36 protein-coding genes and 3 pseudogenes (1 of these 39 only partly in view) are annotated in these 42,433 nt (G+C 46.0%); 8 read left to right on the top strand and 31 right to left on the bottom strand.

Annotation, left to right across the window (positions count from 1 at the left end; genetic code table 11):
• The 4 genes from CBF27_RS02170 to CBF27_RS02155 form a co-directional block, all read right to left on the bottom strand.
• A partial coding sequence (locus CBF27_RS02170; RefSeq protein WP_148112273.1) for a transposase occupies nucleotides 1–275 on the bottom strand: 275 nt, incomplete at its 3' end.
• A gap of 344 nt (nucleotides 276–619) precedes the next feature.
• On the bottom strand, nucleotides 620–1,249 hold the full coding sequence (locus tag CBF27_RS02165) for a DUF2812 domain-containing protein (RefSeq protein ID WP_126811906.1): 630 nt from the start codon (nucleotides 1,247–1,249) through the stop codon (nucleotides 620–622).
• Nucleotides 1,250–1,261: 12 nt separating this feature from the next.
• Nucleotides 1,262–1,573 carry a PadR family transcriptional regulator gene (locus CBF27_RS02160; protein WP_126811904.1) on the bottom strand — a complete coding sequence of 104 codons (312 nt, stop codon included), beginning with the start codon at nucleotides 1,571–1,573 and terminating at the stop codon, nucleotides 1,262–1,264.
• A gap of 180 nt (nucleotides 1,574–1,753) precedes the next feature.
• On the bottom strand, nucleotides 1,754–1,960 hold the full coding sequence (locus CBF27_RS02155) for a hypothetical protein (protein WP_126811902.1): 207 nt from the start codon (nucleotides 1,958–1,960) through the stop codon (nucleotides 1,754–1,756).
• Between the two features lie 293 nt (nucleotides 1,961–2,253).
• Between CBF27_RS02155 and CBF27_RS14570 the strand changes: the two are divergent.
• A pseudogene (locus tag CBF27_RS14570) lies at nucleotides 2,254–2,406 on the top strand (transposase); the annotation flags it as partial.
• Nucleotides 2,407–2,684: 278 nt separating this feature from the next.
• Nucleotides 2,685–2,819: a transposase gene (locus tag CBF27_RS14565; protein WP_425469915.1), complete on the top strand. Its 135-nt coding sequence runs from the start codon at nucleotides 2,685–2,687 to the stop codon at nucleotides 2,817–2,819.
• 235 nt (nucleotides 2,820–3,054) lie between these two features.
• Here CBF27_RS14565 and nrdG read toward each other — a convergent pair whose 3' ends face one another.
• Both nrdG and nrdD read right to left on the bottom strand, forming a co-directional pair.
• Complete coding sequence (gene nrdG / locus CBF27_RS02140) at nucleotides 3,055–3,687, bottom strand: anaerobic ribonucleoside-triphosphate reductase activating protein (protein WP_126811900.1); 633 nt, start codon at nucleotides 3,685–3,687, stop codon at nucleotides 3,055–3,057.
• 63 nt (nucleotides 3,688–3,750) lie between these two features.
• Nucleotides 3,751–5,883, bottom strand: coding sequence for an anaerobic ribonucleoside-triphosphate reductase (nrdD, locus tag CBF27_RS02135; RefSeq protein ID WP_425469914.1), 2,133 nt, complete (start codon nucleotides 5,881–5,883; stop codon nucleotides 3,751–3,753).
• A 622-nt stretch (nucleotides 5,884–6,505) separates the two neighbouring features.
• Between nrdD and CBF27_RS02130 the strand changes: the two genes are divergently transcribed.
• From CBF27_RS02130 to CBF27_RS02110, 5 genes and pseudogenes are all read left to right on the top strand, one after another.
• The gene (locus tag CBF27_RS02130; RefSeq protein WP_126811896.1) at nucleotides 6,506–7,258 is read left to right on the top strand and encodes a metal ABC transporter ATP-binding protein; all 753 of its coding nucleotides are present in this window, start codon (nucleotides 6,506–6,508) and stop codon (nucleotides 7,256–7,258) included.
• A pseudogene (locus tag CBF27_RS02125) lies at nucleotides 7,248–8,072 on the top strand (metal ABC transporter permease); the annotation flags it as partial. The gene CBF27_RS02130 and the pseudogene CBF27_RS02125, both read left to right, overlap by 11 nt.
• 19 nt (nucleotides 8,073–8,091) lie before the next feature.
• Nucleotides 8,092–9,042 carry an Mn/Fe ABC transporter substrate-binding lipoprotein EfaA gene (efaA, locus tag CBF27_RS02120; protein WP_126811892.1) on the top strand — a complete coding sequence of 317 codons (951 nt, stop codon included), beginning with the start codon at nucleotides 8,092–8,094 and terminating at the stop codon, nucleotides 9,040–9,042.
• 119 nt (nucleotides 9,043–9,161) lie between these two features.
• Nucleotides 9,162–9,623: an ASCH domain-containing protein gene (locus CBF27_RS02115; RefSeq protein WP_170174974.1), complete on the top strand. Its 462-nt coding sequence runs from the start codon at nucleotides 9,162–9,164 to the stop codon at nucleotides 9,621–9,623.
• A gap of 169 nt (nucleotides 9,624–9,792) precedes the next feature.
• On the top strand, nucleotides 9,793–10,161 hold the full coding sequence (locus CBF27_RS02110) for a YccF domain-containing protein (protein ID WP_126811888.1): 369 nt from the start codon (nucleotides 9,793–9,795) through the stop codon (nucleotides 10,159–10,161).
• A gap of 93 nt (nucleotides 10,162–10,254) precedes the next feature.
• Here CBF27_RS02110 and CBF27_RS02105 read toward each other — a convergent pair whose 3' ends face one another.
• From CBF27_RS02105 to CBF27_RS01985, 25 genes and pseudogenes are all read right to left on the bottom strand, one after another.
• Nucleotides 10,255–11,640 (bottom strand): glycoside hydrolase family 32 protein, encoded by a 1,386-nt coding sequence (locus tag CBF27_RS02105; RefSeq protein ID WP_126811886.1) that lies wholly within the window; start codon nucleotides 11,638–11,640, stop codon nucleotides 10,255–10,257.
• 19 nt (nucleotides 11,641–11,659) lie between these two features.
• Nucleotides 11,660–13,042: pseudogene (locus tag CBF27_RS02100) on the bottom strand (sucrose-specific PTS transporter subunit IIBC); the annotation flags it as partial.
• A 116-nt stretch (nucleotides 13,043–13,158) separates the two neighbouring features.
• Nucleotides 13,159–14,139, bottom strand: a complete 981-nt coding sequence (locus tag CBF27_RS02095; protein ID WP_126811884.1) for a LacI family DNA-binding transcriptional regulator — start codon at nucleotides 14,137–14,139, stop codon at nucleotides 13,159–13,161.
• A 153-nt stretch (nucleotides 14,140–14,292) separates the two neighbouring features.
• A complete protein-coding gene (rplT, locus tag CBF27_RS02090; protein WP_126811882.1) occupies nucleotides 14,293–14,652 on the bottom strand; it encodes a 50S ribosomal protein L20 in 360 nt (119 codons plus the stop codon).
• 58 nt (nucleotides 14,653–14,710) lie between these two features.
• A complete protein-coding gene (gene rpmI / locus CBF27_RS02085) occupies nucleotides 14,711–14,911 on the bottom strand; it encodes a 50S ribosomal protein L35 (protein ID WP_126811880.1) in 201 nt (66 codons plus the stop codon).
• 26 nt (nucleotides 14,912–14,937) lie between these two features.
• Nucleotides 14,938–15,462, bottom strand: coding sequence for a translation initiation factor IF-3 (gene infC / locus CBF27_RS02080; RefSeq protein ID WP_126811878.1), 525 nt, complete (start codon nucleotides 15,460–15,462; stop codon nucleotides 14,938–14,940).
• Between the two features lie 232 nt (nucleotides 15,463–15,694).
• On the bottom strand, nucleotides 15,695–16,258 hold the full coding sequence (locus CBF27_RS02075; RefSeq protein ID WP_126811876.1) for an LOG family protein: 564 nt from the start codon (nucleotides 16,256–16,258) through the stop codon (nucleotides 15,695–15,697).
• Nucleotides 16,259–16,423: 165 nt separating this feature from the next.
• Nucleotides 16,424–17,704 carry an NADP-dependent isocitrate dehydrogenase gene (icd, locus tag CBF27_RS02070; protein WP_126811874.1) on the bottom strand — a complete coding sequence of 427 codons (1,281 nt, stop codon included), beginning with the start codon at nucleotides 17,702–17,704 and terminating at the stop codon, nucleotides 16,424–16,426.
• Nucleotides 17,705–17,740: 36 nt separating this feature from the next.
• Nucleotides 17,741–20,440 carry an aconitate hydratase AcnA gene (acnA, locus tag CBF27_RS02065; protein ID WP_126811871.1) on the bottom strand — a complete coding sequence of 900 codons (2,700 nt, stop codon included), beginning with the start codon at nucleotides 20,438–20,440 and terminating at the stop codon, nucleotides 17,741–17,743.
• A gap of 167 nt (nucleotides 20,441–20,607) precedes the next feature.
• Nucleotides 20,608–21,048: a universal stress protein gene (locus CBF27_RS02060; protein WP_126811869.1), complete on the bottom strand. Its 441-nt coding sequence runs from the start codon at nucleotides 21,046–21,048 to the stop codon at nucleotides 20,608–20,610.
• A gap of 54 nt (nucleotides 21,049–21,102) precedes the next feature.
• The gene (locus CBF27_RS02055) at nucleotides 21,103–22,932 is read right to left on the bottom strand and encodes a glycoside hydrolase family 13 protein (protein WP_126811867.1); all 1,830 of its coding nucleotides are present in this window, start codon (nucleotides 22,930–22,932) and stop codon (nucleotides 21,103–21,105) included.
• 2 nt (nucleotides 22,933–22,934) lie between these two features.
• Nucleotides 22,935–25,349: a glycogen/starch/alpha-glucan phosphorylase gene (locus CBF27_RS02050; RefSeq protein ID WP_126811958.1), complete on the bottom strand. Its 2,415-nt coding sequence runs from the start codon at nucleotides 25,347–25,349 to the stop codon at nucleotides 22,935–22,937.
• Nucleotides 25,350–25,441: 92 nt separating this feature from the next.
• A complete protein-coding gene (glgA, locus tag CBF27_RS02045; RefSeq protein WP_126811865.1) occupies nucleotides 25,442–26,875 on the bottom strand; it encodes a glycogen synthase GlgA in 1,434 nt (477 codons plus the stop codon).
• A gap of 14 nt (nucleotides 26,876–26,889) precedes the next feature.
• Entirely contained in the window at nucleotides 26,890–28,026 is a 1,137-nt protein-coding gene (glgD, locus tag CBF27_RS02040) for a glucose-1-phosphate adenylyltransferase subunit GlgD (RefSeq protein ID WP_126811956.1), read from the bottom strand.
• Between the two features lies 1 nt (nucleotide 28,027).
• Nucleotides 28,028–29,170, bottom strand: coding sequence for a glucose-1-phosphate adenylyltransferase (locus CBF27_RS02035; RefSeq protein ID WP_126811954.1), 1,143 nt, complete (start codon nucleotides 29,168–29,170; stop codon nucleotides 28,028–28,030).
• Between the two features lie 17 nt (nucleotides 29,171–29,187).
• On the bottom strand, nucleotides 29,188–31,134 hold the full coding sequence (gene glgB / locus CBF27_RS02030; protein WP_126811864.1) for a 1,4-alpha-glucan branching protein GlgB: 1,947 nt from the start codon (nucleotides 31,132–31,134) through the stop codon (nucleotides 29,188–29,190).
• Nucleotides 31,135–31,481: 347 nt separating this feature from the next.
• Nucleotides 31,482–31,721: a putative Se/S carrier protein gene (locus CBF27_RS02025; RefSeq protein ID WP_170174973.1), complete on the bottom strand. Its 240-nt coding sequence runs from the start codon at nucleotides 31,719–31,721 to the stop codon at nucleotides 31,482–31,484.
• A 2-nt stretch (nucleotides 31,722–31,723) separates the two neighbouring features.
• On the bottom strand, nucleotides 31,724–32,773 hold the full coding sequence (gene yedE / locus CBF27_RS02020) for a YedE family putative selenium transporter (protein ID WP_126811859.1): 1,050 nt from the start codon (nucleotides 32,771–32,773) through the stop codon (nucleotides 31,724–31,726).
• Nucleotides 32,773–33,924 carry an aminotransferase class V-fold PLP-dependent enzyme gene (locus tag CBF27_RS02015; protein WP_126811857.1) on the bottom strand — a complete coding sequence of 384 codons (1,152 nt, stop codon included), beginning with the start codon at nucleotides 33,922–33,924 and terminating at the stop codon, nucleotides 32,773–32,775. The genes yedE and CBF27_RS02015 overlap by 1 nt, the downstream gene beginning before the upstream one ends.
• Nucleotides 33,925–34,400: 476 nt before the next feature.
• Nucleotides 34,401–35,552 (bottom strand): mannitol-1-phosphate 5-dehydrogenase, encoded by a 1,152-nt coding sequence (locus CBF27_RS02010; RefSeq protein ID WP_126811856.1) that lies wholly within the window; start codon nucleotides 35,550–35,552, stop codon nucleotides 34,401–34,403.
• 12 nt (nucleotides 35,553–35,564) lie between these two features.
• Nucleotides 35,565–36,002 (bottom strand): PTS mannitol transporter subunit IIA, encoded by a 438-nt coding sequence (locus tag CBF27_RS02005; protein ID WP_126811855.1) that lies wholly within the window; start codon nucleotides 36,000–36,002, stop codon nucleotides 35,565–35,567.
• A 15-nt stretch (nucleotides 36,003–36,017) separates the two neighbouring features.
• On the bottom strand, nucleotides 36,018–37,781 hold the full coding sequence (locus CBF27_RS02000) for a PTS mannitol transporter subunit IIBC (RefSeq protein ID WP_126811854.1): 1,764 nt from the start codon (nucleotides 37,779–37,781) through the stop codon (nucleotides 36,018–36,020).
• A gap of 168 nt (nucleotides 37,782–37,949) precedes the next feature.
• Nucleotides 37,950–39,983, bottom strand: a complete 2,034-nt coding sequence (locus tag CBF27_RS01995) for a BglG family transcription antiterminator (RefSeq protein WP_126811853.1) — start codon at nucleotides 39,981–39,983, stop codon at nucleotides 37,950–37,952.
• Between the two features lie 35 nt (nucleotides 39,984–40,018).
• Entirely contained in the window at nucleotides 40,019–40,324 is a 306-nt protein-coding gene (locus CBF27_RS01990; RefSeq protein ID WP_170174972.1) for a PTS sugar transporter subunit IIB, read from the bottom strand.
• A gap of 54 nt (nucleotides 40,325–40,378) precedes the next feature.
• Complete coding sequence (locus tag CBF27_RS01985; RefSeq protein WP_126811851.1) at nucleotides 40,379–41,227, bottom strand: MurR/RpiR family transcriptional regulator; 849 nt, start codon at nucleotides 41,225–41,227, stop codon at nucleotides 40,379–40,381.
• A gap of 156 nt (nucleotides 41,228–41,383) precedes the next feature.
• Here CBF27_RS01985 and CBF27_RS01980 point away from each other — a divergent pair, with 156 nt between their 5' ends.
• Nucleotides 41,384–42,433, top strand: the 5' portion of a protein-coding gene (locus CBF27_RS01980; protein ID WP_126811850.1) for a PTS sugar transporter subunit IIC. It continues 258 nt past the right edge of the window; the window shows 1,050 of its 1,308 coding nt (coding positions 1–1,050); it begins with the start codon at nucleotides 41,384–41,386; its stop codon lies beyond the right edge, outside the window.

Here is a 42,433-nt window from a genome sequence, read left to right as displayed (position 1 = left end):
AATATCAGCGCCGCTTGCTTTAAAATATCATTTTCCATTTTCAGTTTCATATTTTCTTTTCTTAGTTTGATCAGCTCTTCCTCTTTGGGCGAACGATTATCTTTTTCGCTAAATGAGCCGCTAGTATCGGCTTGTCTGACCCAACGATCGAATGAAGAACCGGTAAGATCATACTCTCGAATGATTTCTGAACGTGGCTTTCCTGAACGATACAGGTCCACCATTTGTTGTTTAAATTCCTTGGTAAATGTCCGTCTCGGTCTGCGTTCTGACATGATGATTCCTCCAGTGTGTTTTATTATAGTTTACACACCTTATTTTTATTGTCTAGTCCAGTGTAGCCTGTCCAAAAGTTACGTGTTCTTATCCAGCAGAATATTATTGAAACTGCCTAAAAAAATAAGGCCCCTAAGGGCCTATAACAAAACTTAATTATTCAGTTGAATCTAACTCAACAACACCATTTGACAAAGAGCCGATAAACTTATTAAATCAAGTATATCTGGAAGTGTTAAATAAAAATAGACGGTCACTTATTACCCGCTTGCGTTTGTTCAATCAAATATACTCTAATTAATAAGAACGAATGAAAAAGGAATTGCAATAAGAGTTTCTTTTTTTATTCTTCTTTCACTTTAAAATCGTCGTTTATCATAGCACGCATAAGGTAGTAAATTCCTAAAAATAGAAAGATAAATGGTGGTGTTACACGTAATAAAGCAAACGGTGTTTCAAAAAGAAAAGCAAACAAAAAACTATGCCCTTTTAAATTCCAGATATTAGGAGTTAGATACCATGATTTGAAGTCTAATAAGTTACTTAGGTTGCCAGATTGATTTCTATAGAAAAGATAAAAGTACAATAAAAATAAAAAACCGTATGAATAACAAAATTTTACATATCTTCTCTTCACACTTTCTTGAGAATCTTTGTCAGAAAAGATTTCTCTTGTTACGTCAGGGCGTTTTTGTTGAAAATATTGACTACCTCCACTGCGACTTCCTTTTATTAATTTCCACCCACTATCAGAAAAGAGTGTTACATAATCTTCATAGTTTGTCTTATTCATACTTTTTTCTCTAAAATCAAGACGAACATAAGGAATTAAAGTTTCTTTACTAGACAGCTTCATAAAAGTATATATAGGAATTACGGAATTAACAGAAACTAATTCATATCCAGTTTCTTGTATAGCATTAATCCATTCTTCTTCTTTATCTAGAGATAAGAAAAGTCTAAACTTTTTCATAAATATTCCCTCCTAATATCCTAATTCAGAAGATAGTTTAACAAGTTTTTTCAAGCGTTCTATTTCTAATATCAAAATTTCTTCTCCTATGTCAGTAATTTTGTAAACTCTTCTTCTTTTTTCCCCACTCGGAATTTCTTCTATCCAATTTAGCTTAAGTAAATTTTCAATTGCGCCATACATGGTTCCTGCTGCCACTTTTACTAATCCGTTACTCAGCTTTTCTATTTCTTGAATAATGGCATATCCGTGAGCAGGAGTGGTTAAAACTAAAAGAATGTAGAAAGTTGTTTCAGTTAAAGGTAAATGTAGATTTCTACTCATGTATGTTCCCCCATTTTCAATAGCATAGTTAGACTGTACATAGTTGAACTATATATAGTTGAACTATATATAGTTTATATGTATAGTTTTAGAAAGTCAAGTATTATCATATGTTCAATAGGGGGTTGTGTTGCAAAGTTTCAAAAAAAATACAGACACTCCCAACTTTTTTATTATTGTCTATCCTGCTTTGAATAGATTTTCAATTTCTTCCCATGGAGAAAGAGGCTGACCCATAAGTCTCAAAAATAGTAAAAAGGAAACCAACATCGATAAAAAGATGTTGGTTTCCTTATTTTTTTGTCTATCTAAGAGATTTGTCCGCTGATAAGCAGTTAACTTTCTCAGATTAACTGCCATAAAGGCGAAACCTAATTCGTTTTTCACCTTGTCCTTACCTCTTACTGAAAATCGAGTGAAGCCCAAATGGACAGGCTACACTGGACTAGACAATAAAAATAAGGTGTGTAATGGAAGGGTTATACTTAAGTAGACAGAAAGATAAGCGAATTTGTGGATGGATAAACCAATAAACTGCTCGAAACACTTGAAGACCGCCGTCTGACTAAGCTAATCGGGCACTTTATGCGTTATTCCAGAAAAGCACGATTGAAGGTGAAGTATCTGGTCATGAATATGATTGCCAGTTATGGCTAATTGATTAAAAAAGTGTTCCCAATGCTGAAATAATCATCGACCGGTTTCATATCGTTCAACACATTAATCGTGCCTTCAACCAATTACAAATCAAAATCATGAATCAATTTCGCACACAGCAGTCAGAGAGTCAGAAAAAATATCGCCGGTTGAAATGCTATTGGAAACTGCTTTAAAAAAGATTCCGATAAGCTTTCTCTCACTAATAGTACTTATCATCGGCTCTTTAAACGCGAAATGTACCCTCAAGATATTATTGACGAATCACTGTCGTATGATTCTGTTTTGAACACAGCTTACGATACTGCCCAGTTAGTTCATTATTAGCGAAAGAAGCTAGATGCCAAAGGATTCTCTGATGTCATTGAGTCAATAGACGACCCTTTGCCAAAATGGTTCAAACGGAAGTTGAAATTTTAAAAAAGGGGGGCGTGGGGATTACGAATGGGTACCAATAAACTATTTTAACGGTATTACAGAAGGGATTAACAGTAAAATCAAACTGATTAAACGCGTGTCATTTGATTATAGTAGCTTTTATCATTTACGCGAACATATCTATATCATTCAAGGGTTTATTTACAATTAAATAACAGAATCGGTGAAGAGGATTCTTCACCGATTGACTGAGTTTTATGTAGTTTTTGTCTGATCAACACTATTTGACAGATAACCTTAAAAATTGCTTGAACCTTCTGGCTATTTTGATAAACACAAACTGCAACAACAGCGGAAGTATCAGCGTAAAAAAAACAACTAGAGCTGAAAGAGCGATACTGAAAAACATCATGAATTTTTCCCGCTTTAACAGTACGCCCCAGCTTTTAATAATCCCTGCGCGTATCCGCAACGGTCTCTTTTCTTTTTTTTATGGGCGATGGCTGATTGTACTTGTGACTATCGAGACATTTATCCCAAATCACTGCCTTGCCGGCTGCCAGTGATTTTGGCACATCGATGATCCGCTGATTGCTGCTTCCACGAAACTGCAAGGTCAAATCCAGCTTGTCCTGCTCAAAAGGCCCGTCAACAAGAATGTCTATTTTCGACAAAAGCGCCAGTTTATCATCAGTCTCTTCCAGCAGTTGTTCAAACGTGTAACCTGACCATGACCAGACATCCTTCTTATCACCGAACTCCCGACGCAACCGATTAACCAGTGACAGACACACATCTGTGTTCAGAAACGGCTCACCACCGAGAAGCGTGAGTCCTTGGACGGAATCATGCCCGATGTCCGCCATGATCTGGTCTTCCAACTCTTTTGTATACGGAGTACCGTATTTAAAATTTTGTATTGCTTTATTAAAACAGCCTTCGCAGGCAAACAGACAGCCGCTGACGTAAATGCTGCAACGGACACCTTCTCCGTCTACAAACATGAACGGCTTGTAGTCTGCGATACGTTGCTGACTGTAGTCTTTAGACTGCCATTCTTTTGGTTTTGGCTGACGCATCGTCATGGCCTCCTATATAAAAATTTATCATTATGAAAAGGGTACATCGCTGTACCCTTTTTCTTACTTCATATGTTTCACTCGTGATGAAATCTCTTTATGACGGCCGTGAACCATCGGGCGTGCCTGAGGGTTCCCCAGATAGCCGCATGTCCGTTTTACGACGTCGCAAGATTTTGGATCTTTGTTACCGCATTGCGGACATTCAAATCCTTTTTCTGTCGGTGTGAAGTCGCCCTCGTAACCGCAGTTGTAACAATGGTCGATTGGTGTATTGGTACCCAGATAACCAATCTTGTCATACGAGTAATCCCAGACAGCTTCCAGTGCTTTCGTGTTTTGCTGCAATACCGGGTATTCACAATAATGTATGAATCCGCCTGAGCAGTATTGCGGATAATCCTTTTCAAAATCCAGCTTTTCAAATGGTGTCGGATTTTTTCTGACATCATAGTGGAAACTATTTGTGTAGTAATCTTTATCGGTAATATTTTCAATCACGCCGAATTTCTCGGTATCCATACGGCAGAAACGGTCAGTCAGACTTTCGCTCGGTGTGCAGTAGACACTGAAATGATAGCCGTACTCATTGCCCCAATCGTCTGCATGCTGTTTCAGATTTCTTAAAATGTCCAATGTGAACTCTTTGGCTTCGGCATTTTCTTCCCAGTCGCCGCCATAAAAAGCAGCTGCCACTTCGTAAAGACCGATATAGCCCATAGAAACTGTGGCGCGTTTATTCTTGAAGAGTTCGTCCACGGAATCAGCCTTGCCGAGGCGTTCGCCAAAGGCACCATACATGTATAGAATCGGTGCATTCGCAGGTGTTGCTTCACGACAGCGTTTGATTCTGAAAACAAGCGCATCTTTCAGAATACCCAGCCGTTCTTCAAGCAGTGACCAGAATTTTTCTTTGTCCCCGGCCGCTTCCAGAGCAATCCGCGGCAAGTTCAGCGTCACAACACCTAAGTTCATCCGGCCGGAGTTGATTTCTTCGCCCTGCTCGTTTTTCCAGCCTTGAAGGAATGACCGGCAACCCATCGGCACTTTGAAACTGCCTGTCAATTCAACGATTTTATCATAGTTCAAAACATCCGGATACATCCGTTTCGCCGCACACTCCAGTGCCAGCTGTTTAATGTCATAGTTCGGGTCTTCCGGTTTCAGGTTGACGCCGTCTTTAATAGTAAAAATAAGTTTTGGAAAAATTGCTGTCCGGTGTTCCTGCCCCAAACCTTTGATTCTGATTTGGAAAATAGCCCGCTGAATTTCCCGCTCGAACCAGCTCGTCCCCAGTCCGAATCCCAGAGACGTAAACGGTGTTTGACCGTTTGAGGTAAAGAGTGTGTTGATTTCGTATTCCAGACTTTGCATCGCATCATAAATATCTTTCTGCGTTTTTGCTTTGGCGTACTCATCGTGCTTGGCTTCATCTTCAATCCAAGCGGCCGCATCCTTCAAATGCTTCTGATAATTCTTCTCCGCAAAAGGCGCAAGCAGTTCATCCAGTCGGTCAGCCGAACAGCCGCCGTACTGGCTGGAAGCAACGTTGGCAATGATCTGCGAAATTTGTGCCGTTGCCGTTTGAATCGACTTAGGCGATTCCACTTCTGCGTTGCCGATTTTAAATCCGTTGTTCAACATGCCTTTGAAATCAATCAGGCAGCAGTTCGTCATCGGCGCATATGGATGGTAGTCCAAGTCATGATAGTGAATATCGCCTTTTTGATGCGCGTTGGCTACATGTGCCGGCAGCATCTTCAGACCGATGGATTTCCCCACAATTCCCGCAGTCAAATCCCGCTGGGTATTGAACACATCACTATCCTTATTGGCATTTTCATTAACCAGTGTATGGTCTTTATGCAAAAGACGTCCGATAGTGAAGTTGATATCGGTCGCGCGGCTGCGTTCGAAGTCACGAGATGTCCGGTAGTTGATATATTCTTCGGCCAGCTCGTACTCCTGATTATCCAGCAGTGTGTGCTCCACGATATTTTGTATTTCATAAATCTTCACATCTGTCTGAAAACGGTCGGCAATTTCCGAATTGACGCGGTCGACAATGTTTTCGATGCGCTGCTGCGCCAGCGGGTCCAGTCCCCCGTTTATTTTGATTTCCGCCTTGACCAAAGCGTTATATATTTTTTCATCATCAAAATCAACAACGCGGCCATCTCTCTTGATGACCTTCATATTGTGTAATTTTGAACTGAAGTAGACAACTGTATTTTTCGAACGAGATATTTCCAGCATGCTCCAATCATCCTTTCCTAAAGCTTACCATATAATAATAGCCCATCCACTGTATTTATTCAACTATATATTGTATTCTTTTTCTTAAAAAACAGAATACTATCTATATATAGTGGTCAGATGATAACTTATCCAACGGTCATAAACAGTGGGACGGGCTGATTAATGCTCGTTATTCAGTTCAATTAAAAAACACATCCTTTATTTTATCACACTAAATCTTTTTTTCAACCATCGTCAGCAGGTCTTGGTTGGTTCAATTTTTGTGACATAATTTACAAAAAACAACCGCAATCAACCCCTGCCCCGCAACCTAAAATCATGTTTTTTTATTTTGAAATACCTTATAAGATAACATTGATTATGGCTCGCTTTCCAACAACAGCCGATGCAAGGCTGTCATTTAATACAGCCAATGCCTTGACTGTTCAACTGACAAAACACGCCGCACAAGCTAATTGAGAATAATTATTGTTTTTAGTTGCAATTTTTTATTTTTTGGTTTAAGATAGTTTTAGAAAAAAGTTTAGGTTAACCTAAATTAAAAAGAAGGGAAACTAAAATGAATAATAACCTTACAGTGAATGATTTATCTGTTGCTTATCAAGGGAAAATAGCCCTCGACCATATTTCATTGACGGTTTCACCACATAAACTGACTGGTGTCATCGGGCCGAACGGTGCCGGAAAATCAACACTGCTCAAAAGTATTCTGGGCCTGATTCCTCGGACGAGCGGAGAAATCACTTGTCTTGGCGCTCCCATAACTAAGCAGCAAAAAAATATCGCTTATGTTGGACAGAGGCAAGATATCGATCTCTCGTTTCCGGTGGATGTGCTCGGTGTGGTGATGTTTGGCACCTATCCAAAATTAGGACTCTTTCGCAGACCGAAAAAGAATGAAGCTGCGCTTGCGTGGCAATGTTTAAAAAAAGTCGGTATGACGGAGTACGCTAAAAACCAAATCGGCGAGCTTTCCGGCGGACAGCTGCAGCGTGTGTTTATCGCCCGCGCACTGGCGCAGGAAGCTGACTGGATTTTTCTGGATGAGCCTTTTGCCGGAATTGATGCAACGAGCGAAGGCATCATCATCTCATTACTGAAAGATTTAAGGGATGAAGGAAAATCCATTGTTATCGTCCACCATGATTTGCACAAAGTACGCGACTACTTCGATGAACTCATCTTGTTGAACCAGCAGCTGATTGCTTCCGGAACAGTCGACGATGTCTTTACCGCTGAACACATGATGCGCGCTTACGGCGATTCAATCGTGGATATGGCGAGAATAGGAGGAAACCGACATGCTGAATGAATTTATTGATGGACTGCTGAATTACCAGTTTCTGCAAAGCGCATTAGTTACCTCTGTACTGGTCGGAATGATTGCAGGGGTCATTGGCTCATTCATTATTTTAAGAGGTATCTCGCTGATGGGTGACGCCATTTCCCACGCGGTATTGCCCGGTGTGGCCATTTCTTACATGCTGGGGGCAAGTTATGTCTTCGGGGCAACGATTTTCGGGCTGTTGTCAGCGGCACTGATCGGGTTTGTCACAAAACACAGTAAGCTGAAAAATGATACGGCTATCGGCATTGTTTTCAGTACCTTTTTTGCACTGGGTATCGTGTTGATATCTTTTGCGAAAAGTGCGACTGATTTGTATCATATTTTGTTCGGTAATGTGCTGGCCGTGAGAGACTCGGATATGATGCTGACTGCAGGTGTAGGCGCCATTGTATTGATTTTGGTCACACTGTTTTACAAAGAACTCAAACTGACCTCCTTCGATGCAACCATGGCCCAGGCTTACGGACTGAATGTGACCCTGATCAATTACATGCTGATGTTTCTCTTGACTTTGGTAGCTGTCACATCTTTACAGACGGTCGGGACCATTCTCGTCATCGCCATGCTGATTACACCGGCAGCCACAGCTTTTCAGTACACAAACAGTTTGCCGAAAATGATTGGCCTGTCAGTGACATTCGGTGTGCTCAGCGCCGTCATCGGGCTGTTTTTCAGTTACAGTTACAATCTGCCGTCAGGAGCCACGATCGTCTTGACCGCAGCGGCATTCTTTTTGATTGCATTTCTATTCTCCCCTAAAAAAGGACTTGTATCTCAATTCAGAAAGGAAAAAAAGCATGATAAAAACAGTAAGCAAATGGGTATTAGCCGGCATCTGCCTGCTCATACTAGGCGCATGCAGCAACACGCCCGGCAAAAATAGTCAGCAAACAAGCAGTACGCATGAACAAAACAAGCTCCGCGTCGTCGCCACGAACTCGATTATCGGCGATATGGCCCAGCAAGTCGGCGGCACCCATATCTCGCTGCACAGCATCGTGCCAGTCGGGACCGACCCGCACGAATATGAACCGCTGCCGGAAGATATAAAAAAAGCCAGCGATGCGGATGTGATTCTCTACAATGCACTGAATCTTGAAACAGGAAACGGCTGGTTTGAGAAACTGATGGAAACTGCGCATAAGAAAGACGGTGTCGATTATTTTGCAGTCAGCAGGAAAGTCGAACCAATGTATCTGACAAGCGAAGGCAACACAAATCAAGAGGACCCTCATGCCTGGCTGGATATTTCCAACGGCATTGCCTATGTGAAAGAGATTACCCGGATATTTTCTGAAAAAGACCCGGACAATGCGTCTGCTTATCAGAAAAACGCACAAGCCTATATTGACAAGTTGACTGAACTGGATGAATCGGCCAAGAAAAAATTTGCCGACATTCCGGCATCCAAAAAACTGCTAGTGACCAGCGAAGGGGCCTTCAAATATTTCTCGAAAGCATACGGTCTGACAGCGGCATATATTTGGGAAATCAATACGGAGAACCAGGGGACGCCTGAACAAATGAAACGTATCATTGATACCGTCAAGCAATCTGATGTCCCTGCACTCTTTGTGGAAACCTCCGTCGACCGCCGCAGTATGGAACGTCTCGCAAAAGAAACGGGCCTGCCGATTTTCAGCGAAGTCTTTACGGATTCCATCGCCAAAAAAGGGCAGGAGGGCGACAGTTATTACAGCATGATGAAATGGAACTTGGAAAAAATCCATGACGGATTGGCAAATTAACAGGAAACGCCATGTGCGGATTGCACATGGCGTTTTGCCGTTTAATTGGCGGCGGAGGTAAAGAAAACCATACTCTTTTGTGGTACACTAGACTGCATACAGATATGGAGGTGTGTAAGATGTCCCAGACAATAGATAAATACTGGCGCAGTTTTTGCCAGTCAAAAGGTATGCCTGCCGGCACCGCATATAGCGCTTTTGCATTTGGAGACAGCGCGGAGATGGCCGATAGATTAGGGCAGCTGGTGTTATCAGGAAAGAAAACAGGAACATCCGGCGCCTATGATCATTATGCAGAAGAACCCCTGCCGGAAAAAGGCGACTATCAAATCGTCCTGAACAGCCAAGGAGAGCCGCTCTGCGTTATTCAAAACACTGACGTTGACATCCTGCCTTTTCGGGAAATCACCGCTCGTCACGCTGAAAAAGAGGGAGAAGGCGACTTGTCGTTGACATATTGGCGCAACACACATTGGCACTTTTTCTCGAAGTACCATACCCTTGAGCTGGAAAAAGAGTTTACTGAAGACGATTTAGTGGTGTTTGAAACGTTTGTCGTAGTCTATCCGACGACTGTCTGACGCACACCGGAATACAAGCACCGGACACAAACAGGATAGTTTTCTGCAGCAATTTGTTGTATTATTAGTTTGTGCAACTGTCCGATTCTCATTCGCTCCAGCAGCTTTCATGTTTCGGTCAGAAAAAAAGTGCATATGACTGACTTATTTGAAAGGGAGTGGCTTTGATATGGGCTGTTTAGGCAACATCATCTGGTTTGTTTTTGGCGGCTTTGCCGGCGGACTAGCATGGATTATAGCTGGTCTTCTTTGGTGCATCACGATTATCGGTATCCCGGTAGGCCTGCAGTGTTTCAAGTTCGCTGAACTGTCCTTTTGGCCATTCGGCAAAGAAGTGATTTACGGTACCAGCTCGTTTTCACTGCTGGTCAATATCATCTGGCTGATTGTCTGCGGTTTTCCTTTGGCGGTTACCCACCTGATTAGCGGAATTCTATTGTCCCTGACGATTATTGGAATTCCTTTCGGCAAACAATCATTCAAACTGGCTAGACTTGCGCTTATGCCGTTTGGTGCGCAGGTAATAAACGTTAGGTAGCAGACTGCAATACCTTTTAAAAACACCCTTCTTGTTTATAGACAAGAAGGGTGTTTTAGGCAGTTCTGCCATCTGTTTCTGAAGCATATTTTTTTACAACTTCAACTCATGTATCACTGCGTTTCCTTTGTTGCAACCTTCATAGACTATCTCCAACTCACCGTCTTCAAAAAATCGGGCTGAGGCAACTGATTCCCCGTGATTTGCAAATAATTCCAAACTGGAGCCATCCAGAAACACCCTGAGCTCCGTCAATGGACGGTCAAGTGTGGTGTTGCGGTATTCCGTCCGTTGCGCCAGCCAGTCCCGCCTTGATAATGACAATTGCCGGCTGTCGCGACTATATGTGATTGCAGTCTCTCCTTGCAGACGAACAGTCATATCTTCCGCCTCGCTATCAAAGCAAAACACTAATTCAACAGTACTTATAGACGGACAATAGCGCCAGCTGTCGGATAAATCAACCTGTTTGTGTGCTGCTCTCAGCTGTTTCAATTCTGCTGCCGGCTGCTGTATCAGCAAACCATCTCTGGTGTCTAATTGACGCGGTATGCTCAGATGGTGCAGCCATCCTTCCTTAACAGTCGGAACCGCCTGCTCTTTCGCCGGTGGCATTACACCCATCCAGCCGTACAACATCCGTCGGCCGTCTGTGGTTAAAAATGTTTGCGGCGCATAAAATTCAAAGCCCCAATCCAGCTCATACATCAAACTGTCGGCTATGACAGCACCTGCTGCTAATGACTCTACCTTTAAATAGACCGACTGGTAAATATTTTGATAACAGTCACCTTCTTCCTCAATGCCTTGAGGGGAATAAAGGAAAAAAGCAGCTTCTCCTATATAAAAGAAATCGGGACACTCCCACATAAAGCCGCGCTGCGACAGTTTTTTCAGCTCTTCTTCTGAAAAAAACTCGCCCAACAACTGCCAATCCCGTAAAGTTCTTGATGAATAAAGCAGCGCTGTCCCTTTTCCGTCATCTGTTTGTGCGCCTAACAGCAAATACCACTTGGACTGCTCATCATCAAACCAAACTTTCGGGTCCCGCACATGCCTGGAATAGCCAGCCGGATGCGGAAAAATCGGACCTTGTTTCACAAAATGCCGGCCGTCTTCAGAGAGGGCCAGACACTGATAGCTTTTTCGGGTGCCGTCTTTTTCTATCACATTGCCTGTATAAAACACATACATCGTTTCTTCATGAACGACTGCCGAACCAGAGTAAATCCCGTCTTTATCATAGTCCTCAGACGGGACAAGTGCAGCAGGCAGCCGTTGCCAGTGGACCATATCGTCGGAAACAACATGCCCCCACACTTTGTTTTCATGTGTCGTGCCGGTTGGGTTCCACTGATAGAATACATGGTACTCCCCTTTAAACACTACCAGCCCATTCGGGTCATTCAGCAGACCTTTGACCGGTGTCACGTGATACGTTACCGGATAGGACGATTTTTCGACATTGCCGTCTAACATAACACCTCTCCTACATTCCTTCTAACTGTTCGTCTTTGAAACCAAATAGATACGTCAAGATAAAACCAACACCGATAGCAACCAGATTGATAAAGATGTACGGAATCAACTGCTCATTGAGATACAAAAGAATTCCCGGTATCACGGTGATAGACATCCCTGTACCTGACAAGCCCATCATATTCGACAGAAAACCGCCGACACCGCCTCCGATCAAGCCCATGAAAAACGGGCGGACATACCTTAGATTCACACCGAAAATGGCCGGCTCAGTGATACCCAAAAGCGCAGAAAGTGCTGATGGAAATGCCAATGCTTTCAATTTTTTGGATTTTGTTTTTAAGCCCACTGCCAGCGTCGCTCCCCCTTGAGCTGCCATCCCGCAAGTAATAATAGCGTTAAAAGGATTACTTCCGGTATTAGTCAGCAGCTGCACTTCCAGAAAATTGAAGATATGATGGACACCTGTCACAACGATTACTTGATTCAAACCGCCTATAATCAACCCTGCCAATCCAAACGGCAAAGCCAAAATCCATTCCGTTGCATTGAGGACCACGTTCTCAAATGAATGAAATACCGGACCAATCAGCATCAATGACAACACACTCATAATCAGTAGTGTTACAAAAGGTGTCACCAGCAGATCGAATGTCTCAGGTACGATTTTATGCAATTTTTTCTCGAGCTTTGCTCCGATAATCCCTGAAATGAATGCCGGTAAAACAGTGCCTTGATAACCTACAATAGGAATAAAATCAAACAACATAATAGCTTCAGCGCTGCCGGCAGCAACTTCATACGCATTAGGCAGAGACGGACTGACCAGCATCAACCCAAGCACAATTCCGATAACCGGACTGCCGCCAAATACTCTGAAAGTCGACCATGCCACCAAAGCCGGAAGAAAAGCGAATGCAGTATCCGTCAAAACTTGTGTGTATAGTAAAAAGTTGGCATTAATTGCTTCCGGCGACAGCCCGAACAAGCCTAGAATTTCCGGCTGTGTCAGCAGACCTCTCAATCCCATAAACAAACCGGTCGCCACCAACACCGGGATAATCGGCACAAAGACATCGCCAAATGTTCGAATCGTGCGTTTAAACACATTACCTTCTTGTGGTCTGGCTGCGGCTTCGTCTTTCGGCTGCTCACCTACTCCCAATTGAAGCACTTCTTCATAAATCTTATTGACAGTGCCTGTCCCAAAAATTATTTGGTACTGTCCCGAATTGAAAAATGCGCCTTTGACTTTGTCCAGATTTTCGATACGTTCCTTATCAATTGCTCCTTCATCTGCGACCATCACTCTTAAGCGGGTAGCGCAATGTGCCACACTGCGAATATTGCCCTTGCCCCCAACTGCCTCAATGACTTGCTGCGCTATCTCCCTGTTCTCCATCATCTTTCCTCCTCTTTTTCTCTTTGAGGGACCGGTCCCTCAAAAGGGTTAAAGTCAACATGAGGGACCGGTCCCTCATGTTCTTAGTTACAAGATATCATCAAATGTATCCGTTGTCAACTTAATTTTTTTACACTTTCTCTATCCATGTAAGAAAAATCAATCGCAATCGCCCGGTCGATAGCTCCTCCTCCAAGCTTTTTCAATAAATTAGCGGCGGCCGTCTCCCCAACCAGTTCATGATGAAAATCAATGGTCGTTAACGGCGGTGTTAAAAAGCCGCTAAACGCATACCCGCCGAACCCTGCAAGCGAAATATCTGCTCCCACTGCCAAATTCATCTCATAAGCTGCCCGGTATAACCCCATCGCCATATTATCGGTTGCAGTGATGTACAGTGTTGCCTCTAATGTTTTGAACAAATCCATGGCTAAATAGTAATTGTCTTTGGTCCTGAACGTTGATTCGATATACGAGACATGGAAGCCCGCTTTGGCAAATGTGTCCATGACACCGCGCTTTCTTTCGACACCAACAGAATAATCATTTTCAGGAACGCCTATGTAAGCAATCTGCTCGTGCCGGTATGCCAACATTTTTTCAGCCAGCAGCTTGCCGGCCGCATAGTTGTCATGATTGATGGCGTAGACATCTTTATGATTTTGCCCCACGAAAATAATCGGCACTTTCAACTTCTTTTGTGCGCGCAAATGCTCTTCTGTAATCATTGTGGCAAACAAAATAATACCGGCAACTTTATTATGTACCAAACTGTACAGCCCTTCGATTTCCCGTTTGACATCCAAATTGGTATTGAAAATGAGCAGCTGATACCCCTTGGCGCGGCATATTCTGTCGACCCCGTCCAACATGCTCATAGTGGAAGGCGAATCTATTCGCGGTATCACTACACCAATAAATTTACTCTTTTCCGACTTCAAATTTCTGGCAAATTCATTTGGTACGTAGTTATGTTTGTCAATCACTGTTTTTATTTTTTTTGCCGTTTCTTCACTCACGTAGCCCTTGTTCAAGTATCTCGAAACGGTACTTTTTGAGACGCCGGCTTCTTGCGCGATTTGTCGAATCGTTATCATTGTTTTCCCCTACTTCAGCAGTTTTTTTTAAACTGTTTTATTACTTATCTTATCATAATTTCAACTGTGCGACACATTTGATTTACGGGGAACGCAAAAAAACACCCGCTCAAACAAGCGGGTGAAAAGCTCATGATATCATTTACATATCTTTTATTTAGCCAATGCAGCTTTAGCTTGGTCAGCCAGTGCTGTAAATGCGGATGCATCATGGACAGCCAAGTCAGCCAGCATTTTACGGTTGATGTCGATTTCAGCAACTTTCAATCCGTGCATCATTTTGCTGTAGCTTAAGCCGTTCATACGAGCTGCAGCGTTGATACGCGCGATCCATAGTTTACGGAAATTGCGTTTTGTTTGGCGACGGTCTCTAAATGCGTACACATGAGACTTCATCACCTGTTCTTTTGCTGTTTTGAATAATGTATGTTTTGAACCATAATAGCCTTTAGCTAATTTTAAGACTTTTTTACGACGTCGGCGTGTCACTGCTCCACCTTTTACACGTGCCATGATAATTCCTCCTTGAGTTGTTTTCTAAATTGTAGTATACGGTCTGCCTGAGAGTTGATTATCTCATGTAAGTCAAGCTTTGGCGGATACGTTTGTAATCGCCGGCAGATACCATTCTTGGACGACGCAGTTGACGACGTTGTTTTTTCGTTTTACCGTGGAAACGGTGGCTTGTAAACGCGCGATATCTTTTAAATCCGCCACCACCTGTACGTTTCAAACGTTTAGCTAGTCCGCGGTGAGTTTTCATTTTTGGCATTTCATTTTCCTCCTCAGATTCTTTGACTACTTGTTATCTGTCTTTGGCGCAAGCACTAAGAACATACTTCTGCCGTCCATTTTCGGTTTTTGTTCAACGGTAGCAATGTCTTCAGTTTCACTTGCTAGGCGATTTAAAACATCTTGACCAATCTGCTTATGAGTAATCGCACGGCCTTTGAAACGAATGGACGCTTTCACTTTGTCGCCCTTTTCAAGGAACTTTCGTGCATTACGCAATTTTGTGTTGAAGTCATTCACATCAATTGTCGGGCTCAAACGAACCTCTTTAATATTGATGACCTTCTGCTTTTTGCGTGCTTCACGCTCTTTCTTTTGTTGTTCAAATCTGAATTTACCATAATCCATAATTCTGGCAACAGGTGGTTTGGCATTTGGCGCCACAAGCACCAAATCTAAGTTAGCACTTTCTGCAATCTTCAACGCTTCGGCTTTTGACTTAACACCAAGTTGCTCGCCACTCTCTGAGATCAATCGAAGCTCTCGTGCACGAATACCGTCGTTTACCATAATATCTCTTGCTATGGTCATTCACCTCCAAATTATTTAGAGAAAAAAAACGAGTTCTTTTTCAAGAACCCGCACCAGCACAGCCTTTCCATTACATTCGAATGGAAAAACATGGATTATCTGGCCCAGGAACTGACATTCTCTAAGGCGAGAAGCGGGTGCTTCTGCTTAATTTCTCAACTCATACATCATAACAAGTCTTTGCATAAATGTCAACACAAAAAATCTGTTTTTCAGAAAACGAGCAGGTGGTTTACTTGAAATAGCCGTTCATTTCCCACTGCCGGCGGATAAAATCGTGGATCGTTTCCAAAGAATCAGAAAACAGCACTTTGTGATAGTCAGCTTCCGATAAGAATCCTTGGCTGACCATCTGGGAAAAAAAGGCAGCCAGCGGATCGTAAAAACCGTTGACGTTATAAAAAACACACGGCTTTTGGTGCTGGTCGATGCGCCGCCACGAGTAAACCTCGGAGATTTCCTCCAGCGTTCCCGGACCGCCGGGCAGGGCAATAAATGCATCCGACAGTTCAATCATCTTCAATTTGCGTTCATGCATTGAGGAAACCGTGTAAAATTCAGTGAGACCGTTGTGGGCACGTTCGCCGTCCTGTAAAAAATCAGGCATCACACCAATAGCCCGGCCTTGACCGCGTAAAACGGCATCGGCAACAACGCCCATGAGACCGATCTGACCGCCGCCGAACACCAAGTCATACCGATTCTGCGTCAGCCATTCGCCAAGCAGACGGGCCTCTTTTTCATAAACGTGCGCTTCTCCTAAGGAAGAACCGCAGTATACTGCTATTCTTTTCATCAGTTCACACCCTTTTACTCACTGTGTTGTTTTCTGTCAGTTCATCACTACAGCGTTTATTATAATCCGTTCAAACGCATTAGACAACTCCAAACACACCAAAAAAAGTGCCTCCCCGGACAGCTAAGCATTCGGGGAGGCATCTGATGTGAGGCGTTTATCTGGTTACTTCAGCAGCTCGTCCATGTTTTCGATGACTAAATCTGCAAAACCGGAACAGCTGACTTCTGTTGCACCGTCAAGCAGACGGGCAAAATCGTATGTCACTGTTTTGTTTTCAATCGTCCGCTCAATAGCTTTGGTAATTAAATCTGCTGCTTCCTGCCAGCCGATATGGGTCAGCATCAGTGTACCGGAAAGAATAACAGACGACGGGTTGACCTTATCCAAGTTGGCATATTTAGGGGCGGTCCCGTGTGTGGCTTCAAAAATCGCATGGCCTGTCACATAGTTGATGTTGGCACCTGGAGCAATACCGATCCCGCCGACTTGTGCCGCCAGCGCATCTGAAATATAGTCGCCGTTCAGATTCATCGTTGCAATCACGTCAAATTCGTCTGGACGTGTCAAAATCTGCTGCAGGAAAATATCTGCAATCGCATCTTTGACTAAAATTTTACCGGATGCCAACGCTTCTGCCTGCTGGGCATCCGCCGCTTCGACGCCTTGCTCAGCCTTGATTTGATCATATTGCTGCCATGTGAAGACGGCATCGCCGAATTCTTTTTCCGCTAAGTCATAGCCCCACTGTTTAAAGGCACCCTCTGTATACTTCATGATATTGCCTTTATGTACCAGTGTCACGGAGGTGCGCTGATTGTCTAGCGCATATTGAATCGCACTGCGGACCAGTCTTTCCGTGCCGTCTTTGGATATCGGCTTGATACCTATCCCGCTGGTTTCCGGAAATCTGATGTTGCTGACGCCGAAGGTTTCTTTCAAATAAGCAATGAGTGTGTCAGCCTCTTTTGTCCCTGCTGCAAACTCGATACCGGCATAAATGTCTTCTGTATTTTCCCTGAAAATCACCATGTCGGTTTTTTCAGGGTGTTTCACAGGCGACGGCACGCCGTTAAAGTAGCGCACCGGGCGCAGACACACGTACAAATCCAGTTCCTGACGCAACGCCACATTCAGCGAACGGATTCCTCCGCCGATTGGTGTAGTTAGAGGCCCTTTGATGGCAATCAGGTATTGCTCGATTGTGTCAAGGGTTGCCTGAGGCAGCCATTCGCCTGTCTGGTTGAATGCTTTCTCACCCGCCAGCACTTCTTTCCAGACGATTTCTTTGCTGCCTTGATACGCTTTGGCAACAGCCGCATCGATAACTCTCTTCGCTGCCCGCCAAATATCCGGCCCTGTGCCGTCTCCTTCAATAAATGGAATAACCGGGCGGTCAGGTGTGACCAGCGTCCCGTCAACCATTGTCATTTTTTCTCCTGTCATTATTTCAGCTCCTATTCCCGTATTGTCAGTTTCACTTTATTGTTGCAGTTTCTTCCGAATAACCATCGGCAGAATCCCCTGATGCTGATAGTAGCGGATATCTGATTGGGCATCGAAACGCAGAATCACCTGGAACTCCTTGCTGGTTCCGTCAGGGGCTGTTGCTGTGACAGTGATTTTTTCGTTCAGTTCAGGCGTATCCGGCAGCTCTACCGCAAACGTTTCTTCTCCGGTCAGTCCTAAACTGTCTGCATCTTCTCCCGGCACAAATTGCAGCGGAAGGATACCCATCATCACCAAATTGGAACGGTGAATACGTTCATAGCTCTTGGCGATAACTGCTTGCACACCAAGTAATTTTGAGCCTTTGGCCGCCCAGTCGCGGGAAGAACCCATACCGTAGTCGTTGCCGGCTAAAATCACCAGTCCGGTGTTGGCCTGCTTGTATGCCATTGCCGCGTCATACATCGGCATAATGTCGCCGGTCGGCCAGTAAGTCGTCACGCCGCCTTCTGTGCCTTGGGCAATCTGGTTGCGAATCCGGATATTGCCAAATGTACCGCGCATCATGACTTCATGATGACCGCGCCGCGACCCGAATGAGTTGAAATCTTTCGGCGCAACGCCGCGTTCCTGCAAATACTTGCCGGCTGGCGAACGCATGCCGATCGCGCCGGCTGGTGAAATATGGTCAGTTGTGACCGAGTCGCCGAATTTAGCCAGTACACGCAAGCCCTGCAATGAGGACAGCTCGCCTGCTTCTTCTGACATATTGTCGAAAAATGGCGGATTGGCAATATATGTCGAGTCATCATCCCATTGGTAAACTGGTTCATCAATCGTCACAATCTGGTTCCAGTCCTCGTTTGCATTGAATACTTCTGCATAATAAGTCCGGAAAATCTCCGGTGTGACAAATTGTTCAATCAGCTGATTGATTTCCTGGGCATCAGGCCAGATGTCTGCCAGATAAACAGGCTGACCTTCCTGATCTTTGCCTAAAGGTTCCTCTTTCAAATTAACAGCCGCTTTGCCTGCCAGCGCGTATGCAATCACCAGCGGCGGCGAGGCCAGATAATTGGCCTTCACGAGCGGATGGATCCGTCCTTCAAAGTTCCGGTTGCCGCTCAGGACTGATGCCACCAGCAAATCATTGTCGCGAATCGCTTGTTCGATTTCCGGCTCCAGCGGCCCGGAATTACCAATACAAGTCGTGCAGCCGTAGCCTACCACATTGAAACCGAGTGCCTCGAGATAGGGCATCAGGCCGGCATCAGTCAGATAGCCCGTGACAACTTGCGAACCAGGCGCAAGAGACGTTTTCACCGTATCCGGCACTGTCAGCCCTTTGGCTACCGCGTTACGCGCCAGCAGTCCCGCCGCCAGCATCACATACGGGTTGGAGGTGTTCGTACAGCTGGTAATAGCGGCGATTGCCAAGTCGCCTGTCTGCAGCTGCGCATCAGTCCCATGCAGCTGGAACGATACCGATTTTGTCAGTTCCGACTCAGGCAGTCCAAAACCCAGATTACCCTCGGGAGCTGTCACTGATGACTGAAACGCCTGCTTCATCTCCGGCAGAAGAATCAAATCCTGCGGCCGTTTCGGTCCGGCCAAACTGGCTTCAATGTCTGTCAAATCAATGGTAATGATATCAGAATAAGCAATCTGCTGCGAGTCGTCATAAAATAAGTCATTAGCTTTCAAATATGTTTCGACCAGCTTGATTTGCTGTTCGTCTCTGCCAGTCAAGGTCAAATAGTGTAAGGTTTCATCATCAACCGGGAAAAAGCCGCATGTTGCGCCGTTTTCCGGCGACATGTTGGCAATCGTTGCCCGGTCAGCCAGCGTCAGACTGCGGATGCCTTCGCCAAAGTATTCGACGAATTTGCCGACCACTTTCTTTTCGCGCAAGACTTGCGTGACCTTTAAAGCAACATCGGTAGCCGTTGCACCCGGTCCGAGCTTGCCTGTCAGGCGCACTCCTATGACCTCAGGAACCGGAAAATAAGACGGCTCACCCAGCATGCAGGCCTCCGCCTCAATGCCACCGACTCCCCAGCCCAACACGCCCAGCGCATTGACCATCGGCGTATGGGAATCTGTTCCGAACACAGTGTCCGGGAATACTTGCCGCTCATGGTCTGCCGTTTCTCTGGTCGTCACGACATCAGCTAAATACTCGATGTTGACCTGGTGAACGATGCCGGTAGCCGGCGGCACCACGCGGTAATTTGAAAAAGCTGTCTGGGCCCATTTTAAAAATTCATACCGTTCCTTGTTCCGTTGAAACTCCAGCGCCGAGTTCGTCGCCAAAGCCTGTTCTGTCCCAAACGCATCCACCTGAACCGAATGGTCGACGACTAAATCGACAGGGACTTCCGGATTGATTTGTTCCGGACTGCCGCCTAATTTTACCAGTGCTTCTCTCATTGAAGCCAAATCAACAATGGCCGGGACACCTGTAAAATCTTGCAAAATCACACGGGCCGGCTTAAACGGAATCTCGCCGGATTGCTTGTCCGGCTGCCAGTGCGACAGTGCCGTGATGTGCTCTTCCGTAATATCAATACCGTCTTCCTGCCGCAGCAGCGACTCCAATAAAATACGTATCGTGTAAGGCAATTTGTCGACAGAAACACCCGTGCCCTGAAGCGCACGGGATAAACTAAAATAAATAAGCGGCTTTCCATCAAACATCAACGTTTGTTTGCTTTTATCATGGTAGGTTGACATGCGTTCACTCCTCTACAGTCTCATATGCAATAGTATACCTGTTTGCTTTCTAATTGTAAATTAATCTTTTTCTAATCCGATTGTCACGTGCTGTCCGTCCTCAGTAAAAGCCACATGACAACCAGTTGAATCTGGCGTCATATGGCTCATAACTACTTATTTTTTAGCTATCTTACAACTAAGACACTGCAATCGGCATGGTTCACCACATAGGTCGTCGTCGACCCGGCCAGAACCCGTTCAATGCCGCTGACACCAGTCGCCCCCATGACGATTAAATCAATTGGCCCTTTTGATTCATCAAAATCCACAATCCATGTTTTAGGCGAACCGTGTTTGATAAATGTCTTGATGTCAGTCAGCCCCAGCTCCACTGCCCGCTGCAGGCACTGATTGACCTTATTCTCTGCCACTTCTTCCAACGCTCTTTGCATCTTGTCCGTGATAATGTTGAAATCTCCCAAAAACCTGCTTGTGACTTCGTTTACATAAAGAACATACAACATGGCATGGTACTTTTTGGCAATTGCCACAGCTTCTTCAAATGCGGCATCTGCTGAGTCGGAACCATCTACTGCAACTAAAATATGTTGATACAATTCAGACATTGACATCGCCTCCCTAATTCTATTCTATCACTAGTCACCAGCGGTGTTCAAACGCTAACTGTATGATTTGCCGTCAAGTTTGCCGGACACCAGATAATAATCTTTGGCAAACACGATTTGACCTTCGAGCAGGTTGGCCAACTGTTTCTGATTGAAAGGCACTTCCCGCAAAAACGTCAGATGGTGACAATTGATGGTATGTACCGTATCTGTCGGATTCATGATGTAGCACACAAACTCATCATCAGTGTAACGAATCAGACCGAGCATGTCTTTACAGTAGCAAAGCGACAAGTCGCCCGTCTGGATTGCCGGCTGCGTTTGTCTGACGGTCACCCATTTTTTAAATAGTGCGTAAATGCTCTTGCTCTCTCTTCCCCACGGGAAAAATTTCCGGTTTTCAGGGTCTTTGCCGCCAGTCAGCCCGGCTTCATCGCCATAATAAATACACGGCACTCCCGGCATCATGAACATAAAACCCAGTGCCAAATCCAGTTTTTCCCTGTCGAGGTTCAGCATCGTCAAGATTCGCTCTGTATCATGCGTCCCCAGATTATTGAAGCTGTTGTAAAACACCTCTTTGGGGTAGTTCTCCTGCAACGTCATCAAGTGGCTGGCGACTGTCTCCGGTGTTTCCTTGCACAGCAAAAGATTGATGATGCCGCGCCGCAGCGGGTAATTCATCACACCGTTCAGATGTCCGCCTAAAATATACTGGCGGCGCTGATTGTAAGAAATTTTATTCGACGCATCTTCCCAAACTTCCCCTATCAGCACCTTATCAGGATAGACAGCCAGGCGGTTTCTGATTTGTTCGATAAAGAAATCGGGCAGCTCATCTGCCACATCCAGCCGCCAGCCGTCGACCAGCGGAGTCCACTCTGACAGTACGCTGTCTGCTTCACCATAAATAAACTGCTGGAAATGAGGGTCATGTTTATTGAACTCCGGTAAATCCTGAATGTTCCACCACGACGTATACTTATCCGGATACTCCTGAAAAATGAACCAGTCATAATACGGGCTTTCCGGATTGTTGTACGCCCCTTCCGTCTCGCCGTACTGCTTGTTGCGGTTGAAGTAGCGGCTGTTCCAGCCCGCATGGCTGAACACTCCGTCCAAAATGACCCGGATACCTGCCTGATGGAGAGCCTCCACCAGCGACACGAACTCTTCCCTGGTGCCAAGCATCGGGTCGATTTCAAAGTAATCATCAGTGTCATAACGGTGGTTGCTGGATGCTTTGAAAATCGGATTCAAATAAATGATGCTGACTCCCAGCTCTTTCAGATAGCTGATTTTCTTTTTGATGCCCAGCAGGTTGCCGCCAAAGAAATCCCAACGCACGATTTCGCCCGCAGCATTTTTGATATACATCGGCTCATCGCACTGTGTCGCGTAAATAAACGTGTTTTTCTTAGGATGATTGACACGGTTATCAGGGTTGCCATTGAAAAAACGGTCAGGAAATATTTGATACGCAATCCCCTCGCGGTACCAGTCAGGCGCCTTGTCCGCCCCTTCGTAACAAGTCAGCTGATAGTGCGCCAAAAAATTATGATTGTCCACCAATTCACCGGTGCCGCTGTTCCCGGCGCGTCCGTAATAATAAAGTTTCACGCCGCTTTCTGTTTCCTGGTCAAACTGGAAATAATAGAAGTACAACCCCTTTTGCGGGCGGTAATGAACGCTGTAACTGTCCACTGTTTCTTTCAGCATCTCCAATGTCTGCGGCGGAGTGCCTTCCTTGTAAATGATTAAAAACACGCGGTTGATATTCTTTAACGCGCACCGGATGCGGAACGTTACCGGCTCACCCGCGGCAACGGCGCCAAACGGTGTCTTGCAGGATGATTCCCATGAGTTGTAATAAACATCTGTCATAATTAACCCTTCTTGCTGCTGTATTCAGTTACCGGCTCAATCTGCCAAATATCGTCTGCATAGCGCTTAACTGTTTCATCTGCTGAAAACACACCGGCATTGGCGATATTAATCAGGCTGATTTTCTGCCATTTGCGCTTATCTTTATAACATTCGGTTATTTTCTCCTGTGCTTTCACATAGGATTCGAAATCCCGGAGTACGAAAAATTCGTCATTATAACGGATAAGCGAATCAAACACTTCGCGTCCTTCCGATTGAATATTCGGTATCGTGCCGTCGATAAATGCCTCAAGCACGCGTCTGATAACAGGGTCTTTCTCAAAATAGGACACCGCTGAATACGTATTGCTTTCATAGTAGTCGTATACCTCTTGCTCGGTAATACCAAAAATATTGATATTTTCTTCCCCGACAGCATCACGGATTTCAATGTTTGCTCCGTCCAGCGTAGCAATGGTCACAGCACCGTTCAGCATCAGCTTCATGTTGCTGGTGCCAGATGCTTCTTTGGATGCCAAAGAAATCTGTTCGCTGACATCTGCGGCAGGAATAATCACTTCTGCCAGTGACACGTTGTAGTTTTCAAGAAACACAATCTTCAGACGGTCTTTTACGTCCGGATCATTATTGACCAGATTGGCCGTTTCATTGATACATTTGATAATTGTTTTAGCGTACGCGTAGCTTGGCGCGGCCTTTGCTCCGAAGATAAAGACTCGCGGATAAAACTCACTATCCGGATTGTTTTTGATGTCCTGATAGCATTTGATGATATGCATCAAATTCAGCAGCTGGCGTTTATACGCATGCAGCCGTTTGATCTGCACATCAAAAATTGCATCCGGTGACACAGTGATGTCCTGTGTTTTTTTGATCAATGCCGCCAGGTTTTCTTTGTTTTGCCGTTTAGCCGCTGCTAATGCGTTTAGTACTTTCTGATCATCCTGATAATTCAACAGTTGCTGGAGATCTTCCGGATTGTCCCGCCAGCTGGTACCGATAGTCTTGTCGAGCACGCTAGATAATGGCCGGTTAGCCAGCTGCAGCCAGCGCCGCTCAGCAATGCCGTTGGTTTTATTGTTAAAACGAGCAGGATACAGTGAATAAAAATCATGGAGAACGACTGTCTTCAACAGCTCCGAATGCAGCTTCGCTACACCGTTGATGCTGTGACTTCCGATAATCGCTAAGTGAGCCATGTGAACCTGATTGTGATTAATGATTCGTGTCCGGTCGATAATACTGCGGTCATGGACTTTCAATTCTGTTTCTTCAACAAACCGGCGGTCAATCTCTTCGATAATCTGATAGATTCTCGGCAACAGCTGTTTCAGCATGTCGATCGGCCACTTCTCCATCGCTTCCGCCATGATGGTGTGATTGGTATAACTCATCACTTTGAGCGTCACCGCCCACGCTTCTTCCCATGACATTCCTTCTTCATCCAGCATGATGCGCATAAACTCAGGAATACAAAGCGCCGGGTGGGTATCATTGATATGAATAGCCACGTACTCATGAATCCGATGAATCGGTTCTTTGAGAGTGTGGTAATATCTGACGATGCTTTGAATACCAGCTGACACGAAAAAGTACTCCTGTGCCAAACGGGTCATCTGGCCCTTGGCATTGGAGTCGTCCGGGTATAGCACTGCGGTTAAATCTTCAATCGTCCGTCGTTCCTCAAGACTGCGGTACTTACTTTCCTCCGAGTTGGGGATTTCCACAGACCAGAGGCGCATGTTGTTCACGATATTGTTTTTATAACCAATCATTCCGGTATCGTAAGGCACTGCCCGCAGAACCTGCTGATTTTTATAGACAGGTTTTAACTTGCCGTTTGCGTCTTCTTCAAGATGAACTTGCCCGTAAAAGCAAACATCTACGGCTTTACTGTCTTTTCTGACTTCCCAAACATTACCAGTGCTTAACCAGTCATCCGGAAGCTCGACCTGGTGCCCGTCAATGAATTTCTGTTTAAACAAGCCGTATTCGTAGCGGATGCCATTGCCGTTACCCGGCAGCCCACAAGAGGCAATCGAATCCATAAAACAGGAAGCGAGACGGCCCAGGCCGCCGTTTCCTAAGGCCATGTCCTGTTCGACCTCGGTCAAATCCGCCAAGTCAATGCCCAGTTCAGCCAAGCCTTCTTCCACTGTTTCCAGCCAGTCCATATTCAGTAAATTGCTGGCCATTAATTTACCGGGCAGAAATTCAATGGAAAAATAATACGCCTGTTTTTGCTTATTCAACAAATATTGCCGCCACGTATGGTGTCTGTCTGATGAATAAGCACTGTGCATCAGCGAACCAAGTGTATTGTACAGCTCAGTCGGCGAAGCATCCTCTACGCCCATAGCATATTTTTCACTTAAACGTTTTTTAAATTGCGTGATAAATTGTTCCTTTGTCATCTTCATTATTATCTATTTTCTCCTTTATTGCGATACAACTTCCGGGCTACCAGTTCACCACTGGGTAGCCCGGGCAATTGTTGCTGCTATCATTATTTCAATGCATCGCGGTACAGTGCCAGATAGTCTTCGCAAGACCTCGTCCAGCCAAAATCACGCGCCATCGCCTGGTCAACCAGCTGCAGCCATAGCGGCTGGTCTGACAAGAAGGTATTGATGGCAAGTGTCAGTGCGTGCATCATGTAAAAACCTTGAAACGCCGCAAAGCCGAAGCCGGTACCCGTTTGGGTCGCCGGATTGAACGGTTGGACGGTGTCTTTTAAACCGCCTATTTCATGAACAACCGGCAATGTCCCGTACCGCATGGCTATCATTTGCGACAGCCCGCACGGCTCAAAGGCAGACGGCATCAGAAAAATGTCAGCTCCCGCATAGATTTTCTGCGCCAGTGACACATCAAACTGAATACGTATCGCACACTTGTCAGGATACTTGTCACCCATGTAGCGGAAAAATTGTTCAAAGTCTGCATCCCCGGTTCCCAGAACGACCAGTTGGCAATCCAGTTGCATCAAATTTTCAAATTCATCAACCAGCAGTTGGAAGCCTTTTTGACGCGTCAGCCGGCTGACAACCGCAACGAGCGGCGTATCCGGACGGACAGGCAGATTCATCAGCTGCTGCAGATAGTCTTTATTCTGTTTTTTGCCTGACAGGTCTGCTCTTGAAAAATGCGCCGGTATATGCGGATCCGTTTCCGGGTCATTGATATCATAGTCGATGCCGTTTAAAATACCTGACAGTTTGCCGGATTCCGCCCTCAAGATGCCGTCAAGTCCGAATCCGAACTCAGGTGTCTTGATTTCCTCCGCATAAGAAGGGCTGACCGTGTTGATACGGTCTGCATACATGATGCCGGCTTTCAAGAAGTTAATGCCGTCGTGGAAACGAATGGTGCCGTCGACAAAGCGCTCCGTGCCGACGCCGAACAATTCCGGCAGCACCTGACTGTCGCACTGCCCTTGAAATTCCATATTATGAATCGTCAGCACTGTTTTAATGGAACGGTAAGCTTCAATCCAGTGGTATTTCTCTTTCAGCAGAAATGGAATCATCGCCGTGTGATAGTCATGCACGTGCAGTATGTCCGGGATAAAACCCACCCGCTCCATCAGCTCGATTACCGCCAGCTGGAAAAAAGCAAAGCGTTCGCCATCGTCATAATAACCGTAAATGCCGTCGCGGTCAAAGTAATAGAGATTGTCGATAAAATAATAAGTCACTTTCTGGTAAACCAGGCGCTTCACACCACAGTACTGCTGCCGCCAGCCGACATTGACCGTAAAGTCAAACACGTGCTCGCACTGCTGGCGGTAGTGTTCCGGCAGGTTTTTAAAATACGGCAGCACCACAACGACTTCCTGATTTTGTCTGACCAGCTCTTTGGGAAGAGCCCCTACAACGTCACCCAGTCCGCCGGTTTTAAAAAACGGGGCGCATTCGGCAGCTGCAAATAACACGTTCATCCTTTAACACTTCCTTAGCTTTTCTTTGAGATTGTGACACCTTTTTCAACAACCACGATGTCCTCAGGCGTACCGATGACCTCCGCCCCTTCTTCAACCGTCACGTTTTTATCTAAAATAGCATATCTGATTTTGGCATTCTTCCCGATATAAGCGTTAGCCATCGTAATGGTATCTAACACCTCGGCTCCTTCTTCCACCACTGTCTGACGGGACAGCAAAGAATTCTCCACGGTTCCTTTAATCAAGCAGCCGGTAGCGAAATGACTGTTCGTGACTTGAGAGGATGTGTCATAATAAGTCGGCACTTCATTTTTAAGTTTGGTATAAATCTTCTTATTAGTATACAGTAAAGAATTGAACTTGTTAACATTCAGCATATCCATATTCACCTGATAATAGGAGTTGATGTCAAACACGTTGCCGAGGTAGCCGGTATATTCGTACGCCGAACACGTCATTTCAGTCATTTTCTCCTGCAGGAAAAGATGGATGTTCGCAGAAATACCTTGTTCCTGGCCTTCTTTAAGTGCATCTATGAGCCAGTTAGTCCGCACCATGAAAATATCCATGCACAGATTATGCAGCTTGCTGCCGTTTTCCGCCTCATCAATGAAGTAAGCCCCGTTGACAACACCGTCATCACCGATACTGATCAGGCTGTCTGTATCGGTAATCTGTTCTTTCGGAACGCGCTTATATACCACGGTCATATCGCTGTCCTGATTTTGATAAATTTTCAACACAGCCTGCAAATCGATGTTGCACAAGACTTTATTGCCCATAATCACAGTATATTCTGATTTCGACTTGCGCAGATAATCGATCAGCGTTTCATAGTAAGGTTTCCCCTGCTCCTTCTTTTTCAGAAAATCCTGATACAAGTGAATGAAATAATGGTGCTGAATCGCATCCAGATTCCATTCCTTACCGCCGCCGAGATGGTCAAACACCGACTGTGTCTCGTCTTGATTGAAAATCATGAATATCGAATTGACAGACGCATTGACCAGACTGGACAGCGGAAAGTCGATCATTCTGTATTTACAGTCAAACGGCAGTGTCGCCAGCGGTCGTTTGCGGGTCAGCGGCTGCAAGTCTTCGGATTTTTTAATTCCTGAAAGAATGGCACATAATTTATTTGTTCTCATTTTAGTCTTCATCAATCTCAACTCCAATCACTTCAGAATAGCCGACAACAGCAATCTCATCTGTCCCGTCAATCACGGCGTCTTTCCCGATAATCGCATTTTCACCGATGATTGCGCGGTTGATATACGCACCTTGACCAATGACCGCATTCGGCATAATAAAACTGTCTTTGATGACCGCTCCTTCTTTGACCTGAACATCACTTGATAAAATACTGTTTTCCACCCGTCCGGAGACAAAGCAGCCGTCAACAATCAACGAATGGGAAACAGACGCTGTCTTGGTTAAAAAGTGCGGCGGCGAAATCGTGTTTTTTCCGAAAATGCGCCAGCGCTTGTCCCGCATATCCAGTTCATTGTCCGGGTTGATAAATTCCATGTTGGCTTCCCAGAGAGAATCGATTGTCCCGACATCTTTCCAGTAGCCGCTGAACCGGTAAGCAAAGGCATTTTCACCGCTGCTCAAGTAAAACGGGATGACGTGCTGACCGAAATCCAGCATGTCGTCTTCTTTATTGTAGCTGTTGACCAAGACACTTCTCAATCTCGGCCAGTTGAAGATATAAATCCCCATGGAGGCCAGATTGCTTTTCGGATTTTCCGGCTTTTCGTCAAACTCGATAATCCGGTCGTTTTCATCCGTATTCATGATGCCGAAGCGGGACGCTTCTTTCATCGGCACTTCAATGACAGCAACGGTCAGCGAGGCGTTGTTCTGCTGATGTTGTTCCAGCATATCGCCGTAGTCCATCTTGTAAATATGGTCGCCGGATAAAATCAAAATATATTCAGGGTCGATTTGATCGATGTAATCCATGTTCTGATAAATGGCATGGGCTGTGCCGGCAAACCATTTACTGCCCTCCGAACTTGAAAACGGCTGTAAAATAGTCACGCCGCTGTCAATCCCGTCCAAGCCCCAGCTGGCACCGTTTCCTATGTGCCGGTTCAGCGTAAGCGGCTGGTATTGCGTCACGACACCCACATTGCCGATCCGGGAGTTGGCGCAATTGCTTAAGGTAAAATCGATAATCCGATACCGTCCGCCAAAAGGCACTGCCGGTTTGGCGATTGTTTTCGTTATTTCCCCCAACCGGGTGCCTTTTCCTCCGGCCAGTATCATTGCTAACATTTCTGTTTTCATCACGTTTCGGTGAAAGCTCAGCTTTCACCTGCCCCCTTTCCACTGGTGCGTTTTCGAGTAACCTTGATTTTTTCCGGTTTAAGAATAATGACCCCTAAAGCCGGAACAGTGGTGCTGATAGTTTCTGTGTACTGTTTGAAAGCTTGCGGCTGCGAGACACAGTCAGGATTGTGGGATTGCCATGTGCCCCCAAATTCTGCCATTTCCGTATTAAATACTTCCCGGTAAGTTCCTTTGTAAGGAACACCGATAGTAAACCCTCTGCGCTCAACAGGCGTCATGTTTAAGATAACGATCAGGAAATCAGTTTTGCGCTTGCCGTGTCTGATGAAGCTCAGGACCGACTCTTCCCGGTTATCGGCATCAATGACTTCCAATGTTTCCCAGACGTCATCAAGTTCCCATAAGGCGCGTTCGTCCTTGTAAAACTGGTTGAGCTGCCGGGTAAACTGCTGCATCGCATGATTCAGCGCGTCGTCCAAATCGACCCATTCCAGCCCTTCATCATACTTCCACTCCAAAAACTGGCCCCATTCGCTGCCCATAAACAGCAGTTTCTTGCCGGGATGAGTCATCATGAACGTGTACAAATTCCGCAGCTGGGCGAATTGTTTGTAGCGGTCGCCCCACATTTTGTGCATCAGGCTCTTTTTACCGTGCACTACCTCATCGTGGGACAGCGGCAGGATATAGTGTTCATTCAGCATATACATGAACGAAAAAGTCACCAGTTCAAAATGGTGTTTGCGGTGGATCGGGTCCATTTCATAAAAGCGCAGAACATCGTTCATCCAGCCCATATTCCATTTGAAGTCAAAACCAAGTGCCCCTGTTTCAATCAACCCTGTCACTTGTGTTTCCGAGGAGCTTTCCTCGGCAATCATCAACGCTTCCGGATAGTCCTTCTTCACTACCGCATTCAGCTTTTGCAGAAAATAATAACCTTCCAGATTGCGGTTGCCGCCCTCGTGATTCGGCAGCCACGGTCCTTCGTCGTAATCGCGGTAAATCATATTTGACACCGCATCTACGCGAATGCCGTCCACATGAAAGGTTTCCAGCCAGAACAACAGACTTGAAATTAAAAAACTCTGCACTTGCGGTTTGCCTAAATCAAAATTCAAACTGCCCCAGCGGATATTTTTCGCCCGGTCCGGGTCAGTGTATTCAAATTGGGGTGTGCCGTCGTAGTATGCCAGTGCATCATTGTTGACTGAAAAATGTCCGGGTACCCAGTCGAGCAGCACACCGATGTTTTGCAAATGACACGCCTCCACAAAGTCCTGAAATTCTTCAGGCGTGCCATAGGAGGCACTCAGCGCAAAATAGCCAGTCAGCTGGTAGCCCCACGAGGCTCCGAGCGGATGCTCCATCAGCGGCATGAATTCAATGTGCGTGTACCCCATCTCTTTCACGTAAGGAATCAAGGTTTCTTTCAAATCACTGAACGAATACGGCGTGCCGTCATCATGATGACGCCATGAACTGCTGTGCACCTCATAAATATTCAATGGCCGTCTAAAATAATTGCTTCTTTTTTTGCGAGCATGCCACAGTCCATCTTTCCATTTTTTTTCCTGGAGCGTATAGATTTCCGCTGCATTGTTGGGACGCTTTTCAAACTTCACACTGAACGGATCAAATTTATCGATCACGTTGCCGCCCTTTTGCTGAATCCGGAATTTATACAAATCGCCAGGTTTGGGTGTCGACAATGTCGCTTCCCAAATGCCGCATGATCCGTCACACGTCATGACATCCGTCACCTGCCAGTCATTGAAGTCGCCGACGACCCAGACTTTTTCAGCATTCGGCGCCCATACGCGAAAGCGGTACTGGCCATTCCCTAGTTTATGCAGCCCTAATAACTTGCGGGCGTGAAAATTTTCGCCGGTAGTAAATGCGCGCTTGGCTTCCAACTCCTCTGCAGTCGAGAAATCATCTTTCTCAGAGTTTTCAGTCATATCTCCACCTTCTTTCTATTATTCCATCAACAAGCATATTTGCTAAACAAAAAACACGTTCTTTATACTACTTATCATACCATATATTTCGCTGTTTTTTACATGATATCGTTTTCTTTTTCGCGCTTTTTTTGTCTTAAACCTTTAAAAACGAACATTCTGCAATGCTTTCTTAATTTATTACATGTTATTCATTACAAAACATAAGCATTCTTGTTTTTCATCAGCAAAACCTGAATATTCCATTTTGATTTTAATGTTTTTTCTTTAATTTTTTTGTTTTTTCTCATCATAAAGCAAAAAAACAACCAGTCTGACAATCAGACTGGTTGCATCCATCCGTGTATTTACTTGCCCCTTTCATAACGAATCAGATGGCCGTCAATAGCTCCCTGATGCTCTGTCAGCACAGCTGTCAGCGCCTCTTCCCAAATCATTTCCGAACGCCAAGCCATACCGCAGCCGGCTGACAAGTTGCGCGGAATAGGAATCAAACGGCCGTCGATGCGCCGGCGCTTGCACACATTGGCAAAGCTCAGCGCCTCATGCTCCGTATCAAAGGTTACAAGCAAGACTGCTTTTCCCAATACTAAACCCTCTTTTTCCGATTGACCAAGGCAACGATAAACAAAATAACGATACAGACAATGACTGCTATCCGTCCGTTTGGCGTTGTGCCTTCGCCGGAGGAAGCCAGCCCGAAGTTATGCACAAACGCACTGCCCACAAGCATGCCGATAACGGTAACACCCGAATCCGACGAGCCTTGACCGGTCAGCACCAGCTGCCGCAGTGGACAGCCACTCAACAGCACGCCGGCAAAACCGACGACATACAGCCCCAAAATGTTCCACAAGTGTTCGGAATGTGCGACAGGCTGATCGGCAAAGCTCAGATTGAAGTTGCCGGTAGCCAGATTATACACAAGGACAACACCGAACAGCACTGCAACAGCCGTAAATTTATCAAAATTGCGCATCAGGAAAATATCGCGGATACTGCCCGAGAAACAAACAGCCGAGACTTGCGCCAATCCGCCGAATACCAGCCCGCCAACCAGCGCCAGCAAGAGCGGCGCGTGAAAACTGCCGGGACCTTCCTGACTGACTACAAACAGCGACGGCACGGCGATAAAGAGCAGCAGCAAACTCAAAAAGAATAAGGGCACCATAAAGCCGCTTGACTGTTTCGTTTCAACCGGCTTGCCGAGGCTATACCCGTTTTTCAGAAACAGACTGCCGGTAATGACCCCGCCGGCAAAGCCGATCAGTCCGACATAGGCATTTAAATCGCCGCCGGCCATCCGCAGTACCATGCGCAATGGACAGCCTAAAAAGACCAGCGCCCCGACCATCATGACAAACCCCAGTACAAACCGTGTCCCTGTGGACGAACCCGCTTTTGGTGAAAATTCTTTCCTGGCAAAAGACACTACCAGAGAACCGATGATGATTCCGGCTACTTCCGGACGCATATATTGAACAGGCGGTGCCGTATGCAGTTTCGTGGCTCCGGCAATATCACGGATGAAACAGGCAATACAAATAGCCATATTGGCCGGATTGCCAAAGTAAGCCAGCAAGACAGCAATGATACCAAACCCTAAACCAGCAATTAAAAATCGTTTTTTACTTGCCATTATTTCGCTACCTCCATTTGTTGAACAATCTGCGTCAGCGCAGCAACGGCCGACAAGATGTCACTCTCTGTATTAAAATAAGAAAAACTGAATCTGACTGCGCCCTGCTCTACCGTGCCGAGTGCCTGGTGCATCAGCGGCGCACAGTGCCCGCCGGAGCGGGTCGCGATATGATACTCAGTGGCCAAGATGTCGCTCACCTCGGACGAATCCATGTCGCCCACGTTCAACGTAACAATCGGGCATCTGACATCCGTGCTGAAATCGCCGTAGACAGTGACACTGTCAAGTTGGGACACCTTGCGGTAAAACAGCGACATCAGCTCTTGCTCCTTTTGATGGATGCGCGGTACTGTCTCGGACAAGATATAGGCCGCGCCCGCTGACAAACCGGCGATGCCGTGTCCGTTCAAAGTGCCTGCTTCCAAGGCTGTCGGCATGACCGACGGATGCCTTTTATTGTATGTGTCGATGCCGCTGCCGCCGACTTTTAACGGCCGGATAGCCACGCCCGGCTTCACATATAAACCGCCGGTCCCCTGCGGACCAAACAACGCTTTATGCCCGGTAAAGCAAAGCACGTCAATCTGCTGTTTCTGCACATCAATCGGCAAAGCACCTGCCGTTTGAGATGCGTCCACGACAAAATACACATCATGCCGGGCGGCAATCTCCCCCACCCGCTCGATGTCTATGACGTTCCCCGTCAAATTCGACCCGTGGGTGATGACGATGCCGCGTGTCTGCGGCTGGATGCTTGCTTCAAGCTGTGCGTAGTCGATGTTGCCCGCCTCATCAGCCGGCAGAATCGTCAAGGCAACCCCTGCTTCTTCTAATTGATACAACGGCCGCAAGACAGAATTATGTTCAAGCATCGTTGTTATGACATGGTCGCCCGGTTCAAACAACCCTTTGATAGCCAAATTCAAGCTCTCTGTAGCATTTAACGTAAAGACAATCTGTTTCGACAGCTCGCCGTTGAATAGCTCGCAAAGACGCTCCCGCGCTTCGTAAATCAGCTGCGAAGAGGCAAGAGCATCTTCATGGACTCCTCTGCCGGAGTTGCCCAAACGATTGAACGCCGCCATCACAGCTTCTGCGACTTGCGGCGGTTTTTTCAGCGTAGTCGCTGAATTGTCCAAATAAATCATTCGTTTTTTCCTCCAATCAAACGAAAACCTACCGATGACATGACCTTCATTGCAAAACTGTTTTGCCTGCACGCCATCTTGCCGGACGCTAACCGGTCCGTTTTCGTTTGCGGCTGAATGATTTGTGAAGAAAATCAGCCGGGCAAGAGCGTATCAAGAAAACAGCTTCTGTTTTTTTAGAAACTTCTAAAGTGACAGGCGTTCACAATCAGCCGTAGCCAACTAAAAACAGACGTGTCGTTTTCATACTCTCACCTCCAGCTGTTAATTAAACAGGTGTGACTCGACATGTTGATAAAATCACAAACCTTCTTTCTTCAGTATAACGAAAACCCTTCCCCGCCGCAACACTGCTTAGCAACTTTCAACGGTTTTTTATGTCAATTGAACGTGATTTAATGTCCGTCATTAGACTTTTTTGTGAAAAACGATCAAAAGAAAAACACCCGTTCAACTGTCAACGGGTGCTTTTGTTTTTAAACTGCCAATCTGGCATATCTGGTAATATTATCTTTCAGTTCAGCCACCAATTCAGGGGCCGTCAAACCGGTCACTTCTGTGATGACTTGCTCCACAGGCCGCGTCTTCAGCATCTCGTGCAGCTGACGACTCTGTTCATCTTCCGGATCGTTATAATTGAACACCATGCCCGCTGCAGCCAGCAAGTGAGGTGCCGGCAGCTGCATCGCATGCAGTTCGCGTAGCGGTTTGATGAACCGTTCATCGTGTCCCAGTTTTCTAATTGGCGTCCGGGCGACACGCTGAATGTCATCGGAAATATGTTTGTTCTGGAACCGTCCGATAATTGTGTCGATATATGTTGCGTGGGCGTCTTCATCAAAGCCCCATTTGGCACACAACAAGCGACCGGTTTCTGCCAAAACAGATTTTAGCTGCGCAACGACCAGTGCGTCCGCCATCGCCTCGTCTATCGTACGGTAGCCGAAAAGTGCGCCGGTATAGGCAACGGTCGCATGGCCTGTGTTGACCGAGAACAGTTTGCGTTCGATATACGGCGCCAAATCCGCCACATAGTGCACGTCTGCCAGCCTGATTTTGTCGGAGCGGCAGCCGGTTTCATCAACAACCCATTCCGAAAACGGCTCTACCGTCACAAATAGCGGGTCTTCGTGGGCTTGCTGCGGTACGATGCGGTCGACCGCTGCATTCGGAAAACCGATGTACGTATCCAGATAAGCTGTGTCAGACAGATGTTTTTTCACTTCCTCTGCGAGAAATGCCGAACCGCCGATCATGTTTTCACACGCAATGATATCCAGCGGCTGTGTGCTGCCCGCATTCATGCGCGCCTCGATGCCTTCAGCTATCAGCGGCGCGATATGCGGCAAAATCGCCGGACCGATTGCCGTCGTCAGCAGGTCAGCCGTTTGGATCGCTTCAACCACCTTTTCAGGTTCTGTCCGGTTGTTCAACCCGGTTACATGAGTCACTGTCAGCTGCTCGTGCGTGCTGTCAGCCAGCTCAATGGTATATGCGCCCCGTTCTTTCAACGCAGCGATAATTGTGTCATTCACATCGACAAAAGTAATATCGATGTTGTTGCGGTGAAGTATCTCACCGATAAATCCGCGTCCGATGTTGCCAGCACCGAAATGTACTGCCTTCATTTTCCATCCTCCTTACACGCTGGCAAGTCTGGCGATGATGTCAGATTTTGTCTGCGCATCTGCTAAATAAACGACATTCTCCACATCACTGCAATACAAGGCGATTTGCTGTATCAGCTGGAGATGGTCGTCGCCGACCCCGGCAATGCCGAAAAGTACTGTGGCGATTTTTTCTTCTTCTGCTGTACCGAAATTGACACCATCGGGCACTTGTACCACGCAAATACCTGACTTTTTGACCAGATGTTTCGCTTCATCCGTGCCGTGGGGAATCGCGATAAAATTCCCCATGTACACGGACAACAGCTCTTCTCTGGCAAGCATTGCATCAATGTAATCTCTTTCGACACAGCCGGCTGCCACCAGCTTTTCGCCGCAAAAACGAATCGCTTCATCTTTGGTTGCGAAATGCTGATTCAGCTCAATCATATCTTCTGTTAACAATTCCATGAATGCTCATCCTTTCTAGCGTGACAGCTTCAGTTTGTCGGCTATCGCTTCATATAGTTTGGCATCCAGCAAATTATCCGTCGGGACGACGATTGCTTCGGGAGCGGCTTGGCGTACTTCTTCTGCCAAATCAGTCCTTGTAATGACAAGTGTCTGCGCGTCTCCCCGAAACTGCGCCAGCGGGCTTTTAGTCACATTGACGGCAAGCTTTTCTTTCGCTAGCACATCTTCAAACACTTTTTTGCCCATTGTTGCAGACCCGGCTTTCTCATCATGAACAAAGACGACGTTCAACACATGGTCCAGCTCATCTATCGCAAGGCGCTGCTTCTGTTGTAGCGGGTCCTCTTTGCTGCTTGCTTCAGCACTTCCGGATAATGTAGCGATGATGTCATCATATTTCGGCGAGTTCAAAAAGTTTTCCACCGCCACAAATTGGGCGTTAGGAGCTTTTTGCTTCGCTCTTTCCTGCAGCTCGATTTGGGTGACGACCAGTGTATCGCTGTCATTACTCAAGTTATTGATTGATTTATTGGTCACATCTTGGCTCAGACCGGCTGCTTCCACTTTCTTCCTGAGAATAGAAGCCCCCATGGCACTGGAACCCATTCCTGCATCGCATGCGAAGACAATGTGTTTGATGCCCGTGATGTCTGTGACGGCCGGCGCTGATACACCTTTCGATTCAGCTTTTGCCTGCTGTACAGCCTGCACGCTTTCCTCAAATGTGTCTGCTACTGTCTGTTTGTCTGATTTCAAAATGAATGCCGCAACCGCAAACGACACCAGCGTCGCTGCCGCAACACCGATAATGACCGGCAAGTGTGTGCCCATCGGCGACATCGCCAAGACCGCAATAATCGAGCCGGGCGATGCCGGTGCTTTCAAACCGCCGCCTAACGCTTGCAGCGTAAAACTGCCTGTCACACCACCAGCAATCACCGCTAAAAACAGAGCCGGTTTCATCATCACGTAAGGAAAATAAATCTCGTGAATCCCGCCTAGGAAGTGAATAATAATCGAGCCGGGTGCCGATGCTTTAGCCGAACCTTTACCAAACAGCGAGAACGCCAGTAAAACGCCCAAGCCCGGTCCCGGATTGGCTTCCAGCAGAAACAAAATCGATTTTCCGGTTTCCAGTGCTTGTTCTGTTCCGAGAGGTGTCAAAATACCGTGATTGATGGCATTATTTAAGAATAATATTTTAGCCGGCTCGATAAAAATATTAGCCAGCGGAATCAAATGTGCATTTAATATAAGTTCCACACCATTTGCCATCGCCTGTGTCAACGTGTCAACAACCGGACCAATCGCACTGAAGCCCAGTAATGCCAGTGCAAAACCTATCAGCCCCGCCGAGAAATTGTTGACAAGCATTTCAAAACCTGCTCTGATTCTATGCTGAAACACTTGGTCGAATTTTTTAATCACAAACCCGCCAAGCGGTCCCATAATCATGGCACCCAACATCATTGGAATGTCTGTCCCGACAATCACACCCATCGTCGCAATCGCACCGACCACTGATCCCCGGTCACCGCCGATGATTTTTCCTCCTGTATAGCCAATCAACAGCGGAATCAAATAATTGAGCATTGGACCGACCATCGTAGCAAAAGACTCATTCGGCAAATACCCGTCGGGAATAAAGAGCATGGTCAGAACACCCCATGCAATCAATGCCCCGATATTCGGCATGATCATACTTGACAGAGTACTGCCAAAGCGCTGCACTTTTGATTTAAGGGACGCAGACGACGTTTGTACATTTTGTTCCATAATCATTTTCTCCTTTCATAATCGTTGCACTTATAGTGTAGCCGCTTACTATAAGTTATAAAAGTGGCACTTTGGCACATTCATTTGTGCCAAAACTTGACAATGCAAATAAGCCGCCGATTTTCGGCGGCGGCTTATTTATGCTACTGCTTTCAGACTACCAGCAGGCTATTTTTTTACTTCTTCAATCAGGAGAGAGGACAACAACTGATACATGATTGCGGAGTTGCCTGAGTTAAAAATTTCAAGGTTTAAATCATTCATAATAATCGACCCGCTGATTTTGCCCAAGATGACACTTGTCTTTTCATCTACCGGGGACGGGGCCAGCATGACCAGCATGCGCGTCAGGTCCATCGGCTGTTTGTCCATCCCGTTGATTGTCAGCGGTACTTCCAAATCGAACACGCAGAAACAAGGCAAAGTGACGGCGTCGGTCGATGCGTGGAACAGCGCCATGTTCGTATCGGGAATACCGATCGGCGCCTGACGATACCGGTCAAGCAGCTTTTCCTGCACGGTCTGCCTGTCTGAGACGACTGACTCGGGCAGCGCCTCAACTACCAGCGACACTGTGTCTGCCACATCTTGCGTGTTTTTAAGTTTCGCGACAAAAAAGCGGGCCAGCAGACCATTGATGGCTTCGATGACAGCCAGCACTTCTTCGTAGCTGTCTTCTGAAACGTCTTGTTTTTTCGGCTGATTCAAAGCGGTCGTTTTTTGGTGGCGGATTTTTTTGAATTCATCTTTTAACTGTTTCAGCTCATCATCAAGCAATAGCGGCGACACCAGTTTGTATTTCCCTGTGTATCCAGGTAAAAGCGACGTTGAAATAATCAAATCATAAGTATTTTCCAAATCGATTTTTCCCAAATCAGCAATCCGGAAAAAATGAATGGTATTAATAAACGGGAAATATCTGCGCAGCCGCATCTCCAGCATGCTGGTGGATGCCAACCCGCTGGGGGAAATGCCGGCAATGTCGATTTCCATCGTAACAGGACTGCGTTCAAGGGAGTTGGCAAAATGCAGTACCATGTATGCAATTTCCTCTTCCGACAACTGCTTGTCATCAAAAACTTTCGGCAGCGACAAGCGGATGGCATCGGCGATTTCTGCATATTGCTCCATAATCCGTTCCAGAATAGGATTGGCCAGTTCCGTACCTTGCAAAGCAGTCCGCGAGAAAACGCCGGAAAGATGCGTCAACAACATTTTATAGAGGTTGGCATCTTCAAAAAAGTTTACGTCGGTTTCTTGGCTGACCAGCCCGATCAGTTGTTTCACTAAATAAGCCAGATGAGAATCAAAGCGCTCGTCCAGAAAATCCTGATCGAACGAACTGGAAAACCCGCTCAGCAGACTGGCAAAAAACACGATTTCACTGATGGGATACAATAGTTTGGTTTCTTGGGCGACTTTGGCAAACAGTTGCTTGGACGTATTCAACAGCTCTTTGTTCGCATGGACCGCCAGACTGTCTTCCGGCAGTACGAATCCCTGAGACACACGTGTCATGGCAATTGCCAGCATCAATATTAAAAATTCCAGTTTGCGGTCGCTTAATGCCGGAAACAGGACAGACACATCTTCCAAAATAAGACTCTTGGCAAAGAGCAGATGCCCTTGGTCGATGAACCTGAAAAAAAAGTTGTCCTGTTCGTCCATTTGGTCCAGATGGAAAAACTGGTATTCATTAACTTCAATACCTAATATATTCGCCTGCAGCAGCCGGCGGTATTTTTCCGGTCCGACCAGCTCATACCCCATATTCCGGCTGATGGACAGCGGCAGCTGAAGCAGACTGGCTTCCAACTGTTTGATATCGCCGTAAAACGTGGTACTGCTGACCATATATGTATCGGCAAAATACTGCATACTAAGCGGTGCAGTCCCTGTTAACAATTCCAATAAAATTGCGTGCTGACGTTCAACCGCAGATAACTCATAGCTTTCTTCACCCGTTATTGCCGCCTGAATCGTCTGCCAGGCTGCCTCGTCGGCTGCAAGCACATATTTCCCCCGCGACACTTTTTGCAGTTCCGCACCCACCGCCTGCAAAGAGTGTTCCAGATTCTCAAGTTCGCGGTAGACTGTCCGCCGGCTGACTTTTAGCAGATTCATCATTTTATTGACAGAAACGGGGGCTGAACTTGTCATCAGTTCAGTCAGTAATTCTATTTCTCTTGGTGACAAAAACACTGGTCATCCTCCTTCCATTAGCTTCTTTCTTGTCGTCAACTTTCCGTCTGCGGACAGCTGAGCATGGCAGCAAGCGCCGCGTAGCCGGCATAATCCAACCCGTTCGCAACAACATAGGTCTGCGCCTTAGGCAGCCGCTCATGTGCCAGTTGCATCAGCTCCGGCTGGGTAACGACCAGCAATCCTTCGTCATCGTCCACCTGCCAGACAGACTGGTAATGGATAGGCAAGTCGACTCCCGCCTCTTTGCACAGCCGGCTCAATATGCTTGCCCCCATAGCACTGGTCGCCATACCCGAATAACACACCACGACGATTTGTTTGATTTTTTCTGTTGACACAGGCATCCTGCTTTCTATCATGGGTTGATGGGGTACTCCTTCCTTTATTGACACCTAAAACTCAAAGCGTGAAATAGGCGTATCTTTCTGATTATGGTAATTGTTGTCAAAATTACGGTTGAACACACAAGAATAAAGGACATTCAATATATATTCAATAGCAATCTGCGAAGAAAAATTCGAAACTTTTATGTTCGACTGTTCTTTATTCGGCAAAAGCAGTACTTCTGTCGCATACGCTGCTAACGGACTGTCGCCAGCCGAGGTAATGGCAATAATCGGTGTGCCGTTTTTATGCAGGTGGCGTGCATCATTGACGATTTCAGCCGTCTTCCCGCTGTACGAAACCAAAATGGCAACATCTTGAGGCGTTGAGTAGTTTGCTAAGAAAAATTGCTCTGCCTGAAAATCAATCAGCCGGACAAACTTATTAATCCGCAACAATTTCAACTGGAAGTCTTTTAACCGCAAAAAACAGTCGCTGACACCGATTGCGGTGACTTCACGGGCTGAAACAATCAAGTCGACACAATGATTTAGTGTTCTGGTCGTTAAAAGGCGCTGGGTTTCACCAACAGTTTCGCTGGTCAACCGAGCGATTTTGGTTGAAATCATCAAATCAGTATCTTTGGGGTCAAACGGCATATTCGCATCGATTTTGGCGACACGCCGTAAATATTCCTCAAAATCACGGGCAAGCACGATTTTAAATTCCTGATAACCTTTGACACCGCACTTTTTACACAAGCGTACGATTGTCGAAGGAGATGAATGTGTCCGTTCAGCCAACTCATAAATCGACAAGTGCAGCACCGTCTCAGTGTCTGACAAAATGTATTCTTTTATCACTTGCTCACTATACGTAAATGTATCGTGTTGTGCTAAAAAATCAAGAATATTCATGTATGGTCTCCTTTTTACGAAACATTGTTTCATTACTATCTTACATTATTGCGCATTTTTTTGAAACATCGTAACAGAACGTTTTTTAAGCGTTTACTTTCATTGATGAGATAATTACTATAAAAGGTAACAATAACAAAAATGGAGGAATGAAAAATGGATAAACTAACTGTTTGGGTAGAGTCAAATTTGGTTCCAAAAGTGTCAAAAGTAACTGATTTACGTTATTTCCAAGCACTTAGAAATGGTTTTTTTGCTATTATGCCCCTAACGATTATCGGCTCGATCTTCATGTTAATTACTGATTTCCCAGTTCCCGGCTATGCCGAATTCATGGCAAATACCTTTGGAGAAAACTGGGTAGACTACATTTCGCCGGCATACCGGGCGACATTTAATATGATGGGACTCATGTTTGCCGGAACGATGTCTTACAAACTGGCAGAAAGTTATAACATGGATAAATTGACCTCAATGATTTTAGGAATCGTCTCTTATGTAATTGTTTTGCCAAAAACGGTGCAAACCGAAGCAGGCGAGCTGGTCACAAAAGTGCTGTCCTTTGACTGGCTGGGCACCCAGGGCGTTATCACTGCCATTATCATGTCAATTATTTCAGTGGAAATCACACGGTTCTGTGTCAAGAAGAACATCACCATTAAAATGCCTGAAAGTGTGCCTACAATGGTCAGCAAAGCTTTCAGTGCACTGATCCCCGGATTTTTTATCGCTCTGGCTGCATTAATCATCAACGGTGTGGGGACAGCTGTTTCAGGCTCATTCCCGCAATTGATTTACTCTATTATTCAAGGACCTCTGCAAGGACTTGTCGGTGCACCGTGGGCTATCATTGTTGTTGCCGGGTTGAACGGGCTGTTGTGGTGGTTCGGTATCCATCCGACGGTCATCAACTCCATGCTGTACCCGATTTTATATGCAAATGCAGATAAAAACCAGGCACTGGCAGATATCGGCCAGTTGTCCTTCGAAAACGGCAACTTCGGCACTGTTCAAATGTTGGACCAATTTGCAACGATGGGCGGGGCAGGGTCAACGATCGGACTGGCCATTTGTATGATTTTAATCGCCCGTTCTTCACGTTTGAAAGCTATGTCAAAAATTTCGATTGTTCCTGCGATTTTCAACATCAATGAACCGATAATTTTTGGCCTGCCGGTTATTTTCAACCCGCTTTTGCTGATACCA

This window comes from Vagococcus acidifermentans (genome assembly GCF_003987655.1).
Taxonomy (GTDB): Bacteria; Bacillota; Bacilli; order Lactobacillales; family Vagococcaceae; genus Vagococcus_B; species Vagococcus_B acidifermentans.
Note: the sequence above shows the minus strand (reverse complement) of the source record. Positions and strands in the feature narration are given on the sequence as shown.

What these genes read in the sequence shown, in the direction of transcription:
- CBF27_RS02165 (WP_126811906.1), bottom strand. Translation starts at nt 1,249, where the DNA reads ATGAAAAAGTTTAGACTTTTCTTATCTCTAGATAAAGAAGAAGAATGG.
- CBF27_RS02160 (WP_126811904.1), bottom strand. Translation starts at nt 1,573, where the DNA reads ATGAGTAGAAATCTACATTTACCTTTAACTGAAACAACTTTCTACATT.
- nrdG (WP_126811900.1), bottom strand. Translation starts at nt 3,687, where the DNA reads ATGCGTCAGCCAAAACCAAAAGAATGGCAGTCTAAAGACTACAGTCAG.
- nrdD (WP_425469914.1), bottom strand. Translation starts at nt 5,883, where the DNA reads ATGAAGGTCATCAAGAGAGATGGCCGCGTTGTTGATTTTGATGATGAA.
- CBF27_RS02130 (WP_126811896.1), top strand. Translation starts at nt 6,506, where the DNA reads ATGAATAATAACCTTACAGTGAATGATTTATCTGTTGCTTATCAAGGG.
- efaA (WP_126811892.1), top strand. Translation starts at nt 8,092, where the DNA reads ATGATAAAAACAGTAAGCAAATGGGTATTAGCCGGCATCTGCCTGCTC.
- CBF27_RS02115 (WP_170174974.1), top strand. Translation starts at nt 9,162, where the DNA reads ATGTCCCAGACAATAGATAAATACTGGCGCAGTTTTTGCCAGTCAAAA.
- CBF27_RS02110 (WP_126811888.1), top strand. Translation starts at nt 9,793, where the DNA reads ATGGGCTGTTTAGGCAACATCATCTGGTTTGTTTTTGGCGGCTTTGCC.
- CBF27_RS02105 (WP_126811886.1), bottom strand. Translation starts at nt 11,640, where the DNA reads ATGTTAGACGGCAATGTCGAAAAATCGTCCTATCCGGTAACGTATCAC.
- CBF27_RS02095 (WP_126811884.1), bottom strand. Translation starts at nt 14,139, where the DNA reads ATGATAACGATTCGACAAATCGCGCAAGAAGCCGGCGTCTCAAAAAGT.
- rplT (WP_126811882.1), bottom strand. Translation starts at nt 14,652, where the DNA reads ATGGCACGTGTAAAAGGTGGAGCAGTGACACGCCGACGTCGTAAAAAA.
- rpmI (WP_126811880.1), bottom strand. Translation starts at nt 14,911, where the DNA reads ATGCCAAAAATGAAAACTCACCGCGGACTAGCTAAACGTTTGAAACGT.
- infC (WP_126811878.1), bottom strand. Translation starts at nt 15,462, where the DNA reads ATGACCATAGCAAGAGATATTATGGTAAACGACGGTATTCGTGCACGA.
- CBF27_RS02075 (WP_126811876.1), bottom strand. Translation starts at nt 16,258, where the DNA reads ATGAAAAGAATAGCAGTATACTGCGGTTCTTCCTTAGGAGAAGCGCAC.
- icd (WP_126811874.1), bottom strand. Translation starts at nt 17,704, where the DNA reads ATGACAGGAGAAAAAATGACAATGGTTGACGGGACGCTGGTCACACCT.
- acnA (WP_126811871.1), bottom strand. Translation starts at nt 20,440, where the DNA reads ATGTCAACCTACCATGATAAAAGCAAACAAACGTTGATGTTTGATGGA.
- CBF27_RS02060 (WP_126811869.1), bottom strand. Translation starts at nt 21,048, where the DNA reads ATGTCTGAATTGTATCAACATATTTTAGTTGCAGTAGATGGTTCCGAC.
- CBF27_RS02055 (WP_126811867.1), bottom strand. Translation starts at nt 22,932, where the DNA reads ATGACAGATGTTTATTACAACTCATGGGAATCATCCTGCAAGACACCG.
- CBF27_RS02050 (WP_126811958.1), bottom strand. Translation starts at nt 25,349, where the DNA reads ATGACAAAGGAACAATTTATCACGCAATTTAAAAAACGTTTAAGTGAA.
- glgA (WP_126811865.1), bottom strand. Translation starts at nt 26,875, where the DNA reads ATGAACGTGTTATTTGCAGCTGCCGAATGCGCCCCGTTTTTTAAAACC.
- glgD (WP_126811956.1), bottom strand. Translation starts at nt 28,026, where the DNA reads ATGAGAACAAATAAATTATGTGCCATTCTTTCAGGAATTAAAAAATCC.
- CBF27_RS02035 (WP_126811954.1), bottom strand. Translation starts at nt 29,170, where the DNA reads ATGAAAACAGAAATGTTAGCAATGATACTGGCCGGAGGAAAAGGCACC.
- glgB (WP_126811864.1), bottom strand. Translation starts at nt 31,134, where the DNA reads ATGACTGAAAACTCTGAGAAAGATGATTTCTCGACTGCAGAGGAGTTG.
- yedE (WP_126811859.1), bottom strand. Translation starts at nt 32,773, where the DNA reads ATGGCAAGTAAAAAACGATTTTTAATTGCTGGTTTAGGGTTTGGTATC.
- CBF27_RS02015 (WP_126811857.1), bottom strand. Translation starts at nt 33,924, where the DNA reads ATGATTTATTTGGACAATTCAGCGACTACGCTGAAAAAACCGCCGCAA.
- CBF27_RS02010 (WP_126811856.1), bottom strand. Translation starts at nt 35,552, where the DNA reads ATGAAGGCAGTACATTTCGGTGCTGGCAACATCGGACGCGGATTTATC.
- CBF27_RS02005 (WP_126811855.1), bottom strand. Translation starts at nt 36,002, where the DNA reads ATGGAATTGTTAACAGAAGATATGATTGAGCTGAATCAGCATTTCGCA.
- CBF27_RS02000 (WP_126811854.1), bottom strand. Translation starts at nt 37,781, where the DNA reads ATGGAACAAAATGTACAAACGTCGTCTGCGTCCCTTAAATCAAAAGTG.
- CBF27_RS01985 (WP_126811851.1), bottom strand. Translation starts at nt 41,227, where the DNA reads ATGAATATTCTTGATTTTTTAGCACAACACGATACATTTACGTATAGT.